The sequence below is a fragment of the Limnohabitans sp. 2KL-27 genome (assembly GCF_001269345.1).
Lineage (GTDB): Bacteria > Pseudomonadota > Gammaproteobacteria > Burkholderiales > Burkholderiaceae_C > Limnohabitans_A.
In genome coordinates, this window is sequence record NZ_CXOP01000002.1 from 1,565,892 (window position 1) to 1,620,778 (window position 54,887).

At 61.6% G+C, this 54,887-nt stretch carries 55 protein-coding genes, 1 tRNA gene and 1 riboswitch (2 of these 57 cut by a window edge); of the genes, 30 read left to right on the forward strand and 26 right to left on the reverse strand.

The features are described from left to right. Together LHAB_RS10360 and LHAB_RS10365 are read right to left on the reverse strand one after the other, a co-directional pair. Positions 1–717, reverse strand: partial view of an FAD-binding oxidoreductase gene (locus LHAB_RS10360; protein ID WP_090046014.1) — the beginning only. Its footprint begins 726 nt before the window's first position; the window shows 717 of its 1,443 coding nt (coding positions 1–717); the start codon lies at positions 715–717; the stop codon falls past the left edge of the window. 23 nt (positions 718–740) lie between these two features. Beyond that, positions 741–1,148 carry a DUF2069 domain-containing protein gene (locus tag LHAB_RS10365; protein WP_090046016.1) on the reverse strand — a complete coding sequence of 136 codons (408 nt, stop codon included), beginning with the start codon at positions 1,146–1,148 and terminating at the stop codon, positions 741–743. 21 nt (positions 1,149–1,169) lie between these two features. Here LHAB_RS10365 and LHAB_RS10370 point away from each other — a divergent pair, with 21 nt between their 5' ends. Next, positions 1,170–2,417 carry a YihY family inner membrane protein gene (locus tag LHAB_RS10370; protein ID WP_090046019.1) on the forward strand — a complete coding sequence of 416 codons (1,248 nt, stop codon included), beginning with the start codon at positions 1,170–1,172 and terminating at the stop codon, positions 2,415–2,417. A gap of 3 nt (positions 2,418–2,420) precedes the next feature. Here the strand turns inward: LHAB_RS10370 and LHAB_RS10375 are convergent, their stop codons facing one another. The 4 genes from LHAB_RS10375 to LHAB_RS10390 are packed head-to-tail and all read right to left on the reverse strand — an operon-like array spanning position 2,421 to position 6,255. Continuing rightward, on the reverse strand, positions 2,421–2,744 hold the full coding sequence (locus tag LHAB_RS10375; protein WP_090046021.1) for an Mpo1-like protein: 324 nt from the start codon (positions 2,742–2,744) through the stop codon (positions 2,421–2,423). 19 nt (positions 2,745–2,763) lie between these two features. Next, positions 2,764–4,092: a cytochrome P450 gene (locus LHAB_RS10380; protein ID WP_090047898.1), complete on the reverse strand. Its 1,329-nt coding sequence runs from the start codon at positions 4,090–4,092 to the stop codon at positions 2,764–2,766. Between the two features lie 40 nt (positions 4,093–4,132). After that, entirely contained in the window at positions 4,133–4,951 is an 819-nt protein-coding gene (locus tag LHAB_RS10385; protein WP_090046023.1) for an alpha/beta fold hydrolase, read from the reverse strand. A 2-nt stretch (positions 4,952–4,953) separates the two neighbouring features. Continuing rightward, a complete protein-coding gene (locus tag LHAB_RS10390) occupies positions 4,954–6,255 on the reverse strand; it encodes an O-acetylhomoserine aminocarboxypropyltransferase (protein WP_090046026.1) in 1,302 nt (433 codons plus the stop codon). Between the two features lie 114 nt (positions 6,256–6,369). On the opposite strand from LHAB_RS10390, the gene LHAB_RS10395 reads away from it, so the two are divergent. The 9 genes from LHAB_RS10395 (at position 6,370) to LHAB_RS10435 (ending at position 13,339) form a co-directional block, all read left to right on the forward strand. Further along, positions 6,370–6,837, forward strand: coding sequence for a CBS domain-containing protein (locus LHAB_RS10395; RefSeq protein WP_090046028.1), 468 nt, complete (start codon positions 6,370–6,372; stop codon positions 6,835–6,837). A 30-nt stretch (positions 6,838–6,867) separates the two neighbouring features. After that, positions 6,868–7,965, forward strand: coding sequence for a chorismate synthase (gene aroC / locus LHAB_RS10400; protein WP_090046031.1), 1,098 nt, complete (start codon positions 6,868–6,870; stop codon positions 7,963–7,965). Between the two features lie 117 nt (positions 7,966–8,082). Then, positions 8,083–9,252: an MFS transporter gene (locus tag LHAB_RS10405; RefSeq protein ID WP_090046033.1), complete on the forward strand. Its 1,170-nt coding sequence runs from the start codon at positions 8,083–8,085 to the stop codon at positions 9,250–9,252. 53 nt (positions 9,253–9,305) lie between these two features. Beyond that, a complete protein-coding gene (locus LHAB_RS10410; RefSeq protein WP_090046035.1) occupies positions 9,306–10,184 on the forward strand; it encodes an alpha/beta fold hydrolase in 879 nt (292 codons plus the stop codon). Between the two features lie 82 nt (positions 10,185–10,266). Continuing rightward, positions 10,267–10,920, forward strand: a complete 654-nt coding sequence (locus tag LHAB_RS10415) for a DsbA family oxidoreductase (RefSeq protein ID WP_090046038.1) — start codon at positions 10,267–10,269, stop codon at positions 10,918–10,920. A 13-nt stretch (positions 10,921–10,933) separates the two neighbouring features. Further along, positions 10,934–11,512, forward strand: coding sequence for a histidine phosphatase family protein (locus LHAB_RS10420; RefSeq protein WP_090047899.1), 579 nt, complete (start codon positions 10,934–10,936; stop codon positions 11,510–11,512). After that, positions 11,509–11,889: a thiol-disulfide oxidoreductase DCC family protein gene (locus LHAB_RS10425; protein ID WP_090046040.1), complete on the forward strand. Its 381-nt coding sequence runs from the start codon at positions 11,509–11,511 to the stop codon at positions 11,887–11,889. The genes LHAB_RS10420 and LHAB_RS10425 overlap by 4 nt, the downstream gene beginning before the upstream one ends. An 8-nt stretch (positions 11,890–11,897) precedes the next feature. Next, positions 11,898–12,644 carry a formylglycine-generating enzyme family protein gene (locus LHAB_RS10430; RefSeq protein WP_090047901.1) on the forward strand — a complete coding sequence of 249 codons (747 nt, stop codon included), beginning with the start codon at positions 11,898–11,900 and terminating at the stop codon, positions 12,642–12,644. After that, on the forward strand, positions 12,641–13,339 hold the full coding sequence (locus LHAB_RS10435; RefSeq protein ID WP_369814114.1) for an SDR family NAD(P)-dependent oxidoreductase: 699 nt from the start codon (positions 12,641–12,643) through the stop codon (positions 13,337–13,339). Before LHAB_RS10430 ends, LHAB_RS10435 begins: the two co-directional genes overlap by 4 nt. Before the next feature lie 21 nt (positions 13,340–13,360). Here the strand turns inward: LHAB_RS10435 and LHAB_RS10440 are convergent, their stop codons facing one another. Next, complete coding sequence (locus LHAB_RS10440; RefSeq protein ID WP_090046042.1) at positions 13,361–15,286, reverse strand: B12-binding domain-containing radical SAM protein; 1,926 nt, start codon at positions 15,284–15,286, stop codon at positions 13,361–13,363. A 132-nt stretch (positions 15,287–15,418) separates the two neighbouring features. On the opposite strand from LHAB_RS10440, the gene LHAB_RS10445 reads away from it, so the two are divergent. The 3 genes from LHAB_RS10445 (at position 15,419) to LHAB_RS10455 (ending at position 17,238) form a co-directional block, all read left to right on the forward strand. Next, positions 15,419–16,576 (forward strand): coiled-coil domain-containing protein, encoded by a 1,158-nt coding sequence (locus tag LHAB_RS10445; protein ID WP_090046045.1) that lies wholly within the window; start codon positions 15,419–15,421, stop codon positions 16,574–16,576. A gap of 71 nt (positions 16,577–16,647) precedes the next feature. Continuing rightward, a complete protein-coding gene (locus LHAB_RS10450; protein WP_090046047.1) occupies positions 16,648–16,944 on the forward strand; it encodes a type II toxin-antitoxin system RelE/ParE family toxin in 297 nt (98 codons plus the stop codon). Positions 16,945–16,947: 3 nt separating this feature from the next. Beyond that, on the forward strand, positions 16,948–17,238 hold the full coding sequence (locus LHAB_RS10455; RefSeq protein WP_090046050.1) for an addiction module antidote protein: 291 nt from the start codon (positions 16,948–16,950) through the stop codon (positions 17,236–17,238). 149 nt (positions 17,239–17,387) lie between these two features. Here LHAB_RS10455 and LHAB_RS10460 read toward each other — a convergent pair whose 3' ends face one another. From LHAB_RS10460 to LHAB_RS10490, 7 genes are all read right to left on the reverse strand, one after another. Continuing rightward, complete coding sequence (locus tag LHAB_RS10460; RefSeq protein ID WP_090046053.1) at positions 17,388–17,870, reverse strand: GNAT family N-acetyltransferase; 483 nt, start codon at positions 17,868–17,870, stop codon at positions 17,388–17,390. Between the two features lie 2 nt (positions 17,871–17,872). Further along, positions 17,873–19,180 (reverse strand): D-amino acid dehydrogenase, encoded by a 1,308-nt coding sequence (locus tag LHAB_RS10465; RefSeq protein WP_228763409.1) that lies wholly within the window; start codon positions 19,178–19,180, stop codon positions 17,873–17,875. 123 nt (positions 19,181–19,303) lie between these two features. Continuing rightward, positions 19,304–19,398: riboswitch (glycine riboswitch) on the reverse strand. 103 nt (positions 19,399–19,501) lie between these two features. After that, positions 19,502–19,873, reverse strand: coding sequence for a glycine cleavage system protein GcvH (gcvH, locus tag LHAB_RS10470; RefSeq protein ID WP_090046058.1), 372 nt, complete (start codon positions 19,871–19,873; stop codon positions 19,502–19,504). A 66-nt stretch (positions 19,874–19,939) separates the two neighbouring features. Beyond that, the gene (locus tag LHAB_RS10475) at positions 19,940–21,217 is read right to left on the reverse strand and encodes a TRAP transporter large permease (protein ID WP_090046060.1); all 1,278 of its coding nucleotides are present in this window, start codon (positions 21,215–21,217) and stop codon (positions 19,940–19,942) included. Then, the gene (locus LHAB_RS10480; RefSeq protein ID WP_090046063.1) at positions 21,214–21,708 is read right to left on the reverse strand and encodes a TRAP transporter small permease; all 495 of its coding nucleotides are present in this window, start codon (positions 21,706–21,708) and stop codon (positions 21,214–21,216) included. Before LHAB_RS10480 ends, LHAB_RS10475 begins: the two co-directional genes overlap by 4 nt. Before the next feature lie 71 nt (positions 21,709–21,779). Next, positions 21,780–22,751: a TRAP transporter substrate-binding protein gene (locus LHAB_RS10485; protein ID WP_090046066.1), complete on the reverse strand. Its 972-nt coding sequence runs from the start codon at positions 22,749–22,751 to the stop codon at positions 21,780–21,782. 196 nt (positions 22,752–22,947) lie between these two features. Then, on the reverse strand, positions 22,948–24,639 hold the full coding sequence (locus LHAB_RS10490; RefSeq protein ID WP_090046068.1) for an electron transfer flavoprotein-ubiquinone oxidoreductase: 1,692 nt from the start codon (positions 24,637–24,639) through the stop codon (positions 22,948–22,950). Positions 24,640–24,790: 151 nt separating this feature from the next. Here LHAB_RS10490 and LHAB_RS10495 point away from each other — a divergent pair, with 151 nt between their 5' ends. After that, positions 24,791–25,573, forward strand: coding sequence for an SDR family oxidoreductase (locus LHAB_RS10495; protein WP_090046070.1), 783 nt, complete (start codon positions 24,791–24,793; stop codon positions 25,571–25,573). 12 nt (positions 25,574–25,585) lie between these two features. Beyond that, positions 25,586–26,008, forward strand: a complete 423-nt coding sequence (locus LHAB_RS10500; protein WP_090046072.1) for an acyl-CoA thioesterase — start codon at positions 25,586–25,588, stop codon at positions 26,006–26,008. A 44-nt stretch (positions 26,009–26,052) separates the two neighbouring features. Here the strand turns inward: LHAB_RS10500 and LHAB_RS10505 are convergent, their stop codons facing one another. Further along, entirely contained in the window at positions 26,053–26,949 is an 897-nt protein-coding gene (locus LHAB_RS10505; protein WP_090046074.1) for a metal-dependent hydrolase, read from the reverse strand. A 101-nt stretch (positions 26,950–27,050) separates the two neighbouring features. On the opposite strand from LHAB_RS10505, the gene LHAB_RS10510 reads away from it, so the two are divergent. Then, positions 27,051–27,749 carry a TetR/AcrR family transcriptional regulator gene (locus LHAB_RS10510; protein WP_228763410.1) on the forward strand — a complete coding sequence of 233 codons (699 nt, stop codon included), beginning with the start codon at positions 27,051–27,053 and terminating at the stop codon, positions 27,747–27,749. Positions 27,750–27,772: 23 nt separating this feature from the next. Here the strand turns inward: LHAB_RS10510 and LHAB_RS10515 are convergent, their stop codons facing one another. Continuing rightward, positions 27,773–28,369: a peroxidase-related enzyme gene (locus LHAB_RS10515; RefSeq protein ID WP_090046079.1), complete on the reverse strand. Its 597-nt coding sequence runs from the start codon at positions 28,367–28,369 to the stop codon at positions 27,773–27,775. 113 nt (positions 28,370–28,482) lie between these two features. On the opposite strand from LHAB_RS10515, the gene LHAB_RS10520 reads away from it, so the two are divergent. The 3 genes from LHAB_RS10520 (at position 28,483) to LHAB_RS10530 (ending at position 32,036) form a co-directional block, all read left to right on the forward strand. Then, positions 28,483–28,905 carry a carboxymuconolactone decarboxylase family protein gene (locus LHAB_RS10520; protein WP_090046082.1) on the forward strand — a complete coding sequence of 141 codons (423 nt, stop codon included), beginning with the start codon at positions 28,483–28,485 and terminating at the stop codon, positions 28,903–28,905. A gap of 80 nt (positions 28,906–28,985) precedes the next feature. Continuing rightward, positions 28,986–29,657 carry a nitroreductase gene (locus LHAB_RS10525; RefSeq protein WP_090046083.1) on the forward strand — a complete coding sequence of 224 codons (672 nt, stop codon included), beginning with the start codon at positions 28,986–28,988 and terminating at the stop codon, positions 29,655–29,657. A gap of 60 nt (positions 29,658–29,717) precedes the next feature. Continuing rightward, positions 29,718–32,036, forward strand: coding sequence for an acyl-CoA dehydrogenase family protein (locus tag LHAB_RS10530; RefSeq protein WP_090046086.1), 2,319 nt, complete (start codon positions 29,718–29,720; stop codon positions 32,034–32,036). 12 nt (positions 32,037–32,048) lie between these two features. Here LHAB_RS10530 and LHAB_RS10535 read toward each other — a convergent pair whose 3' ends face one another. Next, complete coding sequence (locus LHAB_RS10535) at positions 32,049–32,618, reverse strand: PAS and helix-turn-helix domain-containing protein (protein WP_090046089.1); 570 nt, start codon at positions 32,616–32,618, stop codon at positions 32,049–32,051. 78 nt (positions 32,619–32,696) lie between these two features. Between LHAB_RS10535 and LHAB_RS10540 the strand changes: the two genes are divergently transcribed. From LHAB_RS10540 to LHAB_RS10550, 3 genes are all read left to right on the forward strand, one after another. Then, positions 32,697–33,404 (forward strand): CoA transferase subunit A, encoded by a 708-nt coding sequence (locus LHAB_RS10540; protein WP_090047902.1) that lies wholly within the window; start codon positions 32,697–32,699, stop codon positions 33,402–33,404. Position 33,405: 1 nt separating this feature from the next. Continuing rightward, the gene (locus LHAB_RS10545; RefSeq protein WP_090046091.1) at positions 33,406–34,047 is read left to right on the forward strand and encodes a CoA transferase subunit B; all 642 of its coding nucleotides are present in this window, start codon (positions 33,406–33,408) and stop codon (positions 34,045–34,047) included. 276 nt (positions 34,048–34,323) lie between these two features. Further along, positions 34,324–35,109: a hypothetical protein gene (locus LHAB_RS10550; protein WP_090046094.1), complete on the forward strand. Its 786-nt coding sequence runs from the start codon at positions 34,324–34,326 to the stop codon at positions 35,107–35,109. 173 nt (positions 35,110–35,282) lie between these two features. Here LHAB_RS10550 and LHAB_RS10555 read toward each other — a convergent pair. Continuing rightward, positions 35,283–35,356, reverse strand: a tRNA-Gly gene (locus tag LHAB_RS10555). Positions 35,357–35,540: 184 nt separating this feature from the next. Between LHAB_RS10555 and LHAB_RS10560 the strand changes: the two genes are divergently transcribed. Beyond that, on the forward strand, positions 35,541–36,563 hold the full coding sequence (locus LHAB_RS10560) for a tripartite tricarboxylate transporter substrate binding protein (RefSeq protein WP_090046097.1): 1,023 nt from the start codon (positions 35,541–35,543) through the stop codon (positions 36,561–36,563). Between the two features lie 79 nt (positions 36,564–36,642). Here LHAB_RS10560 and LHAB_RS10565 read toward each other — a convergent pair whose 3' ends face one another. Next, complete coding sequence (locus LHAB_RS10565; protein WP_090046100.1) at positions 36,643–38,127, reverse strand: NAD-dependent succinate-semialdehyde dehydrogenase; 1,485 nt, start codon at positions 38,125–38,127, stop codon at positions 36,643–36,645. A 201-nt stretch (positions 38,128–38,328) separates the two neighbouring features. Here LHAB_RS10565 and LHAB_RS10570 point away from each other — a divergent pair, with 201 nt between their 5' ends. Continuing rightward, entirely contained in the window at positions 38,329–39,426 is a 1,098-nt protein-coding gene (locus LHAB_RS10570) for an NAD(P)H-binding protein (protein ID WP_228763411.1), read from the forward strand. 110 nt (positions 39,427–39,536) lie between these two features. After that, positions 39,537–42,188: an alanine--tRNA ligase gene (gene alaS, locus LHAB_RS10575; RefSeq protein ID WP_090046102.1), complete on the forward strand. Its 2,652-nt coding sequence runs from the start codon at positions 39,537–39,539 to the stop codon at positions 42,186–42,188. Positions 42,189–42,264: 76 nt separating this feature from the next. Here alaS and LHAB_RS10580 read toward each other — a convergent pair whose 3' ends face one another. The 5 genes from LHAB_RS10580 to LHAB_RS10600 form a co-directional block, all read right to left on the reverse strand. Beyond that, positions 42,265–43,179 (reverse strand): pseudouridine synthase, encoded by a 915-nt coding sequence (locus tag LHAB_RS10580; protein WP_090046104.1) that lies wholly within the window; start codon positions 43,177–43,179, stop codon positions 42,265–42,267. Position 43,180: 1 nt separating this feature from the next. Next, positions 43,181–43,921, reverse strand: a complete 741-nt coding sequence (trmB, locus tag LHAB_RS10585; protein ID WP_090046106.1) for a tRNA (guanosine(46)-N7)-methyltransferase TrmB — start codon at positions 43,919–43,921, stop codon at positions 43,181–43,183. Between the two features lie 32 nt (positions 43,922–43,953). Then, complete coding sequence (gluQRS, locus tag LHAB_RS10590; RefSeq protein ID WP_090046109.1) at positions 43,954–44,847, reverse strand: tRNA glutamyl-Q(34) synthetase GluQRS; 894 nt, start codon at positions 44,845–44,847, stop codon at positions 43,954–43,956. A gap of 6 nt (positions 44,848–44,853) precedes the next feature. Further along, positions 44,854–45,900: an NAD(P)/FAD-dependent oxidoreductase gene (locus LHAB_RS10595; RefSeq protein ID WP_090046112.1), complete on the reverse strand. Its 1,047-nt coding sequence runs from the start codon at positions 45,898–45,900 to the stop codon at positions 44,854–44,856. A gap of 62 nt (positions 45,901–45,962) precedes the next feature. Continuing rightward, positions 45,963–46,901, reverse strand: a complete 939-nt coding sequence (locus LHAB_RS10600) for a LysR family transcriptional regulator (protein ID WP_090046114.1) — start codon at positions 46,899–46,901, stop codon at positions 45,963–45,965. Positions 46,902–47,008: 107 nt separating this feature from the next. On the opposite strand from LHAB_RS10600, the gene LHAB_RS10605 reads away from it, so the two are divergent. The 5 genes from LHAB_RS10605 (at position 47,009) to LHAB_RS10625 (ending at position 53,781) form a co-directional block, all read left to right on the forward strand. After that, positions 47,009–47,710 (forward strand): pirin family protein, encoded by a 702-nt coding sequence (locus tag LHAB_RS10605; protein ID WP_090046117.1) that lies wholly within the window; start codon positions 47,009–47,011, stop codon positions 47,708–47,710. 100 nt (positions 47,711–47,810) lie between these two features. Continuing rightward, positions 47,811–48,344, forward strand: coding sequence for a flavodoxin family protein (locus LHAB_RS10610; RefSeq protein ID WP_090046120.1), 534 nt, complete (start codon positions 47,811–47,813; stop codon positions 48,342–48,344). A gap of 153 nt (positions 48,345–48,497) precedes the next feature. Continuing rightward, positions 48,498–49,193, forward strand: coding sequence for a DUF599 domain-containing protein (locus LHAB_RS10615; protein ID WP_090046122.1), 696 nt, complete (start codon positions 48,498–48,500; stop codon positions 49,191–49,193). A 46-nt stretch (positions 49,194–49,239) separates the two neighbouring features. Further along, on the forward strand, positions 49,240–52,767 hold the full coding sequence (gene dnaE / locus LHAB_RS10620) for a DNA polymerase III subunit alpha (protein WP_090046125.1): 3,528 nt from the start codon (positions 49,240–49,242) through the stop codon (positions 52,765–52,767). 27 nt (positions 52,768–52,794) lie between these two features. Beyond that, entirely contained in the window at positions 52,795–53,781 is a 987-nt protein-coding gene (locus LHAB_RS10625) for an NADPH:quinone reductase (RefSeq protein WP_090046127.1), read from the forward strand. Between the two features lie 17 nt (positions 53,782–53,798). Here LHAB_RS10625 and tolA read toward each other — a convergent pair whose 3' ends face one another. Beyond that, positions 53,799–54,713, reverse strand: a complete 915-nt coding sequence (tolA, locus tag LHAB_RS10630) for a cell envelope integrity protein TolA (RefSeq protein ID WP_090046129.1) — start codon at positions 54,711–54,713, stop codon at positions 53,799–53,801. A gap of 7 nt (positions 54,714–54,720) precedes the next feature. Further along, positions 54,721–54,887: the 3' end of a biopolymer transporter ExbD gene (locus LHAB_RS10635; RefSeq protein ID WP_090046131.1), read on the reverse strand. The gene runs 253 nt beyond the window's last position; only the last 167 of its 420 coding nucleotides appear in the window; its start codon lies off the right edge, out of view; the stop codon is at positions 54,721–54,723.

A 54,887-nucleotide genomic window follows, 5' to 3' on the forward strand; every position in this document is an offset into this window, starting at 1 on the left:
GCTGGGTACGGCGGCCCAAGCGGTCAGTTGGGCTGCAGGCTGGGGGTAAAGTTTCATGGTGGCAGCGGTGATGATGCCCAGCGTGCCTTCGCTGCCGATCATCAAATTGCGCAGGTCATAACCCGTGTTGTCTTTGCGCAGGCCAGACAGGCCATGCCAGACCTCGCCTTGGGCGGTCACGACTTCCAGGCCCAGGCACAGCTCGCGGGTGTTGCCATAGCGCACCACCTGAGTGCCACCCGCGTTGGTGCCCAAGTTGCCGCCGATCGTGCAGCTGCCTTCGGCCCCCAGACTCAGGGGGAACAAAAATCCCGCAGCTTCAGAGGCAGCCTGCAGATTTTGCAGCACGCAACCGGCTTCCACCGTGATGGTGAGGTTGGCCGGGTCGATGGCACGAACGGCGTTCATGCGGGTCATGCTCAACACAATTTGTGTGCCCGAGCCGTCGGGCACGCCGCCCACCACCAGCCCAGTGTTGCCGCCTTGCGGCACGATGGGGGTGTTGGCGGCTGCACAAGCTTTGACCACAGCGGCCACTTGGGCTGTGTCTCCCGGACGCACCACGGCCAGGGCGCGACCTTTGACGCGTTTGCGCCAGTCTTGCTCCCAGGGGCTCAAGTCGGCACCCGGGTCACCGTGGGTGAGCACGTTGGCGGGGCCACAAATTTGGCGCAGTTCGGCAATCAGGGCTTCTTGGGCGAGGGACAAATCGGTCATGGACACGGGGGTGCAGGTGGCGTTCAGTCGCGGGGGACGGGCACAAAGTTGCCCGTGGCCTTGGCGGCCTTGAAGCGGATGCGCACATGCAGCGCGCAAGCAACAAACAAGGTGGTACACAACAGGGTTTGCATGCCAGCCAGGGCGTTCGCAGGCCAGGGGTCACCCCATGCGCGCACCACGCCTTCAATGAAGTACAGCCAGACCAGCATGCTGACCCAGCGGTAGGTGTACATGCGGTTTTTGAGCAGGCCGGCCAGAGGAACGCAAAGCGGCAAGACCTTGATGGCCCACCAGGAGCCCCCCGGACGCAAGGGGGCCAGCCAAAGTTCCCAGGCCAAGCCCAAAACGATGAGGCCGAGCAGGCTGCTCACGGCCATCCAGCGGGTGAAATCGACGCCAGCGGGTTTGTTTTCTGTGTTGGTGTTCATTGCGGTGGCATCATACCGGGCATGCCTTCCTCCTTGTCCCCTCCCTCATTCAGAGCCCATGCTGCCCTTTGGTGGCAAGAATTGTTGGTTTTTCCATGGCGTCAGATGGCGGGCGTCTTGGCCGAGCGCTTTCGCGATGCCCGATTGGGCGTGAGCGCCAGCTCGCTCACCTTCACCACCGTGCTGGCCTTGGTGCCCCTGTTTGCGGTGGGTCTGGCCGTGTTTGCCGCGTTCCCGGTGTTTGGCAAGTTTCAAGACACGATCCAGCGTTGGTTGATCGAGAGTTTGGTGCCTGAGAGCATTGCCCGCCAGGTGCTGAGCTATTTGACACAGTTTTCGCGCAAAGCCAGCCGTCTGGGTTCGGTGGGTTTGGTGGCGGTGTTGATGTCGGCCGTGTTTTTGATGGTCACGATCGAGCGCACTTTGGGCCAGATTTGGGGCTTGCAGCGGCAGCGGCCTTTCGCGCAAAGGGTCTTGCTGTACTGGTCGGCCATCACCTTAGGGCCTTTGTTTTTGGGGGCCAGCCTGGCCATCACCTCGTACGTGGTCACCGCCTCGCGCGATGTGGTGGATGTCTTGCCGGGTTCCATTCGGTGGTTGCTCGACAGTTTTGAGTTTTTGCTGCTCACGGCCTGTGTGAGTGGGCTGTACTTTTATGTGCCCTATACCCGTGTGCGCTGGCGGCATGCCATCACGGCAGGTTTCTTGGTGGCAGGGGCGCTGGAGTTGGCCAAAAAAGGCATGGCCGTTTACCTGCTGCAGGTGCCGACCTATTCGCTGATTTACGGCGCATTTGCTGCGCTGCCGATTTTGTTGGTCTGGATTTATGTGACTTGGCTGCTGGTGCTGTTGGGCGCAGTGCTGGCTGCCAGTTTGCCCGAATTGGGCCGCCAAGAGTGGCGCAAGCCAGACGGTGCGGGCTGGACCTTCCGGCTGGCGTTGGAGGTCTTGGCCGAGTTGAATGCAGCCAAAGCGTCAGAACGCCGGGGTTTGAGCACCGACGAGATGGCCGTGCGTTTGCGGGTGGAACTGAGCGAGTTGCGACAGGTTTTGGAGGTGTTGCAAAGCCTCGATTGGGTGGGCCGACTCACTGAGCAAAGTGATCGTGGGCAGGCACGGCAAGTGCTGCTGATCGACCCTGCCCAAGTGAACGTGTCCCCGCTGGCCGATCGCCTGCTGGTCTTGCGGGGGCCTGGGGCCGATCTGGTCTGGCGGCACACCGGACTGGAGCACATTCGGCTGTCAGCTTTGTTGCCTGAAAAGCCCTGAGTCCTAAAAGCTCACACGACCGCGCCACATGTCGCGGTACATCACCCAGTCCCCCATGAAGCTGTAGAGCGGGCGCTTGAAGCTGGCGGGCTTGTTTTTCTCGAACACAAAGTGCCCGATCCAGGCGCAGCCATAGCCACACACCAGCCCGTACAAAAAATACTGGGGTTTGCCGGTGATCGCCAGCATGGCCAAACAGATCAGGGACAAGGTGCTGCCTACAAAGTGCAAGCGGCGGCAGATGCGGTTGTTGTGCTCGCTCAGGTAAAAAGGGTAGAACTCGGCAAAACTGGCGTGCCGGGGTGCGGGTGTTTCAGCGGGGTTCATGGCGGGCCTCCTGGGGGTGTTATCGGATCGCAAACGGGGCACTCAAAAAGCCGCGAAACCGGGCCCGGCCGCCGCGCACGGGCGCCTGCGAGAGCCGGTAATCGGGAAAGCGCTGCACAAAGCGGCCAATGGCGATGCGGCCTTCGAGCCGCGCCAGGCTCAAGCCCGCGCACTGGTGCACGCCAAAACCAAAAGCCAGGTGCTTGTTGCCGGTGCGGCGCAGGTCCAGCCGCTCGGGGTGCTCGTACACCGCTGGGTCGCGGTTGGCGGCGCCAATGCACAGCGTGACCAGCGCGCCCGCTGGCAGATCCACGCCGTTGACCTGTGTGGCTTGCAAAGCGCGTCGGTTGCTCAGCTGGTTGGACGATTCAAAGCGCAAAAACTCATCGACCGCCAGCCCCAAAATGGGTTGGCGCGCTTCCTCGGTGGCGGCTGCGTTCAGGTCGGCCTGGAGTTGTTGGCGTTGTTCGGGCCACTCCTGCAAGGTGATGAGCGCGTTGCCGATCAGGTTGGTGGTGGTTTCGTGCCCGGCGTTGAGCAAGAACACACAGTTTTGCAGCAGCTCGACTTCGCTCAGGGTGTCGCCATTTTCTTCGCCTTGGATCAGCCGGGTCAGCACATCGTGCTCCGGATCGCCCGGGTGCTGGCGGCGCTGAGCGACCAATTCGCGCAGATAGGCCAGAAACTCGCTCACGCTGCGGTGGCCCAGCGCTTCTTGCTCGGGCGTGAGGGACGGCTCCAGCGCGCCCAAAATGGCCAGCGACCAGCCTCGCAAGGGCTCGCGGTCGGCGTGTGGCACGTCCAGCAGGTTGCCGATGATTTCGACCGGAATGGCCGAGGCGAAGTCTTCGATCAGGTCGCCGCCACCTTGGGCCTCGATCCGGTCCAACAAGCGGTCCACCAACTGCACCAGGCCGGGCTCCATGGCTTCAATGGCGCGGCGGGTCAGGGCGCCCATGATGAGGCGCCGCACCCGGGTGTGCAGTGGCGGGTCGTTGAAGACCAAGCTGTTCGTGTGGTGCTCAAAAAGCGGAGAGACCCCGCCTGCGGTGGCAAAAGGCGGCTGGTTGAACGGGGCGTGGTTGTATTTGGGCCCAAACTCGACCTGCTTGTCGGAGCTGAAGACCTTGGCGTCGCGGTACACCGCCACCAGGTCGGCATGGCGCGTCAGGAAAAACGAGCCATCGGGCATGCGCTTGAAAGGCGCTGTTTCGCGCAACGCGGCATACACCGGGTAGGGGTTGTCCAGAAAGTCGCGCGGCAAGGCCCGCAGGTCAAGACTTTGGGCGATGGCGCTGGCCCTCTCAGCCGTCAGGGGCGGGGTGATGTGGGCAGTCAGTGTGTTCATGTCGTCGGCGCGCACGCTGGTCGGGGAGTGGTCTGCAAGCTCAGCGCTTCAAAAAATCCTTGAGCGCTTGCAACACGCCTTCGGGGGCCTCGGTCATCAGAGAGTGGCCTGCGGGCAGCTTCACCACTTGGGGCTGCTTGCACAGATCGATCAGGCTTTGCGCGGCCTTGGGCGGCGTCATTTGGTCGGCACTGCCCAGCACAAACAGGGTGGAGCAGGGGACTTGCGGCATGGCGGCTTCTGCGCCGCTGTAACTGTCGCAGGCCTTGAAGCCGGTGTGGAACACGTTGACTTGGCGGTTGCTGGCCAGCACGCGGCGCATGAGCGCTTTGCTGCCGCCATACAGCCAGGTGCCGGGGCCCAAAGCCGACGGTGGTGGGGCCAGGGTGGAGTGCGAAAAGCTGTTGACCATGTCGATGGCTTGGAAAGGGGCGCTGACCGAGAGCTCGAGCAGTGCGGGCGACACGCGCATCGGGTAGGCCGTGCCCACCATCACCAGGTGGCTCACCCGCCCGGGGTTGGCCGCCGCGTCGCGGGCCGTGGCTTCGAGCGCGATCAAGGAGCCAAAGCTGTGACCGATCAAGGCAGCCTTGCCGATCTTCAGGGCATCGAGCAGGGCGATGACGGTGTCGGCGGCTTCTTGCACACTTTGTGGCGGGTTGCCTTCACTTTTGCAGTGGCCGGGCAGGTCGATGGCCAACACGTTCCAGCCGTGGTGCGCCATGTAGCGGGTTTGCAAAATCCAGACACTGTGGTCGTTCAGCACACCGTGGATGAAGACGGCCGTGGGCTGGGCGGGGTTGAAGGGCTTGCCACCGGTGTAGGCGTAAAGCGCGTGGCCTTGAACGGAGATTTGCATGGTCAGGCTCCCGCTTTCTCTGCCGCTTTGAGCGCTTTTTTCAGGTCGTCGATCAGGTCGGCCGGGTCTTCCAGACCAATGGAGAGGCGGATGGTGCCGGGGCCGATGCCGCTGGCCACCAGGGCCTCGTCGCTCATGCGGAAATGGGTGGTGCTGGCCGGGTGGATGACCAGGCTGCGGCAGTCGCCCACATTGGCCAGGTGGCTGAAGACCTTGAGGGTTTCGATGAATTTTTGGCCTTGCGCGCGGGAGCCCCGAATGTCGAAACTGAACACCGAACCCGCACCGCGAGGCAGCAGCTTTTGCGCCAGCGCGTGGGAAGGGTGGCTCTCCAGCATGGGGTGGCCCACGCGGCTGACCAGCGGGTGTGCCGCCAAAAATTCGACCACTTTGGCGGTGTTTTCCATGTGCCGGGCCATGCGCAGGGGCAAGGTCTCGATGCCTTGCAAAATCAACCACGCGGTGTGCGGGCTCATGCAGGCACCAAAGTCGCGCAGGCCTTCGCGGCGGGCGCGCAGCAAAAAGGCGCCCACGGTGCTTTCCTCGCTGAACACCATGTTGTGAAAGCCTTCATAGGCCTGGCTCAGCTCGACAAATTTGCCCGATTTGTCCCAGTCAAAACTGCCGCCATCGACCACCACGCCGCCCACCACCGTGCCGTGGCCCGACAAAAACTTGGTGGCCGAGTGGTAAACCAGATCGGCCCCGTGGTCGAAGGGCTTGATCAGCCAGGGGGAGGTGAGCGTCGAGTCGACCAGCAAGGGCACGCCTGCCTCGTGCGCGATGGCGCTCACGGCTTCGATGTCCAGCACGTCCATGCCGGGGTTGCCCACCGTCTCGCCAAAAAACAGTTTGGTGTCGGGTTGAACGGCGGCTTTCCATCCATCCAGATCGCCGGGTTTGACGAACGTGGTGCGGATGCCGAAGCGGCTCAAGGTGTAGTGCAGCAGGTTGTGTGAGCCACCGTACAAAGCGCTGGAGGCCACGATGTGCGAGCCCGCCCCCATCAAGGTGGCAATGGCCAGGTGCAGCGCAGCCTGCCCGCTGGCGGTGGTGATGGCCCCGATGCCGCCTTCGAGCGCCGAGATGCGCTGCTCCAGCACCGCGTTGGTGGGGTTGCTGATGCGGCTGTAGACATGGCCTGGGCGCTCTAGGTTGAACAGGGCCGCAGCTTGGTCGCTCGACTCAAAAACAAAGGAGGTGGTCAGGTGGATGGGCACCGCCCGTGCGCCCGTGCTCGGGTCGGGGGCGGCACCTGCATGCAGGGCCAAAGTGTCAAAACCGGGATCGCTGTAACCAGCCATGGGAGTCTCCGAAAAAAGAAAGCGTTTGACCCGATTGGGGGCTGTCGGTCAGGGATCATTGTGGGCTATATTGGTACCCAAGCAGAACCGAATTCGACCCCAAGGAGACACACCATGCAAGTCAGCGACATCCTCCGCGTCAAGGGCGGTACATTGTTCACTGTGCAGCCTGATGAGCCCCTGTCACGCGCCATGACCGATATGGCCGAAAAAGACATTGGCTCCTTGGTGGTGATGGCCCAGGGCCAGTTGGTCGGCATGCTGACTTTTCGCGAGGTGATTCAGCAGATTGTCAAAAACGGGGGGCAGGTTGGCAACACCAAGGTGCGCGAAGCCATGGAGTCCAAGCCGCTCACCTGCGCAGGCAGCACCGACATCGACGAGGTGCGCCGCATGATGCTGGAGCACCATGCCCGCTACATGCCCGTCATGGACGGCCCCATGTTGATGGGCGTCATCAGTTTTTACGACGTGGCCAAGGCCGTGGTGGACAGCCAGAACTTTGAAAACAAGATGCTAAAAGCCTACATCCGCGACTGGCCTGAAGGCTCAGCACCTGAAGCCGAGGACGTCAAGCTCTGAGCACCCGCGCCGCTCTGGGATAATGCCTGCATGAGCGGCAATACCTTTGGACATCTCTTTTCGGTCACCAATTTTGGTGAATCCCACGGCCCGGCCATTGGCTGCGTGATCGATGGCTGCCCGCCGGGCATGCCCTTGAGCGAGGCCGACATCCAGCCCGATCTGGACCGACGCCGCCCCGGCACCAGCAAATTCGTGACCCAGCGCAACGAACCCGACGCGGTGCAGATCCTCTCGGGCGTTTACCAGGGCCTAACCACCGGCACGCCGATTTGCCTGCTCATCAACAACACCGACCAGCGCAGCAAGGACTACGGCGACATCTTGCAAACCTTCCGTCCGGGCCATGCCGATTACACCTACTGGCGCAAATATGGCCTGCGCGACCCGCGCGGCGGTGGCCGTTCGTCGGCGCGCCTGACGGCCCCCATGGTGGCCGCCGGTGCGGTGGCCAAAAAATGGCTCAAGGAGAAGTTTGGCACCACTTTTGTCGGCTGCATGACCCAAATTGGCGATGTGCCCGTTGGCTTTGAGAGTTGGGACCAGGTGCCCCACAACCCGTTTTTTGCCCCGGTGGCCGATGTGTCGGCCCTCGAGGACTACATGAACGCCCTGCGCAAGTCCGGTGACTCTTGCGGCGCCCGCCTGCGCGTGGTGGCCCGTGGCGTGCCCGTCGGTCTGGGTCAGCCGCTGTTTGACAAGATCGACGCCGACATCGCGTTTGCCATGATGGGCATCAACGCCGTCAAAGGCGTGGAAATCGGCGCGGGCTTTGGCTGCGTCACGCAAAAGGGCAGCACCGCAGGCGACACGCTCACCCCCGAGGGCTTTGTGGGCAACAACGCCGGTGGCGTGCTCGGCGGCATCAGCACCGGGCAAGACATCGAGGTGTCGATTGCTGTGAAGCCCACCAGCTCGATTTTGATCGCTCGCGACTCGATCGACTCGAACGGCCAGCCCACCGAAGTGATGACCAAAGGTCGCCACGACCCCTGCGTGGGCATCCGCGCCACACCCATTGCCGAGGCCATGCTGGCCTTGGTGGTCATGGAACATGCCTTGCAGCACCGCGCGCAGTGCGGTGATGTGGCCCATGACGTGGCCCCGATCGCCGCTGCCAAACCCTGATGCGGCTCTTTGTGGGCGCGAGCCCCCGCTCGCGAATGCTGGGTTTGCCGCTGTGCGCGCAGATTCGGCTGCAGGGGCAGCCTCCAGCATCCCCACTGACCACTGAACGGGGTGGCCATGGCTGATCGCCGTCAGCTCATGCCCTTTGCCGCGCTGTCGGCCAGTTACTTCGCGCACATCGGATTTTTCAACCCCTATTTGCCGCTGTGGCTGCAGGACATGGGCCTGAGTCTGTTGACCATCAGCGTGCTCACGGCCGTGCAGGCCACGACGCGCTTGTTTGCGCCGTATGCCTGGGGGGCGATCAGCGACCGCACCGGTGAGCGGGTCAAGCTGCTGCGCATCGGGGCGGGGGTGGCCTTTGCCACGGCTTGCCTGCTGTTTTGGGACTGGGGTCCTGTGGGTTTGGGCTTGGTTTTGCTGCTGATGTTCACCCACACCAGCGCCATGATGCCCATGAGCGAGGCGGCCATGGCGCACCTGGTTAGCCGAAACGGAGCGTTTGACACCAAGCGCTACGGCAGGGTGCGGCTGTGGGGGTCCATGGGTTTTCTGGTCACGGTTTTTGTGGCCGGAGCCTGGTTCGAGGCCTTTGGCATGCAACACTTTCCGGGTTGGACCGTGCTCAGCTTGGCCGCAGTCCTGCTGAGCGTCTGGTGGATGCCCGACATCAAGGAGGCGGCACACCCCGTGCGCGAACATGTGTCGGTCATGCCCGTGCTGCGACAGGGACCCGTGCAATGGTTTTTTGCGTCCACGTTCTTTCATGTGCTGTCACACATTGGCATCTATGTGTTCTTCTCGCTTTACTTGGATTCTTTGGGTTACAGCAAGACCATGATCGGTGTGCTGTGGGCGCTGTCGGTGGCGGTGGAGGTGGTCTGGTTCTTCACCCAGTCGCGCTGGCTGCCCCGTGTGCCCTTGACAGGTTGGCTGGTGGCTTGCTCTGCCGTGATGCTGCTGCGCATGGGCATGACGGCCGTCTGGGCCGATGTGCTGTGGGTCTTGCTCTTGGCGCAAACACTGCACGCCATCACCTTTGCCACGCACCACACCGTGTGCATCGCCTTGATTTCTCACCATTTTCCGGGCCGCCTGCGCGGACGCGGGCAAGCGCTGTACACCGTGGTGGCCTACGGCTTTCCTGGGGTGATTGGCGCTTTGTTGGGCGGCTTGCTCAGTGAGCGTTGGGGTTTGCAAAGTGTGTTTTTTGCCAGCATGGCCACGAGCGCCGTGGCCACCGCTGCGGCCTACAAGGTCTGGCGCTTGCAGCACCCAAGGCCTTGAGCTTGCCCACGACCCGCAAGCTGTTGAGCTGAACATTCGAAGACCACATCACCATGTCAGCTGCCGCCCTGCCTGATTTCTTGTGGCCCCCATTGGCCCATGCTTTGGCGGGCGCTGAACGCCACGAGACCAGCTGCCAAGCGGCTCGCACGGTTTGGCATGCCTGGGGCCAACGTGCATCGCCTACGGTGATTTTGCTGCACGGCGGCAGTGGCAGCTGGACGCATTGGGTGCGCAACATCGCACCTTTGCGAGATGCAGGCTGGCGCGTGCTGGTCCCCGACTTGCCAGGCTTTGGTGATTCAGACCTGCCTGCGGGCTGCACCGATGTGGATGCATTACCCGAACACCTGCACGCCGGCTTGCAGCAGTTGCAGCGCAATGGCCTGTGGACTGGGCCTGTCAGTGTGGTGGGCTTTTCTTTCGGTGGCATGGCGGGCGCCTTGTGGTTGGCCGAGCACCCGCAAGATGCCCAGCGCTTGGTGCTGGTGGGCGCCCCCGGCATGGGCCTGACGGTGACCGAGCGCATTGCGCTCAAGGGCTGGCGGCATTTGCCCACCCCCGAGGCCCAAGAATTGGTGCACCGCCACAACCTGATGGCCCTGATGCTCCAAAAGCCCGAGTCGCTGGACCCCTTGGCCCTGAGCCTGCACGCGGCCAATGTGGCCCGCGACCGGATGCCACGTCGGCGTCTGTCGTCCTCCGACATCGTGGCCCGAACCTTGCCGCGCCTTCGGGCGCAGCTCAGTGCCATCTATGGCGAGCACGACGCCTTGTACAAAGGCCGTCTGCCCGAGTTGCAGCAGGCCATGCAGGACGCGTCACCGAGCTGGGGCCAGTGGCGCACGGTGCCAGATGCCGGGCATTGGGTGCAATACGAGGCGGCGAAGCACTTCAACGCCACTTTGTCGCAGTTGCTGTCGGCGGCCTGAGAGCAGGGCTTTTTCGGCGCGTAGCTGAGCGCCTGCCCGAATTGCGGCAAGATCATGGTTCTTGAATTCGCGAAAGTTCGCCATGACCACGACCCTCAAAATCGATTTCGTTTCCGATATTGCCTGCCCCTGGTGCGCCGTGGGCCTGGGCGCTTTGGAAAAAGCCCTGGAACGTCTGGAAGGCCAGGTGCAGGCCGACCTGCACTTTCAGCCTTTTGAGCTGAACCCGCACATGGGGCCCGGCGGCCAGGACTTGGGCGAGCACTTGACCGAAAAATACGGCTCCACACCCGAGCAGCAAGCGCAAATTCGCCAGACCATTTCGGCGCGTGGTGCCGAAGTGGGCTTCCAATTCCACCCTGGTGGCCGTGGCCGGGTGTACAACACCTTCAACGCCCACCGCTTGTTGCATTGGGCCGGCGAGCAAGGCGCGGGAGCGCAGCACGCCTTGAAAAAGTCTTTTTTGGCGTCCTACCAAGGTCGCGCCGAATGCATCGACGATGCCCAGGTGCTGCTGTCGGCGGTTTCTGCGGCGGGTCTGGACGCCGCAGCCGCTGGCGAAGTGCTGGCCAGCGATGCCTTTGCCGCTGAGGTGCGCGAGCGACAGCAGTTTTATGCCCAAGCGGGCATCCGCTCGGTGCCTGCCATCATCATCAATGACCAACACCTGATCTCGGGTGGTCAACCGGTCGAGGTGTTCGAGCAAGCCTTGCGCCGCATTGCCGCTGGCCAGTAAAGAAAGCCCCAGCATGCAAAGACGTGAATGGATTCAGTGTGTGGGTGCCGCAAGTTTGGGCGGCCTGCTGGCTTGGCGTGCCGAGGCATCCACAGAAACCGCTCATGCAGAGTTGGCCAAGCTGTGGCGACGTGATGGGGGCGCCTTGCTGGTTCGCCATGCGGTCACGGAGTCCGGCTTGGGCGATCCGCCTGGGTTTGCACTGGGGCAATGCAGCACCCAGCGCAACTTGAGCGATGCGGGGCGTCAAGCTTCGCGCGCCATGGGCGCGTGGATGAAGGCCCAGCAGTTCAAACCCGATGCGGTGCTCAGCAGCCAATGGTGCCGTTGCCAAGACACGGCGCGGCTGGCGTTCGGTGCCTTTGAAGACTGGACCGCTTTGAATTCCACCTTTGACGGGCAGGGCGATCCGACGGCCCAGCAAAAAGCCTTGCGCGCACGCTTGCAGGCCATGCCCAAGGGCCGCAGCGAGGTGTGGGTCACGCACCAGGTCATCATGACGGCGCTGACGGGCGCTTACCCCGAAATGGGCGAAGGCTTTTTGGTCGACCGGCAAGGCCGTTTGTTGGCCCGTGGACGCATGGCTGTATGAACGCCCCTGCGCTGCTCACGATGTATTTCGATGGCTCTTGCCCCTTGTGCCGGGCAGAAATTGCCATTTACCGCCGTCTGCCAGAGGCCACCCACATGGCTTGGGTGGATGTGAGCGCGGGTCAGGATCTGGGCGAACTCAGCTGCTCGGCTGCCATGGCGCGCTTTCATGTGCGTGACAGCCAGGGGCGGTTGTTCAGTGGCGCAGCGGCGTTTTCCCGGATGTGGCGTGCGTTCCCGGGGTGGCGCTGGCTGGGGTGGTTCATCGCATGGCCGCCGATGTCTTGGCTGGCCGAAGGGGTTTATCGTTTGTTTTTGGTGTTTCGCCCCTTTTTGCAAAAGTGGGTGCGGCGCTGGTCTGACAAGGGGGCTGTGTGAACATGTGGATGCGACGATTCAACAGGGGCTTGCGTACCGGCGGTGTTCTGGGCGCTTTGTTTGCTGTGGCTTTTGCGCAAGCGCAAGTGGGCGACAAAGTGCCACTGGGTGCTTGGGCCATTGACCGTACAGAAGTTACCATAGGCCAGTTTGAGCGCTACGTGCGCGCCACTGGCACCGTGACCCGGGCCGAAAAAGAGGGTGGTGGTTTTGAGTATGTGGGAGGATGGGTACGCCGGCCCGGTTGGTCTTGGCGCCAACCGGATGGCGTGCCTGCCCATGCCGATTTGCCTGCCGTGCACCTGGACTTTGCCGAGTCGCAGGCTTACTGCCGCTGGGCAGGGGGGCGTTTGCCCACAGGCGCGGAATGGCAAAAGGCGGGGTTCACCGAGTTGCGCGACAACCCCCCCGCGCCTTGGGTGAAAGGCCGAACCTACCCCTGGAGCACCGGTGACAGCCCCCAAGGCGCGAACACCAGCGACCCAGACCCCTGGCCCCGCGCAGCACCTGCTGGCGCCACGCGCCAGGGCGTGAACGGCTTGTACGACATGGGCGCCAATGTGTGGGAGTGGACCACCGATATGGAGGGCAACCAGCGGCGCACCGTGGGTGGGTCGTGGTGGTACGGCGCTTTCAACATGAAGGCCGACGTGCAGGCCTTCAAACCTGCTGACGTTTATGTGGTCTACCTCGGCTTTCGCTGCGCTTATGACCTCACGCCAAGAGGCACCCACCCGAGCAAGACACCCCCATGATGCATTCCTTGCCCGAGGGCTACCGGGCTTTGGTGTTCGGCGCCAGTGGCGCCATTGGCCAAGCCTTCGTGCAAGCCTTGCAAAGTGACCCGCGCTGCGCCAAGGTGTACGGCGTCTCGCGTCAAAGCACGCCAGGCTTGGATTTGTTGGACGAATCCAGCATGGCCGCTTGCGCCCAGACTTTGGCCGCGCAGGGGCCTTTTCATTTGGTGCTCGATGCCACAGGTGCGTTGACCTTGAACGGGCGAGGCCCTGAAAAACGCTTGGATGAACTGGACGCTGCGCATTTGCTTCATGCCTTGCACTTGAACGCTGTGGGGCCGTCTTTGTTGCTCAAACACTTCGCACCTTTGTTGGCATCGGGCGAGCGGGTCATCTGGGGCAAGTTGTCGGCCCGCGTGGGCAGCATCGAAGACAACCGCAAAGGCGGCTGGTACGGCTACCGCGCCGCCAAGGCCGCGCTCAACATGCTGCTGCAAACCGCCGCGATAGAGGTGGCCCGCCGTCGGCCCATGTCGGTGGTGGCTGCCTTGCAGCCGGGCACGGTGCAGTCGGCCCTCAGCCAGCCCATTGTGGGCGGCGAAGCCATGCGCCCCGACGAGGCGGCGAAGCGTTTGCTGGTCGCGTTGGACGCCTTGCAGCCCACCGGCCGAGCACAATTTGTAGACCATCAGGGGCAGCACATTCCTTGGTGATGCCCAAGGCTGTGGGGCTGATCAGCCCAGTGCCTTGGCGATTTTGTGGCGGGGCACTGTGGGTTTGGGGCACTGGCCCTTGGGCAGGTCAAACCATTGGCGCACATCGGCGTCCACGCCCACACCGTGCATGAAGTTGTAGATGGCTTTTTTCAGGCCTTGGCCCAGCAGGTCGTGGTCCACGCCGGCAGGCATGGGGGTTGGGTCCACAAAGCCCACATCGTTTTTCGCAAACGTCCCCTCGGGCAGGGGCAGCAAGCTCACGCCATAGGCCTCGGGGTTCTGGCCCACGGGCGAATGCACGGTGCAGACAAAGCGGTGGAAAAAGCCGCTGTGGATGCAGCCGTTTTCAAACAACTGGCGCACGTATTCCAGCGCGTCCACCGTGTCCTGCACGGTTTGCGTCGGAAAGCCGTACATCAGGTAGGCGTGCACCAGCACCCCTGCTTCGGCAAACCCTTGGGTCACTTGCGCCACCTGCTCGACAGAGACGCCTTTTTTCATCAGATTCAGTAAGCGATCGGACGCGACCTCGAGCCCGCCCGACATCGCAATGCAGCCGCTTTGTGCCAGCAGCTCGCACAGCTCGGGCGTGAAGGTTTTCTCAAACCGGATGTTGCCCCACCAGGAAATTTGCACGCCCCGGCGCAGCAGTTCTTCGGCCAAAGCCTTGAGGGCTTTGGGCGGCGCGGCCTCGTCCACAAAGTGAAAACCGGTCTGGCCCGTTTCGGCGACGATCTGCTCGATGCGGTCGACCAGCGTACTGGCGCTGGCGGTCTCATAGCGGCTGATGTAGTCCAGGCTCACGTCGCAAAAGCTGCATTTCTTCCAGTAGCAGCCGTGCGCCACCGTGAGCTTGTTCCAGCGCCCGTCGCTCCACAGCCGGTTCATCGGGTTGAGCATGTCCAAAAGCGACAGGTATTGGTGCAGCGGCAGGCCGTCCCAGGTGGGTGTGCCCACTTCTTCAAAGGGGATGTCGGGCTCTTGCAGGTTGATGTATTGCACCTGGCCTGCGCCGTTGCGGATGAAGGTGCGTTGCAGGCGCTGCACGCTGCGTTGGCCCTGCAGGTGTTCGATCAGGCTGAGCAAGGGCCGTTCGCCCCCGTCGAGCGTGACGAAATCCACATGGTCAAACACGCGGGCGTCTTTCAGCTCGCGCAGCTCGGTGTTCACAAAGCCGCCGCCCAAGGCGATGCGGATGTGTGGGTGCGCTTGCTTGACGCACTGGGCGATGCGAAAGGCCGCGTAGACTGATCCCGGGAAGGGCACCGACAGCAGCAGCAGCGTGGGCTGGTGGCGCTCAATCGCTTGCAAGGCCAGGTGCTCCAGCGTGCTGTCGATCAGGTTAGGGGCTTGCGCGAGCGCTTGGGCCAGCGCATCAAAGCTGGGCTGACTGGCGGCCAGACGCTCAGCATAGCGCACGAATTCAAAGCCTTCGTCCACCGCATCGCGCAGCACATCGGCCAGGTCGTTCAGGTACAGCGTGGCCAGGTGCCGGGCGCAGTCGCTTTGGCCCAAAGCGCCAAAAGCCCAGCCAATCGGGTCGCCGGTGCCATCGTCTTCGTAGGCGTCAAGGGCGGCAAAGCGAGGGCCTTCGGGCAAAAAACCACGGCCTGCGATGCGGTGGCTGAGCGTGCTGTCGCGGCCCTGCAAAAAGGCAATCACCGGGTCGATGCTGACCGCGTAATTTTGGAAATGGTCGAGGAAAAAGTTCACCGGCCCCGAACGCGCTGACTCCGGCAAGGCCAGCGCCGCCTCGCGCAAGGCCGTGAGGCCCGCGCGGTTGAGCAAAGCCAGCACGGTCGCCAGCGCCAAATCTTCTTGCACCGCATCGAAACCCCGCGAACGCAAAAAACCCGTCAGGTAGGCCGTGGACGGGTAGGGCGTGTTGAGCTGCGTCATCGGTGGGATGAGGCTGAGCACTTTGAACGGGGAGGGGCTGGGCATGGGGGGCGTTGTTCTTCAGTCGTTGCGCCGATTATCGACGGGCGCCGTGGGCTGGGTTGGCCGTAGGGGCAAGCGTTAACATCCACCAGCACCGCGCCCAACGCAGCCCGATTGATATTCCAGAAGACTTCCATGCCCGATATGCCTTCGGACACTGCCGCCACTTTACGCGCTTTGTCTATCCAGCCCGCCCCCCAAGCCAAGCTCACGCCCGCCCAGCAGCGCTTCAATGAACTGCTGGCCCGCATCGATCGGCTCACGGGGCAGATCGAGCGGCTGCAGGCATGGTCTGACCGACACCGCTACGCACACATTCAGGCCTTGCGCGAGTCGGTGCTGCTGGCCCAGTCGCACCGCAAAAGCTTGCTGCTGTTTGTGCACGAGCGTTTGCAAACCGCCGACCTCAGCGACAGGCAGGAACGCATGGCCCGTGGTCTGGTACGCGTTTGGATCGACCGCTTGGCGGGCAGCGCGGATGCGCAAGTGCAGGCCCTGGCCGATCTGTATGTGAGCGAAGAGGACGCACAAGAACTCGCCCAAGAACAAGCCGAAGCGGCGCAGCGTTTGCGCGAACGCATCGAAGATGCGTTGGGTCAGCCGATTGAAAAGCCCGGCCAATACCAGACGCCCGAAGACATGATGGCTGCCGGCATGCGCCAATGGCAGCGCCAGCAAGAGGCCGACGAGCAACGCAAGGCCGCCAAGCGTGAGGCCCGCAAAGCACAAAAACAAGCCCAAAAGAAACAGGCTGCGGCCGAAAAAGGGGATGTGCCGCCCGCTTTGATGCGCGAGGCCGATGCGAAAAGCGCCCTCCGCACGGTTTACCGCCAGCTGGCCAGCGCCTTGCACCCCGACCGTGAGCCCGACGAACAAGAGCGGCTTCGCAAAACCGGCTGGATGAGCGAGGTGAACGCCGCCTATGAAAAAAACGACTTGAGCACCTTGCTGCGCCTGCAAATGCAGGTGACGCAGGTCAACCCGCAAAGCACGGCGCGCATGGCCGATGACAAGCTGATGGCCTTGTCCTTGCTGCTCAAGGAGCAAGTTGCTGCGCTCGAAGACGACCTGGACCAGCTGCAAACCCGCCTGAGCCAAGAGTTGTGCGTGCCGGTGCGGGCCGAGGCCGATGAGGCGGTCATGACGCAGGCCCTGCGGCGCATCCAGGCCGACCAGCGCCACACCGCCGACAGCCTGGCCAGCGACCTGCGCCGCATCCAGAGCGAGGCTGAACTCAAACGCTGGCTCAAGGAACAGTGGCAACTGGCCAAAGAGCAGGCGCATTTGGGTTGATTTGGCCGTTCACATGCAGTGGGCCGCTGATGGGTTGACACAAATTGTATTCGATCGAATACAATCGAGCCATGTACCAGGTAGAGACGACCAAAGACTTTGATGCGTGGCTGGATGGACTCAAAGACAGTCTGACCCGCAAGCGCTTGGGTATGCGGCTTCGAAAGGCTCAATTGGGAAACTTGGGCGACGTGAAGCCTGTCGGCGAGGGTGTGTGGGAAATGCGCGAATTTTTCGGTCCAGGCTGGCGCATGTACTACATCCTGCAAGGTACTGTTTTGATCGTGATGCTGGGCGGTGGCGATAAGTCAAGCCAAGCCGACGACATCGCATCGTGTTTGCAGTTGGCCCGATTGTTCAAGGAATAAAGCATGAAACCCCAAACCCGTCCTTTCGACATCACCGAGATGCTGCAAGACGATGAAAGCATTGCCGAGTACCTGACTTTGGTGATGGAAGATGGCGATCCCGCTCTCTTGGCCGCCACATTGGGCGACATTGCCCGGGCGCGTGGCATGACGCAGATCGCAAAAGATGCTGGTATGGGTCGCGAGGCTTTGTACAAGGCACTTCGTCCGGATGCCAGCCCTCGCTTTGACACCGTCGCCCGGGTGTGCAAGGCCTTGGGCGTGAAGTTGGTGGCGCAAAAGCTGGTGGTCTGACGATCAAGTTGGCCTCCACCAGCCGAGCAGGGGGATTCGACAAAGAGCAAAGGCCCTGGTCCTTAGGATATTGATGGGGGGCCGGTGTTCGCGCTCACAGGAGATGGCGCTTGTTCACGGCGTCGCAACAGTCTGCGATGCCCCCTCTTTCAAAGCCACTTTTGCATGAAGCTCGCCTGGCCCGCTGCCGGGTCGAGCGCGTAGGGCTCAAAGCCAAAGCCGAGGTAACTCTTCAAGGCCCGCGAGTTGCCGGTCAGCACCTCCAGCGTGAGCTTGCAGCAGCCGCGCTTTTTGGCGTGTTGCTCGGCGGCGGCCAGCAAGGCTTGGCCCACACCAGCGCCCCGGTGGCCAGGCAGCACCGCGATGTCGTGGATGTTCATCAAGGGCCGGGCCTTGAAGGTCGAATAACCCTCGATGCAGTTGATCAGACCCACAGGCACATCACCCAGCCATGCGATGAAGCTGGCCGCGTCGGTGCGCGCGGCCAGGTCATCGCACAGGCGCGCTTTCACATCCTGCCCCAGGGCTTCGCCGCCACCCATCGGGTCTTGGGCGTAAGCGTCCAGCAGCATCACCAAGGCATTGCGGTGGACGGGGTTGCGGTAATCAACGGGCAGGATGTGAAGGGGCATGGTCAGGCGGTGGCAGGGGTCATGTAGGCGTGCACATTTTGCTGCATGCTGTGCATCACATGGCCTGCCAGTTGGTGCGCGGTGATGGCCGACAGTGTCCAGCCCAAATGACCATGGCCGGTGTTGTAGAACACATTGGCCTTTTTGCCCGCACCCACCCGCGGCAACATGTTGGGCATCATGGGGCGCAAACCAGCCCAAGGCTCCACCCGGCGGGTGTCCACGCCAGGAAAGCATGCATTGACCCAGTTGACCAAGGGCTTGATGCGGTCGGCGCGGATGTCCAGGTCGATGCCATTGAACTCGGCCGTGCCCGCGACGCGGAAACGGTCTGCGCCCAAACGGCTGGTGACCAGCTTGGTCTCGTCGTCGAGCAGGCTCACCTGCGGCGCGGCGGCCTGGCTGGCAGCATCGTTCAAGCCCACGGTGATCGAATAACCTTTGACGGGGTAAATGTTCAAGCGGTCGCCCAGTTGCGCGGCCAGGCCCCGGCCATGCACACCCGCGCAAATAACGATGCCGTCAAAACTCAAGGTGTCGGTTTGGCCGTGGTGTTGGACCTGCACTGTGGCGGTTTGGCCGTCGGAGGCCACGTTCAGCACCTGGTGTTCGGTGAGGATCTTCACGCCCAGGCGCTCACAGGCTTTGGCCAGGCCAAAGGTGAACTTGTGGATGTCGCCCGTGGAGTCGCTCTCGGTGAAGTAGCCACCGTAGTACTGGCCTTGCAAGGTCGGCTCGATGGCTTTCATCTCTTCGGGCGTCACGGCGCGGCGGGGCAGGCCGCCTTGGGCCAGCAGCTTGGAGACTTCGCCCGCGTGGTCAAAGCCTTTTTTGTCGCGGTAGATGTGCAAGATGCCCTCGCGCTTGTGGTCGAAGTCGATGCCTTCTGCTTGGGCCCAGGCAAAGTGGTGCGCGCGCGATTCAATGGCCAGTTGGGCCGTGGCGATGGTGTTGTCTTTGTACTTGGGAATGGCGGCCACAAACTCGGCCATCCAGCTGAGCTTGTGCCAAGTGGGCGCGGGGTTCATGAGCAAAGGGGCGTCGCTTTTGAGCATCCACTTGAGCCCCTTGAGGATCGTGGACGGATGCGTCCAGACCTCGGCGTTGCTGGCCGACAGCTGGCCGCCGTTGGCGTACGACGTTTCCATGCCGGGGTAGCGGTTTTTCTCGATCAGGGTGACCTGGATGCCTTGTTGGGCCAGGGCGTAGGCGGATGTGACGCCAGTGATGCCGCCGCCAATGATGACCATGTGCTTTTTCATGAAGCTTCTCTCTTTGATGCGTCTCAAACGGGTGGACGAACCGCACACCGGATGTGTGCAGAACGACCCCCTCTGTTTGAAACCTGAGAGATTCACCCGGCAGCCTGAAAGGCTGGGGGCTTGCTCCTGCGGTGTGCCGGGGGACGAATCCCGGCAGCTCTTCAGAGTGCTGTGTTCACCACGGTCCTTTTGCCTGAGAGTTTCCGGGGTGGTTGCTCCTTCGGCGTTGAGGACTTTCAGCCCCCAAGCTCTCCCACAGTGAACGTCGGATGGTGTCCGACTCGGGGCAATGGTTGCAAAACCGGCGTTGCCCCAACAGGCCAGATTCTAAGGCCTGATTTCAGGCCTGCCTAGAGATTTCGCCAAAAATCAGTCGGTCAACTTTTTGTAGCTGACCTCGTCGTGCAGGGCATCCAAGTCAGACGGCTGGCTCAGTTTGACCTTGAAAAACCAACCGGCGCCCAAAGGGTCGGAGTTGGCCAAAGACGGATCGGCACGCAGGGCTTCATTGACCTCGAGGATCTCGCCCCCGGCGGGCATGTGCACATCGGCAGCCGCCTTGACCGACTCGACCACGCCAGCCACTTCACGGGCGGCAAAGCGCTTGCCGATGTCGGGCAGATCGACAAAAACGATGTCACCCAAGGTGTCTTGGGCGTGCACCGTGATGCCCATGACAGCGGTGATGCCGTCATCGGTGAGCTGGAGCCAGGTGTGGTCTTCGGAGTATTGGATGGCCATGTCGATTTACAAAAAAAACCTGGCCCTCGAAGGGCCAGGCGGTATCAGAGACGATAAATTTTAGCCTTACTTGTTGAAAATCAGATCCCGCAAGGTCAAGGAGATGGCGGGCACATAACTGATCAGCATCAGACAGCCCAAGATGACCCCAATGAAGGGGATCAGGTCTTTGATGATCCTGTCGAGCGAAATTCTGGCCACCGTGCAGGCGGCAAACAGGTTCACTCCAAAGGGTGGTGTGATCATGCCCAAGGCCAGGTTGACGATCATCACCATGCCAAAGTGGATCGGGTCAATGCCAAAGTGCATCGCCACCGGCACCAGGATCGGGGCCAGCACGATGATGGCCGCGCTGGTCTCGATGAACATGCCGATGATGAACAAGGCTGCATTGATGCCCAACAAGAAATACATGGGCGATTGCAACACCTCTTGCAGCCAAGCGCCAATGGCCGCTGGCACACCGGCACGGGTGATCATGAATGCAAACAAGCCGGCGTTGGCGATGATGAACATGATCACCGCGCTCGAAATCACCGATTTGCGCAGGATGTTGTACATGTCCTTGAAGCCGATTTCACGGTAGATCACGGTGCCCACAATGAAGGAATAAAACACCGCCACAGCCGCGGCTTCGGTGGGGGTGAAGACGCCGCCATAGATGCCGCCCAACACGATGACGGGCATGAGCAAGGCCCAGCTGGCTTGCCAAGTGGCTTTGCCAAAGCTCAAGCGGCCATCACCGTCGTTTTTGCCCCAACCCTTGTATTTGGAATACAGCCAGACAAACAACATCAGCGCGCCGCCAATGAGCAGGCCAGGACCGACACCGGCGACAAACAATTCACCAATCGAAACTTCGGCGCTGACGCCAAACAAGATCATGGGAATGGATGGGGGGATGATCACACCCAGCTCGGCCGAGGTCGCTTGCAAAGCGGTGGCCCAAGGTTTGGGGTAACCGTGTTTGATCAGGGCTGGAATCAAGATCGCACCCACCGCGAAAGTTGTGGCGACCGACGAGCCTGAAACAGCCGCAAAAATCATGCAGGTCAGCACACAAGTCATGGGCAAGCCGCCTTGCACGCCTCCCACAATACTCTTGGCAAACTCCACCAAACGGCGAGAAATGCCGCCTGTTTCCATCAGGTTGCCGGCCAAAATAAAGAAGGGAATGGCAGCCAGCGGAAATTTGTTGATGGAATTGAACATTTCCTTGACGGAAATGAGCATGTTGGCGTCGGCGATCTGAATGCCAACAATCCCCGATAAACCAATGGAAACCGCCACCGATACCGTCAGTGCAAAGCACAACAGCATCGTGAAAAGCATGACTGAACTCATTGTGCGTTCTCCAATTCCATGCGCTGGGGGTCCAGCCAAAAACCGACGACGCCGATGATGCTGAAAACAGCGCCTACGGGCAGTGCCAAATAAGCCCAGAACATGGAGACGCCTTCCAAGCCAATCATGGACTGGACGCTGCCCCGGTTGGCATAGTCCCAGCCCCACCACAAAATCACGCCGCAAAGAACCAGGGCCGAGATGGCCACCACGGCATCCAAAATTCGCCGCATGCGATGGCCGCTCAAGCGGTAGAGCAAGTCCACGCTGACCATGGAGCCGGTGCGAAAAGCGGTGGGAATGCCGAGAAACACCATCCAGATCAGGCTAAAGCGGATCAACACCTCGGTCCATTCTGCCGGTGACTCGAGGATGAAACGGGTCACAATTTGGTGAATGGCAAACGCCGCAGCCAGGGCCATCATCGCGCAGGCCAGCATCATCGAGAGGGCGGTGGTCCGCGCCTCAAAGCGTAAAAATAATTGTTTCATGGAGCGTTTCTCGACCAAATTGAAAAACGCCCGCCAGCCAAAGCCGGTCGGGCGTCGTGCGCAAGCTCAGATTACTTGAAGTTGCGAATGCGGTCCAAGTTGGCTTTGCCGAACTGCTTTTCAAATTCGGCCATGGCCGGGCCCATGGTGGCCAAGAACTTGGACTTGTCCACGTTCTCGATGATGGTCATGCCCTTTTTACGCAACTCGGCCACACCGTTGGCATCGTCCTTGTCCACGCGGGCGCGGTTGACCTTGACGGCCTCTTTGGCCGAGTCGAGGAAGATCTGTTTGTCCGCGGCGCTGAGTTTGTCAAAAGAACCCTTGTTCATCAGGATCACCACGGGCGAATAAACGTGGCCTGTCAAAGTCAGGTGCTTTTGCACTTGGTCAAAGTTGGCCGCCATGATCACGGACAGGGGGTTTTCCTGGCCGTCCACAGTGCCTTGTTGCAAGGCGGTGAACACTTCAGGGAAAGCCATGGGGGTGGTCACAATGCCCAAGCTCTTGTAGGCCGCGACGTGCACGGGGTTTTCCATGGTGCGCATCTTGAGGCCTTTGAGGTCATCCGGTGCGTTCACTGGGCGCTTGCTGTTGGTCATGTGGCGCACGCCGTTTTCACCCCAAGCCAAAGCCTTGAAGCCTTTGGAGTCGAACTTGGTCAGCAACTCTTGGCCAATGGGGCCGTCCAGCACAGCGCGTGCGTGGGCTTTGTCACGGAACAAGAAGGGCACGTCCAAAATGCGCGACTCGGGCACAAAGTTGGGCACGGGGCCGGTCGATGTGGTGGCCAGTTCTTGGGTGCCCAGTTGGACCGATTCAATCGACTCGCGTTCGCCGCCCAAAGAGCCGGAATAGAAGTTCTGGATCTTGATGCGCCCGTTGGTGCGCTTTTCAACCTCTTTGGACAGGGTGTCGATGGCCTCGCCCTGGTGGGAGTTCTGGCCGACAGAGATGCTGTTGCGCATGGTGATTTGCGCAGAGGCTGTGGCCATGACACCTACGGCCAAACTCAGGCCCAACATCAGTTTGCTCAATTTCATTCGAAAGCTCCTCGTGGATCGGTGGACGACAACAAGTTGCGAATCAACTTGTCATACAAGTTTGATTATGGGGTGCCGGTAGGCCTGTTTGACTACGGGTTTTCGCGGGGGTGGTGATGCCTTGGTGACGCCCTGGGGTCTGTTCCGGTCACCCAAAAAGGCCCCATGTTGGGGCCTCTTCTAGGGGGCCTCAGGCTCACATGCCGGTGTAGTTGGGGCCGCCACCGCCTTCGGGTGTCACCCAGACGATGTTTTGTGTGGGGTCCTTGATGTCGCAGGTCTTGCAGTGCACGCAGTTTTGCGCGTTGATCTGCAGGCGGTCGGAGTTGTCTTCATTCTTGACATACTCATAAACCCCAGCCGGGCAATAGCGGCTTTCGGGGCCTGCGTACTTGGCCAGGTTGGTGCCCACGGGCACCGAGGCGTCCTTGAGCGTGAGGTGGGCTGGCTGGTTTTCTTCGTGGTTGGTGTTGCTGATGAACACGCTGCTCAAGCGGTCAAAGGTGAGCTTGCCATCGGGCTTGGGGTAGTCGATCTTGGGGCAATCGGCCGCAGGTTTCAAATAGGTGTGATCGACCTTGTCGCGGCGAAGGGTCCAGGGAATGTGACCACGCAGCACAAACTGCTCAAAGCCGTTCATGAGGGTGGCCACCGTCAGGCCCTTTTTGAACCAGGTCTTGAAGTTGCGGGACTTGTTCAGCTCGGTGTAGAGCCAGCTGGATTCAAACGCCTCAGGGTAGGCACTCAGCTCGTCGTGCTCACGACCGGCCACGATGGCGTCGTAAGCGGCTTCGGCGGCCAGCATGCCGGTCTTGATGGCGGCGTGGCTGCCCTTGATGCGGCTCACGTTCAGGTAACCGGCATCACAGCCCACCAGCGCGCCGCCCGGGAACACGGTTTTGGGCAAGCTCATCAGGCCGCCAGCGGTGATGGCGCGGGCGCCGTAGCCGATGCGCTTGGCGTTGACTTCGCCCTTGTCGTTGGTGAAGTACCACTTGATGTTGGCGTGGGTTTTCCAGCGCTGGAATTCTTCAAAGGGGCTGAGCCAGGGGTTGGCGTAGTCCAGGCCGACCACGTAGCCAATTGCCACCTTGTTGTCTTCCATGTGGTACATGAACGCACCGCCGTAGGTGTCGTTGTTCATGGGCCAGCCAGCGGTGTGCATGACAAAGCCGGGGGTGTGACGGGAGGGATCGATCTCCCAGACTTCCTTGATGCCGATGCCGTAGGTTTGCGGGTCGCAGCCTTCGTCCAGCTTGTATTGGGCGATCAGCTGCTTGCCCAGGTGGCCTCGCGCGCCTTCGGCGAACACGGTGTACTTGCCATGCAGCTCCATGCCCAGTTGGAAGTTCTCGGTCGGCTCGCCGTCCTTGCCTACCCCCAGGTTGCCGGTGGCCACGCCTTTGACGGAGCCGTCGTCGTTGTAGAGCACTTCTGCGGCGGTGAAGCCCGGGAAGATTTCCACGCCCAGGTTTTCGGCCTGCTGGCCCAGCCAACGGGTGAAATTGCTCAGGCTGATGATGTAGTTGCCATGGTTTTGCGCGCACTCGGGCAAAAAGATGCCGGGGGTGCGGGTGGCGCCGGACTCAGACAGAAAGCTCCAGGCGTCATCGGTGACGGGCTGGTTCAGCGGGGCGCCGCGTTCTTTCCAGTCGGGGAAGAGTTCGGTCAGGGCCTTGGGGTCCATGATCGCGCCGCTCAGGATGTGTGCACCAGGCTCGCCGCCTTTTTCCAGCACCACCACCGACACGTCGGTGCCTTTTTCAGCCGCCAGTTGTTTGAGGCGGATGGCCGTGGACAGGCCAGCCGGGCCCCCACCGACCACGACCACGTCGTAGGGCATGGATTCGCGTGGGCCATAAGTGCTCAGGATTTCTTCGGGGCTCATGAAGGTGTCTTCTTGGGAAATGGGTCAAAACAAATGCCTGAGCACAATGCTGTCGGGCGTGTGACTCATTTTATGCGGCTCTTTCCGGCTTGGCCTGCACAATGGCGTCAACAGTATTGCCCCGGGTGGGTCCATTCTTGAAGGAGTTCTGATGGCTTATGAAATTGATTTGTCCGGCCGCGTGGCCTTGGTCACAGGGGCCTCGGGTGGTTTAGGGGCCCAATTTGCCAAAACCTTGGCCGCAGCCGGTGCGGGCGTGGTGTTGGCCAGTCGCCGAATGGAAAAGCTCAAGGACTTGCGGGCCGAGATCGAAGCCGCAGGGGGCGATGCCAATGTGGTCGAGATGGACGTGACCGACCGCCACAGCATTGCGGCGGCGGTGGCGCACGCCGAAACCGAGATGGGCAGCATCGACATTTTGGTGAACAACTCCGGCGTGAGCACCACCCAGCGCATCCAGGATGTGACGGCAGAAGATTACGACTTCATCATGAACACCAATGTGCGTGGCGCGTTTTTTGTGGCGCAAGAGGTGGGCAAACGCATGCTGGCCCGGGCCAAGGGCGCGGCCCCGGGCAGTTTCACGGGTGGACGCATCATCAACATCGCCTCGATGGCGGGCCTGAAAGTGCTGCCGCAAATTGGCGTGTACTGCATGAGCAAGGCGGCGGTGATCCAAATGACCAAGGCCTTTGCCATCGAGTGGGGCAAGTTCGGCATCAACGTGAACGCGATTTGCCCGGGTTACATCGACACCGAGATCAACCACCACCATTGGCAAACCGAGCAGGGCCAAAAACTCGTCAGCATGCTGCCGCGCAAACGCGTGGGTCAGCCCCAGGACCTCGACGCCTTGCTGATGCTGCTGGCCAGCGACCAAAGCCACTTCATCAACGGTGCAGTGGTGTCGGCCGATGACGGTTTTGCGGTTTAACAGGACCAGGCCATGAAGCTGGAACTGCCTGAGCACAAAAAACAAGTTTTCGAGTTGGTGATCCCCATTCGGTGGGGCGACATGGACGCCATGGGCCACGTCAACAACACCGTGTATTTTCGTTACATGGAGACACTGCGCATCGATTGGTTTGCGGCGATCGGCTGCCCTGTCAATCCCCAAGGGCAGGGGCCAGTCATCGTCAACGCGTTTTGTAACTTCTACAAACAATTCGAGTTTCCGGGCGACATCCTGGCGAAGATGTTTGTGAGCGATCCGGGCCGCACCACGTTCGAGAGTTGGTGCACCTTGGAGCGCACCGACCAGCCTGGCGTGGTGTTTGCTGCCGGAGGCGCGACCACGATTTGGGTGGATTTCCCCAACCAAAAGGCCGTGACCCTGCCCGATTGGATGCGGGCCTTGGTCAGCGACTGAGCGCTGTTGCTGTTGTGCAGGTGCGCACCCCGTGCGCGAAAGCCTCAGGTGGCCGATGTCGCGGTGCCACCCACCGCACGCCACTGGTCGGCATGGCTTTGCAGCCAATCTTGTGACAGCGTAGCGCTGCCCACTTGCATGGGGTGAAAGTCTTGGCGGGTGTAGGCCCAGATGGGCTTGGCCACACGCCAAACCATGCCGTGGCGACCGAACAAAAACTTGCCCGCTGACCACCAGGTGGCGGGCTTGAACAGCGTCTTGTCGTGCCAGAGGTTGTTGATTGTTTGGCGGAACACGTCGGTGCTGAACTGGATCGTCACATACCAGAACCAACGCATGCGCCAGGCGTGGTTGCCTCCCAAGCGTTGGTACAGGTCAAAGGCCACGCATTTGTGTTCGGACTCTTCGGCCGCGTGCCAGCGCCACAGGGTTTTCAGGGGTTCTTCGGCGTTGGCAAACCAGTCGCCAGGCTGGTCCATTCGGTCCAAGGTCAGATCGCCAAAGATGGAGGTGTAGTGCTCAAAGGCGGCGGTGATCGCCAACTCGTGCAGGTAGCCTTTGTCACTTTTGCTGAAAAATTCTTCGCGGCCTTTTTTCAGACGTTGCTCGGCGCGGGGGCCCCAGTGGTTCACAAAACCCTGCTTTTCCAAGTGCGCGTTGTACAAAGCGTGCAGGTGGCGGTGGGTGGCTTCCTGGCCCACAAAGCCCTTGGCAATGTGCTGGAGTTCCTGGTTTTCGGGGGTGTTGGGCAGCTGCCTGGCGCCCGCCTTGACGGCATCGATGAACGACTGCTCACCGACCGGAAAGCTCATGGACAAGGCGTTGGCATAGGCCGTCAAAAATGCGTCTCCCCCGTTCCAGTGGCGCGAGAAACCTTGGCTCAAATCCACGCTCAGACGGCGCACGGTCAACTCGGTTGGGGCGGCGGGGTGGTTGTTCATGGTGGGTCTCGTGTGCAAACAGGTCAGAATGTGAGCATTGTTCAGGTTTTGCAAAGACCTTGCAACTCGCTATCTGCTCAGATTTACACCGAGGCCCCGTCATGCCCGCTGCCAAACCCGTTGCAAAGTCCGTAACCAAGCCACAGGCCAAGCTCCAAGCCGATCTCAGTCTGCGTCGCCAGCCATCGCAGGCCCGGGCGCAGCAGACCATGCAGACCCTGTTCAAGGCCGCTGCTCAGATTCTGGACAAGGAAGGCGAGGGCGGGTTGACCACCAACAAGGTGGCTGCGGCTGCCGGGTTTTCGATTGGCACGCTGTACCAGTACTTTCCGAGCAAAGAAGTGCTGGTGCGGGCCATGGCCGCTCGGGGGCAAGAGATGGTGCTGCAAGAGCTGGGCCGCTACCTGAGCGAGCTGGAAACCCTGCCCAATGTGCGCGAGCGCGATGGGCGCGCGCTGCTGGACCAGGCCATTCGCATTTTGGTGCGCGGCTTTGCCACGGGCAAGGGCCTGAGCCAAAGCCTGATTCACCTGTGCTGGACACTGGAAAAGCCCGATGAAACCGCGAGCGCTGTGCGCCAGGTGGCGGACCGCCTGGCCATCTTTTTTGAGCGCATCGGTCACCCCGCGCTGCAAACGCCCAGCCCTGCACAACTGTTCGTGCTGACCCGCTCGGTCATTGGCACGCTGCGCAGCGCCAGCCTCGAAAAGTCACCTTTGCTGGGCAGCCCCGCGTTTGAGGAGGCCCTGGTGCAGATGGCCTGGGCCTTGCTGGCCCGCGCCAAGATGGACGCCCGTTAAAGGCGCAGGCGACTGGTGGCCGTTCAAGCCGCTGGTTTGGCCTTGGGCGCACGGCCCATCAGATAAAACTCGGGATTGGGCATCATGCCGCTGAAGCTGGCCATGCGGTTACTCAGGCCAAAGAACGCGGTGATGGCCGCGATGTCCCAGATGTCTTCGTCGTTGAAGCCGTGGGCATGCAAGGCAGCAAAATCGGCGTCTTCCACTTCATGGGATTGGTTGCAGACCTTGAGGGCGAAGTCCAGCATGGCGCGTTGGCGTGGGCTGATGTCTGCCTTGCGGTGATTGATGGCGACTTGGTCGGCCACCAAGGGTTTTTTTTCGTAAATGCGCAAGATGGCACCATGCGCCACCACGCAATACAGGCAGTGGTTGGCCGCGCTGGTGGTGGTCACGATCATCTCGCGCTCACCCTTGGTGAGGCCGCTCTCACGCCCGACCGACTCGGGCACCATCAGGGCGTCGTGGTAAGCAAAGAACGCGCGCCACTCGGCCGGGCGACGGGCAAAGGCCAGAAACACATTGGGTACAAAACCGGCTTTTTCCTGGACTTCGAGTACCTTGGCTTTGATGTCTTCAGGCAAGTCATGGATTTCGGGGGCGGGGTAACGGTCGCTCATAAAGGTCCTTGGTTCTGTCAGGCCCGCGAAGGCGGGTCGCCTGTTGGATGGGCTTCGGTTGTCCGGGGCAGCCACACGACAGATTATGCTGACGAACTTTTCAGGAGCCTGTCATGCCTTCAACACCCCTTTCCCCGATCGAGCAAGCCCGTCAAGCCCGCCCCGATGATGCGGCCTTTCAGTCGGGTCTGAGCACCCGCGCTCAGGTCATGGGCCCCGAGTATGTGGACCGCGCCTTCGGCAACGCCACCGACTACACCCTGCCCATGCAGGAATTCATCACGCGCAACGCCTGGGGCAACGTCTGGCAGCGGCCAGGCCTGGACCTGAAGACGCGCAGCCTCATCACCGTGGCCATGCTCGCAGCCCAGGGCAAGCAGCATGAACTCAAAGCCCATGTGCGCGGCGCACTCAACAACGGCGCCACCCCAGATGAGTTGCGCGAGGTGATGCTGCACGCCACCGTTTACTGCGGCTTTCCCACTGCCATCGATGCGTTTCGCACTGTCACCGAAGTGGTGGAGTCCCAGGCCTGAGTGCGCCCGAGTAACGCATGCAACAGGCCCGCGTTGACGGGTGCGCGCTTTTCACCGATTCTTGGCCGAGGAGACAAGCCATGGAATTTTCAGAACTCATCAAGGCCCGCAAAAGCGTTCGCGGTTACTTGACCAAACCCGTGCCCAGGCAGGTGATCGAAGAGATCATCGAGGTGGCCAAGTGGTCGCCCTCGTCCATGAACACGCAGCCTTGGCACGTGCATGTGGTCACGGGCGAGCCCTTGGAGCGCATTCGCCGCGGCAACACCGACAACATGGTCCAAGGCGTGCCGCCCAAGCGCGACTTCCCGATGAAGGAGTCCTACGAGGGCATCCACCGCAAACGGCAGGTGGACATTGCCATTCAGTTGTTTGACGCCATGGGCATTGCCCGAGACGACAAAGAGCGGCGCACCGACTGGGTCATGCGGGGTTTTCGGCAATTCGACGCCCCGGTCTCGCTGGTGCTGACCTACGACAAATACCTGGAGCCCGCCGCCATCAGCCAGTTCGACCTGGGCGCTTTGTCGCATGCCATTGTCTTGGCCGCGTGGGAGCGGGGTCTGGGCACGGTGATCAACGGGCAGGGGATCATGCAGTCTGCCGTGGTGCGCGAGCATGCGGGCATTCCGGACGATCAAAACATCATGATCTGCATCGCCCTGGGTTACCCGGACGACTCTTTTGTGGCCAACACCGTCAAATCGGTGCGCGAAGACGCCGCCAACTTTGTGCGTTACGTCGGCTTTTGATCCACTCGTTTTTTGGGGGTGCCCGCTTGACCGGGTGGCTCTCATCCGGAGCAAACAACCATGACTTTGAACAATGAAGAGCTGGCTTTTCGTGACGAGGTGCGGGCCTTTTTGGCGGCCGAGTTGACCGACGAAATTCGTCTGGGCGGACACCGCACCTCGGGCATTTTTTCAGACTACGAGGTCGGCATCCCTTGGCAGCGGGTTTTGGCCAAGCGCGGCTGGGGGGCGCCCCACTGGCCGGTGGCGTGGGGTGGCTGCGGCTGGACGCCCAAGCAACACGACATTTTTGCCAGCGAGATGGCCGCGGCCGACGCCCCCAAAGTCTCCCCCCTGGGGCTGGTGATGGCCGCGCCCGTGCTGGTGGCGTTTGGCACGCAGGCCCAAAAAGAGCGTTGGCTCGCGGACATCCGCAACGGCGTCAGCTACTGGTGCCAGGGCTACAGCGAGCCCGGGTCGGGTTCCGACTTGGCATCGCTGCAATGCCGTGCCCGCCGAGAAGGGAACGAATGGGTGATCAACGGCTCCAAAATCTGGACCACCCACGCCCACCGCGCCACGCACATGTTCTGCTTGGTGCGCACCGACAACAGCGGCAAGCCCCAGCAAGGCATCAGCTTTTTGATGTTCGAGCTGAACAACCCGGGCATCCAGATTCGCCCAATCATCAGCATCTCGGGCGACCACGAATTCAACCAGGTCTTTTTTGACGAGGCCCGCGTGCCGGCCGATGCCCTGATTGGCGAAGAAAATCAGGGCTGGACCATTGCCAAATTTTTGCTGGAGCACGAGCGAGGCGGCTCGTCTGCGCCGTTCTTGCGGGGGCGGCTGGCCCGCCTGCGCGAGTCCTTGCAAGAAGCCTTTGCGCCAGGCACAGCGGACTCCGAGCACGAAGACATCGCTCTGAGTTTGGCCAACGCGCAGTGCCGCATCGACGCTTTGCACGCCTGGGAGCAACAAGTGCTGACCGCCCGCATTGGCGGCGGCACACAGCCTGCCTGGATGCCTGCGGCACCCTCGATGGGCAAGGTGCTGGCGACCGAGCTCAAGCAGCACCTGACCGAGCTGGGCCTGGACATCGCAGGCCCCTACGGCGCCAGCAGCCTGACCATCGAGGAGGCCTGTGCCCACACGCTGGCGGTGCCTGAGGAGTCGGTTTTTGCCACGCGGGCCTATTTGAATGACCGTGCTGCGTCGATTTATGGTGGCACCAATGAAGTCCAGCGCAACCTGATTGCCCGCCACGTTCTGGGGGCCGAGGTGGTGGAGCCTCTGCTGCCGCTGGACGAGACACAGGCCATGCTGCTGGCCAGTCTGCAAGGCTGGCTGCAAGACAAATGTCCGTTTGACAAGCGGACGCTAATGATTGCCACGCCAGAGGCGATCGGGCCGCTGTGGCAAGGTTTGGCGCACGAGCTGGGCCTCTTGGGCGCGGCGCTCCCTGAACACCTGGGGGGCATGGGCGGTGGTTTGCCCGAGCAAATGCTGATCTGCCAGGCCCTGGGCGCGGCTTTGGTGGGCGAGCTTTACAGCACTTCTGCCGTGCTGGGTGCCAACTTGCTGCAGGCGCTGGGCGACCCGGCGGCTGACGTTTTGCTGCAAGGCCTGGCCGTCGGCCAAGTGCGCTTGGCCGTGGCGGCCTTGGAGCCTGCAGGGCGCACGGACCTCAGCCGGGTGCAGACCCGCTTGCACCACACGAACGGCCAGCTGGACATCAGCGGGCGCAAAGCCTTGGTGCGCGGCGCACCCGGGGCCACACACTGGCTGGTGAGTGCAAGAGATGACGCAGGCCAGTTGCGTATCTGCTTGGTCGACCCTGCAGCCAGCGGCGTGCAGCGGCGCGATGTGCGCCTGATCGACGGTGCCTGGGCCGCCGAGCTGGCATTTGACCAAGCGCCCGTGCAAGCCCTCATCGGCCAAGGCGACGCAATCGCTGCACTCACGCAAGCGTGGGACACCGCGACGCTGGCCGCAGGCGCCGAGGCCGTGGGCGTGATGCAGGCCCTGATGCGCGACACGCTGAACTACACCAACCAGCGCAAACAATTCGGGCAGCCCTTGGCGGCATTTCAGGCCCTGCAACACCGCATGGCCGACATGTACCTCGCGCTGGTGCAAGCCGCTGCCGCCGTGGGCGCTTGCGCCGATGTGGCCAGCGACAGCCCGGAACGCCGCGCTGAGCGCGTGTCATCGGCCCATGTGACGGTGCTGGGCGCGGCAAGGCTGGTGGGGCAGGGCGCGGTGCAGTTGCATGGCGGCATGGGCATGACCGACGAGCTGGCCGTGGGCCATGGCTTCAAACGGCTCACCGTGATCGAGCAGCAGTTTGGCGGGGTGACGCAGCATTTGCGGCGGGTGGCGAGTTTGCCCAGAGGCTGAGTCTCTTCAGGCTCACCCCCGCATCAACTTCTGAATCAAATCCGCCGCCCCTGAAGCTTGGTATTTGCGCATGAGTTTCACGCGGTAGATTTCCACCGTGCGGTGGCTGATGCCCAGGGCTTTGCCGATCTCTTTGCTGGTCAGGCCGTCCATCAGGTGGGCGGCAACTTCGCGTTCGCGGGCGGTGAGTTCGGCTTTCACGGGTTTGCGGGCGGACAGGTCTTCAAAAGTCCAGATGCCGGCTTCGTGGGGTGCGTCGCGGTTCAGGGCGCGCCCGGTCACATGGCACCAAAAGGTCTCGCCCTTGAAGCGGCCGTCCACGCGCTTCATCACGCGGTCATCCGCGTACACGCCCTTGGCGTTCAGAATCGGGGTGATGCGCTGTCCGGTGCGTTCGTACTCGTCGGCGCTGGGGTAGAGCAGCTGAAAGCTTTGACCGATCAGTTGTTCGCGGTTGACCCCAAACATCTCGCACACGCGCTGGTTGCAGTCGATGATGGCGCGGTTGCGCGAGAGCACCATGCCGATGGGGGCCAGATCAAAGGCCAGGCGGTAATCGATGTCATTGTCGGGTTCAGGCATCAGGGCACACCATTACGAAAAACTACGTATTTGATTACGTAGTATCGTAGCGTTTTCATCCTCTGATTGGAGATTGGCGTGAACAAGATTTATCCTTCCGCAGCCGAGGCCTTGAAGGGCATCGTGGCTGATGGACAACTCATTGGCGTGGGCGGTTTTGGCCTGTGCGGCATTCCCGAAGCCCTGATTGCCGCCCTGCGCGACAGCGGGGTTCAGAACTTGACCGCAATTTCCAACAACGCGGGCGTCGACGACTTTGGGCTGGGCCTGCTGCTGCAAACCCGCCAGATCAAAAAAATGATCTCTTCTTATGTGGGCGAAAACAAGGAGTTCGAGCGCCAATACCTGGCCGGCGAGCTGGCTTTGGAATTCACCCCCCAGGGCACGCTGGCCGAAAAGCTGCGCGCAGGCGGCGCGGGCATCCCGGCGTTTTTCACCAAGACCGGTGTGGGCACTTTGGTGGCCGATGGCAAAGAGCTGCGCGAGTTCGACGGCGAGACCTATGTGATAGAGCGCTCTTTGGTGCCCGATGTGTCGCTGGTCAAGGCGCACCGCGCCGACAAGTCCGGCAACCTGCAGTTTCGCTACACCTCGCGCAACTTCAACCCTGCGGTGGCCATGGCCGGCAAGATCTGTGTGGTTGAGGTCGAGGAGATCGTCGAGACCGGTACCATGCACCCCGACAGCGTGCACCTGCCCGGCATTTATGTGCACCGCATTGTGCTGAACGCGACACCGGAAAAGCGCATCGAAAAACGCACCATCACTGAAAAGGCGGGAGTCTGATATGAGCTGGAATCAAGACCAAATGGCCGCCCGTGCGGCCCACGAACTGGAAGACGGTTTTTATGTGAACTTGGGCATCGGCATCCCCACGCTGGTGGCCAACTTTGTGCCTGCAGACAAAGAAGTCTGGCTGCAAAGCGAAAACGGCATGCTGGGCATTGGCCCTTTCCCGAACGAAGACGAGGTCGATGCCGACCTGATCAACGCCGGCAAGCAGACCGTGACGACCATCAAGGGCTCGTCCATCTTTGGCAGCGAGCAGTCGTTTGCCATGATCCGCGGCGGCAAGATCAACCTGTCGATCCTCGGCGCCATGCAGGTGAGCGAAAAGGGCGATCTGGCCAACTGGATGATTCCCGGCAAGATGGTCAAGGGCATGGGCGGCGCGATGGACTTGGTGGCGGGCGTCAAGCGCGTGATCATCCTGATGGAACACGTGGCCAAGAAGAAAGACGGCACCGAAGACCTGAAGATTTTGCCCAGCTGCACTTTGCCTCTGACCGGGGTCGGTGTGGTGGACCGCATCATCACCGATCTGGCTGTGATGGACGTGACGGACGCGGGTCTGAAAGTGGTGGAGCTGGCCCCTGGCGTGACGCCCGAGCAACTGCAAAGCAAGACGGGTGTGAAGCTGATCTTTTGAGCAGATTCGCACTTGGCCCCATCAAAACCGCAATTCGTTGCGGTTTTTTTATTTTTGATGTTTCTTGAATTTTTTGAATACAAAAGAAAAATAAAAAAATGCTTGTGGGTTTTTCCTTATTCAATATTGGAAAAAGTTCGTGCAAGATGGGATTTTTTTCTGGTGGCCAGAATGTCGAACCCCTCTTCAGACCGCGTCCGAGGCGAGCTGCTTAGAGAATGGCGCGTCTCTCAGCGCTGTGATGTCACCGCGCTGGCCAGCAGGGCCAATTTGTCCGTGGCCCAAATTCTCCAATTGGAGTCGGGTGGGACATCGCTGTTTTACACGCCGGCCATCAAGGAAACCGCAGCCCGCAAGGTGGCCCACTTGCTCGGGGGGGATCCCGCCTCGGTGATTCGCTCCATGGACGATACGCCTGGGGTTGGCGTTCCTTCGGTGGTGGAAGAGCTGATCGCGTTGTCGCAACAAAGAGCCCAAGCCGCGCAAGCCCCATCGGGTTTGGCTCGCCCACATCGCTGGCTGCTGGCTTGCTTGTTGACCGTGGGTTTGTTGGTGGTTGGCGCGGCTTGGTTCCAGCAGCATGGCTCGGTAGGTCGCGCCTGGCCACTGTGGCCTGCATCGACTTCCCATGGGGCCCCGCCCGCCCAGCCCGAGACTGGGCCGACAGTTGCCGCTTTGTCCTCGCCTGCACCTGCAGCGGTCGCTGCACCCGCACCCGTACCCGCACCCCTTCCGGCTGAGAAGGCGCTTGCTGCGACTGACTTGTGTCAGAAAAATCAGGCGGCTGCCGTGCTCACGCCAGCCAGCCCCAGCAAAGCGGGCGACATGGTGTACGTCGTGGCTCAAAAATCGGGGGCAATTTGCGTGATCGACGGTTCAGGCCGCAGCACCGTGTTGTCCTTGCGGTCGAGCGAAGCCCGAAGTGTCTATGGCACAGCGCCCTGGACGGTCCATTTTGAGCAGCCACAACAAGCCCAGCTTTATTTCCAGGGTGTTCGACTGCGCTTGCCGGACGCCAGCGTCACCACCGTGGCCTTGCAAGAGAGCGTCAAAAGCCCCTGAGCCTGGTGGCTTTGGGCGCAACATTTGGGGCGGTGACCAAAGATGCAGTGCCTGATCTGGCGTTGGCGGTGATCACCTGAGCACGCCGCGCTGAAAGTCCGATGCAGTGCGAATGGTCGAGGGGGAAATGCCGAAGGCCCCTTGCAGGGCCTTCTTGGATGGGGCGAAAAAGTTGGAGCGGGTGATGGGAATCGAACCCACGTTATTTGCTTGGGAAGCAAGAGTCCTACCATTGAACGACACCCGCAATGACATGGATTGTACTTGCGCTCAGGCAGCGATCGTTCCAAAAGAACTGACGCCCATGCCCCCTCGGCGGGTTTGTCGCAGGTGTGACGCGTTCCCATGCTCTCTGGGGATTTACCCGGTGGACGGGGCATCGCAGTCTGCATAAATTGAAACATCCGCAGACCGACAAGAAGGACCCCCTCATGACGATTGACAACTCCAAAGTGGAGCAGGCCCCCGAAACTGAGCGCCGCCACACCCTGCAAGGCATGGCCGGTATTTTGGCCGGCATGGCCGCTCCCGCGCTGATGAGCAGCAGCGTTTGGGCACAGAGCGCATTTCCCAACAAGCCCATCACCTTGATCGCGCCTTGGCCACCCGGTGGCAGCAGCGATGCCGTCATGCGGGCTTTTGCCGAAAGTGCCTCCCGCTCCTTGGGCGTGTCGGTCATTGTGGACAACCGGCCAGGTGCCGGTGGCACCTTGGGGGCCACTGCCATGGTCAATGCCCGTCCCGACGGCTACATGCTCACGCAACTTCCGCTGGGCGTTTACCGTTTGCCGCACATGCAAAAAATGGCCTTCGACCCGGTCAAAGACCTCACCCACATCGCTTGCCTGACCGGCTATACCTTTGGCCTGGTGGCGACGATGGACGCTCCATTCAAGACCCTCAAAGAGATGGTGGCCTATGCCAAGGCCAACCCCGGCAAAGTGGAATACGGCAGCACGGGTACAGGCACCACGCCTCACCTGGCGATCGAAGAGTTTTCACAAAAAGCGGGCATTGAGCTCAACCACATTCCCTACAAAGGTTCGGCCGAGCTGATGCAGGCGATTTTGGGCGGGCACATCCGCGTGATGAGTGGCACCACCGAATTTGCACCGCTGGTCAAAGAGGGCAAGCTGCGCTTGTTGGCCACGCTGGGGCGCAACCGCACCAAAGCATTTCCGGACATTCCCACCGTCAAAGAAAGTGGCTGGGACACGATCACCGAATCGCCGTTTGGCATTGGCGGCCCCAAAGGCATGGACCCGGCCGTGGTGCGTGTGTTGCACGATGCGTTCAAGAAAACGCTGGAAGACCCCAAGGTGCTGGAGACGCTGGACCGTTTCTTCCAGCCCGTGATTTACATGGGGACCGAGGAGTACACCCGCTACGGTGCCCGCACTTTTGAGGCCGAACGCGCCACCATTGAGCGTTTGGGCTTGGCCAGAAAGTCGTGAAAAAAGGCACCCACGGGTGCCTGGATGCGAGGCTTCAAAAGCCGTCCGCCTGGCGGGCGGCTTTTGTCCTTTCAGGCGCTCATTTCAGGATGTCACCCATGCACAGGAATTTGATTTCCACGTAGTCATCCATGCCGTGGTGTGAGCCTTCACGGCCCAGGCCCGACTGCTTGACGCCCCCAAACGGCACATGCTCGGTGGCCAATATGCCGACGTTGATGCCGACCATGCCGTACTCCAGCGCCTCGCTCACACGGAAGATGCGGCCCACGTCGCGGCTGTAGAAGTAGCTCGCCAGCCCGAATTCGGTGTTGTTGGCCGCATCCACCGCTTCTTGCTCGGTCTTGAACTTGAAGATCGGCGCAAAGGGGCCGAAGGTTTCTTCTTTCGCGCACAGCATGTCGGCCGTGGCATCGGCCACCACGGTGGGCTCAAAAAATTGGCCCGAGCCCATGCCTGACAGGCGCTTGCCCCCGACCACCACACGGCCGCCTTTGGCCACGGCGTCGTCCACATGGCGCTGCACTTTGGTCAAGGCCGCTTCTTCGATCAAGGGGCCTTGGTTCACACCGTCTTCAAAGCCGTTGCCCACTTTGGCCGTCTGCACTTTGGCCGCGAATTTTTTGACAAACTCGTCGTACACGCCTTCTTGGACATAAAAGCGGTTGGAACACACGCAGGTCTGGCCGGCGTTGCGGTATTTGCTGGCAAACGCGCCTTCCACGGCGCTGTCGATGTCGGCGTCTTCGAACACGATGAAGGGGGCGTTGCCGCCGAGTTCGAGCGACATTTTCTTGACGGTGGGCGCAGACTGCGCCATCAGGATGCGGCCCACCTCGGTGGAGCCGGTGAAGCTGATGTGGCGCACCACGTCGCTGGCGCACAAGACCTTGCCTACGGCAATCGAGTTGTCGGCGTCGGCGGTGACCATGTTGAGCACGCCTGCGGGAATGCCGGCGCGGATGGCCAACTCGGCTGCAGCCAAGGCCGTGAGGGGCGTGAGTTCGGCCGGCTTGATGATGACCGGGCAGCCCGCCGCCAGAGCCGGCGCGACTTTGCGGGTGATCATGGCCAGCGGAAAGTTCCAAGGCGTGATGGCCGCGCAGACCCCGATCGGCTGCTTGAGCACCAACAGGCGGCGGTTGTTGTCGAACTGCGGCAAGGTCTCGCCGTTGATGCGCTTGGCCTCTTCAGCGAACCACTCCACAAAGCTGGCACCGTAGGCCACTTCGCCTTTGGCTTCAGGAAATGGCTTGCCTTGTTCAGCGGTCATGATGCGGCCCAGATCGTCCTGATTGGCCATCAGCAGGTCGTACCACTTGCGCAAGATGATGCTGCGCTCTTTGGCGGTTTTGGCTTTCCAGGCCGGCCAGGCGGCGTTGGCCGCCGCGATGGCGGCTTCGGTCTCAGCTGGGCCGAGATTGGCCACAGAGGCCAACACGGCTCCCGTGGCGGGGTCGGTGATGTCAAAACGGCTGCTGCCAGCAACCCATTGCCCATTGATCAGGGCGTCGGTCTTGAGCAAACTGGGATCATTGAGCAAGGCGAGGGGCGATGTGGTCATGGTTTCAAGGTGGTCAGTGAATACCCGGCATCTGGTGGGCCGGTAAAGATGTGAACATGGCGAAAAAAATCAGAGCAGATGTGAATCTGTCCTTGTGAGATGCGCCTCTTGGACAACCAATTATGCGGCTTTCTTGTGATCTGCCGCGCGTCAGCATTCTTCAAAGTGAGGCATCGGACGGTAGAAAAACAGTAACATGGAATGTCTGAAATTTCGGGAGTTCGCGGCGTGACCATTGACCAGTCGTCCAGCCATCTGAATGGTCCAAACGCCACCACACCATCGCCTGTGTCCGGTTTGGCGTCCAAGTCTGGCATGCGTGTGCTTTTGCTCGGGGCGACCGGCACAATCGGCATGGCCACTGCACGGGCACTGCTTTTGCGTGGACACGAGGTGGTTTGTCTGGTGAGGCCGCGCCAAGGCGTGGGCGCAACGCAAGCCGATACACGTCTGTCTGAATGTCTGGCTGGGGCCACCGTGGTGCGGGGCCATGCGGCCGATCCAGAAGTTTGGAACCAACCATCTTTCACTCAAGCCCGTTTTGATGCGGTGGTCTCTTGCATGGCCTCGCGCACGGGTTCTCCTCAAGACGCGTGGCGAGTCGATCACCAGGCCCATGTGGATGCGCTGAAAGCGGCACAAGCTGCAGGTGTGCGGCATTTTGTGCAACTGTCGGCCATCTGCGTGCAAAAGCCCTTGCTGGCTTTTCAGCATGCCAAGCTGGCCTTTGAAAAAGCCCTGATTGAATCAGGCATGACCTATTCCATCGTGCGCCCAACCGCTTTTTTCAAGTCGCTGTCGGGCCAGCTCGATCGTGTCAAACAAGGCAAACCATTCTTGATTTTTGGTGACGGTCAGTTGACCGCCTGCAAGCCCATCAGCGACGACGATTTGGCCGATTTTCTGGTGGGATGCCTGGACGATGTGTCGCGGCACAACCAAATCTTGCCCATCGGGGGGCCGGGGCCTGCCATCACGCCACGGGAGCAAGGCGAGCATTTGTTTGCTTTGTTGGGAATGCCCCCTCGCTACAAGCGTGTTCCAGTGGGCCTGATGGATGTCATCGTGGGTGTGTTGAGCGTGTTGGGCAAGCTCATTCCTGCGGCTGCAAACAAGGCCGAGCTGGCCCGCATTGGGCGGTACTACGCCACCGAATCCATGTTGGTCTGGGACGCTCAGGCCCAGCGCTACGATGCGCAGGCCACCCCCTCACACGGCTCACAAACGCTTTTTGATGCTTACGCCCGATGGGTCAAAGGTGAGGTCGCGCCCGATCGCGGGGAACATGCCGTTTTTTAAGCGGGTTTGAGCAACGCGCTTCAGGGCTTCAAGACCGTGCGCTTTTCGCACGCATCAGGTGCGAAAGGCCAAACTTATAATGCACGGTTGCACTTTGAGCGAAACACCCCATGAGCCAAGCCACATTCTCTGTCTCCGACATTCGCAAGACCTTTTTGGACTTTTTTGAGTCCAAAGGGCACACCGTGGTGGCGTCCAGTCCCTTGGTGCCGGGCAACGACCCCACCTTGATGTTCACCAACTCGGGCATGGTCCAGTTCAAAGACGTGTTTTTGGGCTCGGACAAGCGCTCGTATGTGCGCGCCGCCTCGGTGCAGGCCTGCCTGCGGGCCGGTGGCAAGCACAACGATCTGGAAAACGTGGGCTACACCGCCCGCCACCACACCTTTTTCGAGATGCTGGGCAACTGGTCGTTTGGCGACTATTTCAAGCGCGAATCGCTGCAATGGGCGTGGGAGCTGTTGACCGAGGTCTACAAGCTGCCTGCCGACAAGCTGTACGCCACGGTTTACATGGAAGACGACGAGGCCCATGCGATTTGGGAGGGCATTTTCGTCAAAGCCGGCTGGACGCCTGAGCGCATCCAAGCAGAAAACCGCATCATCCGCATTGGCGACAACAAGGGCGGCCGCTACAAGTCAGACAACTTCTGGATGATGGCCGACACCGGCCCTTGCGGCCCGTGCTCCGAGATTTTTTATGACCACGGCGCGCACATTCCCGGCGGCCCACCCGGCAGCCCCGACGAAGACGGCGACCGTTTCATCGAGATCTGGAACAACGTGTTCATGCAGTTCAACATGGACGAAACCGGCGCGGTGACGCCGCTGCCCGCGCCATGCGTGGACACCGGCATGGGCCTGGAGCGCTTGGCCGCCATCTTGCAGCATGTTCACAGCAACTACGAAATCGACATTTTTGATGCGCTGATCAAGGCCGCTTCCCGCGAAACCGGCTGCGCCGACCTGAGCAACAAATCTTTGCGCGTGATCGCCGACCACATCCGCGCCACCGCGTTTTTGGTGAGCGACGGCGTGGTGCCCAGCAACGAAGGCCGGGGTTATGTGCAGCGCCGCATCATCCGCCGCGCCATCCGCCATGGGTACTTGCTCGGCAAAAAGACCCCGTTTTTCCACAAACTGGTGCCCGATCTGGTCCAGCTCATGGGGGATGCCTACCCCAACCTGGCCAACCAGGCCGAGCGCATCACCGACATCTTGCGCATCGAGGAAGAGCGCTTCTTTGAGACGCTGGAAACCGGCATGCAGATTCTGGATGCCGCATTGGCCGGTGGCGTGAAAGTGCTGCCCGGCGAGGTGGCCTTCAAGCTGCACGACACCTATGGCTTTCCGCTCGACCTGTCGGCCGACGTGTGCCGCGAGCGCGGTTTGAGCGTGGACGAAGCGGGCTTCGCCACCGCCATGGAAAAGCAAAAAGCCCAGGCCCGCGCGGCCGGCAAGTTCAAGATGGACAAGGCGCTGGAGTACACCGGTGCAGGCAACGACTTTGTGGGCTACGACGACCTGACAGCCCATGCCAAAGTGCTGGCCTTGTACGCTGACGGCAACGCCGTGACCGAGCTGAAGGCTGGGCAGGCTGGCGTGGTGGTGCTGGACACCACACCGTTTTACGCCGAGTCCGGCGGCCAAGTGGGCGACCAAGGCCTGCTGCACAACGCTGGCGGCCAGTTCAACGTGGCCGACACCCTCAAGATCAAGGCCGATGTGTTTGGCCACCATGGCGAAATGACATCGGGCAGCCTCAAAGTGGGCGATGCGGTGCAGGCGCATGTGGACTTGGGCCTGCGTGCTGCCACCGTGAGCAACCACAGTGCCACCCACCTGATGCACAAAGCCCTGCGCGAGGTGCTGGGCAGCCATGTGCAGCAAAAGGGCAGCTTGGTCAACGCCGAGCGCACCCGTTTTGACTTTGCGCACAACGCGCCCGTGACCGACGCCGAGATCCGTCAGATCGAAGCCCAGGTCAACGCCGAAATTTTGGCCAACGCCGCCGCGCAAGCGCGTGTGATGGACATCGAAAGCGCCCAGAAAACGGGCGCCATGATGCTGTTTGGCGAGAAATACGGCGAGACCGTGCGCGTGCTCGACATCGGCTCCAGCCGTGAGCTTTGCGGCGGCACCCACGTCAAAGCCACGGGCGACATTGGCCTGTTCAAAATCGTGAGCGAAGGCGGCGTGGCCGCTGGCGTGCGCCGCATCGAGGCGGTGACCGGTGCGAATGCCTTGGCTTATCTGCAGTCACTCGAAGACACCGTGAGCCAAGCCGCAGGCACGCTCAAAGCCCAACCGGCCGAGTTGAACGCCCGCATCGCCCAAGTGCTGGACCAGGTCAAGGCGCTGGAAAAAGAACTGGCTGCCGCCAAAGGCAAGCTGGCTTCTGCCCAGGGTGACGAGCTGATGACCCAAGCCGTGGACATCAAGGGTGTCAAGCTCTTGGTGGCTCAGCTGGAAGGTGCGGACGCCAAGACCCTGCGCGACACGGTGGACAAGCTCAAAGACAAGCTGAAAACCGCCGTGATCTTGCTCACCGCTGTGGACGGTGAGAAGGTGCAGATTGCAGCGGGCGTGACCGCCGACACCACAGGCAAAGTCAAGGCGGGCGAGTTGGCCAGCTTTGTGGCTGGGCAAGTGGGCGGCAAAGGTGGCGGCAAGCCCGACATGGCGATGGCCGGTGGCACCCATCCTGCGGCATTGCCTGCTGCGATGGCCAGTGTGCAGGCCTGGGTGACCGAGCGGGTCTGATGGGCTGATAAAAGGCATCTCCCTTCACTGGGAGGTGCCTTTTTTTTGGGCCGATTGGACCAGGCCGAGGCCAAGCTCAGAGCAAAAGTTCTTGGCGAGTGGTGAACTGACGGGCTTGCCCCGACAGTGGGTCGGTGAACTCGACTGAATGGGCCAGCAGCTGCAGGGGCTGTCCGAAGTCTTCAGGCGCATGGGGCCCCCGCAAAACCTGGGGGTAAAACTGGTCACCCTCTATCGGCATGCCCATGGCCATCATGTGCACGCGCAACTGGTGGCGTTTGCCCGAGACGGGCTCGAGCTGGTACAGCGCACGGGATCCCTGGGCCTGCAGCAGGGCGATGCGGGTTTCGCTGTTGGGCTCACCCTCGACTTCGCGCATCTTGAAAAAATGCGCCGGGTCTTCGGCCAGGCGGCTGGTGTGCACACGCGGCAGTGGCAGCTCGGGGCGGTGCGCGGCCACAGCCTGGTAAATCTTGTGAATGCGGTGGTCGCGAAACAGGCCGTGGTAAGCATCGCGTTCGCGCAGCCGCTTGCCAAACAGCACCAAGCCTGCCGTTTCGCGGTCAATGCGGTGCAAGGGCACCAGCTCGGCCTGACCGCTCAGGCGCTTGAGCTGCACCAGCAGGCATTGCTGCACATAGGGGCCCGATGGGGTCACGGGCATGAAATGCGGCTTGTCCGCGACCAGCAGGTGATCGTCTTCGTACACCACCGCCGCTTGCCGGGGCAGTGGGGGCTCGTCGCGCACGTTGCGGTAATAAAAAAAACGCTGACCCGCCAGACAGGGCTGATCGGCTTGGGCGCTTTGCCCGCTTTCTTGCAGCACCAGCCCTTGTTCCAGACGGAGCGCCCATTCACTGCGCGGGATGCCGGGCATGCGCTGCACCAAAAAGTCCAGCAGGCTAGGCCAATGGCCAGCTGGCACGGCCACCACACTGGCGCTCACGCCCTCGTGCATCGGCATTTGGGCAACGCGTCCCGAACGGGTCATGTCAGATCCGGCGGAACACCAGGTCCCACACGCCGTGACCGAGTTTCAGGCCCCGGTTTTCAAACTTGGTCAGTGGTCGGTAATCGGGCTTGGTGGCAAAGCCGTCGCCGGCATCGCTGGTGTTGGCCAGCAAGGGCTCGGCGCGCATTACGCCCATCATCTGTTCAGAGTACGGCTGCCAGTCGGTGGCCAGGTGCAGGTAGCCGCCGGGCTTGATGTGCTGGGCCAGGCGCTGGATAAAGGGCGACTGGATCAGGCGGCGCTTGTGGTGGCGGCTCTTGTGCCATGGGTCCGGAAAGAAGATGTGCACGCCGTCCAAGCTGTCCGGGCCCAGCATGTGGTCCATGACCTCGATGGCATCGTGCTGCACGATGCGGATGTTGCCGATGTGTTCTTCGCCACAACGCTTGAGCAAGGCGCCCACACCGGGCTCGTGCACCTCGCAGCACAAAAAATTGTCGTTCGGACGCACCTGCGCGATCTTGGCCGTGGCGTCGCCCATGCCAAAACCAATTTCCAAAATCAGCGGGGCAGGGCGCCCGAAGGCCGACTGCACATCCAGCCTCTGGGCGCTGTAAGGCACCAAAAACTGGGGGCCGAATTGCTCAAACGCCCGGACTTGGCCTGAGCCCATGCGCCCGGCCCGCAGCACATAGGTTTTGATTTGACGCATGAAGGGGGCCTCTTTGGCTTCTGGGGCTTCAGCGGCCGGGGCGGTCTTGGTGTCTTCAGGCGTCGTCATGGGCGTGCAGTGGGTGTGTGCAAAGCCTGTGATTATCGGGGTGTTCGGCCCAGTGCCGTCCACTCATCGAGCGCATGCGCTGGGGTGGTTTGCGCGGGCACGGCAGGCAGATCCAGCACAAGCGCTGCAGCATTCAGCGCGGACATCGCGGCCTGTGGCGTTTGCAAATCCAGCGCCAGCGCCCCGTTTTGCTTGCTGAGCTTTTCGCCATGCGCGCCCAGCACCAGGGGCGTGTGCAGGTACTGCGGGGTGGGCAAGCCCAAGGCGGCTTGCAACACGATTTGCCTGGCGGTGTTGTCGGTCAGGTCTTGGCCACGCACCACATGCGTGATGCCTTGCGCGGCGTCGTCCACCACCACGGCCAGTTGGTAAGCCCACAAGCCGTCGGCGCGGCGCAGCACAAAGTCGCCCACTTCTTCGCTCACGTTTTGCTGTTGCGGTCCCAGGCGGCGGTCAGACCAATGTGTGACGGCGTTCAGGCCCAAGGCTTGTTGCACGGCCTGCACATTCAGCCGCCAGGCGCGGGCGGGTTTGCCTTTGAGGCCCTGCCGGCAAGTGCCAGGGTAAAAGGCGGCGCTGTGCCGGCTCACCGCTTGGGCAGATTCAATTTCTTTGCGCGAACAGCCGCAGGGGTAGGCCCAGCCTTGCTGGACCAGGCTTTGCAGTGCAGCGGCATACACATGCGCACGTTGGCTTTGCCACAGCACGGGGCTGTCGGGGGTCAAGCCACAGCTGGCCAATTGCTGCAGGATAGCCTGGTCAGCCCCGGGCACGCAGCGGGGTGTGTCCACGTCTTCGATGCGCACGAGCCACTGCCCGCCGTGGGTGCGGGCATCGAGCCAGCTGGCCAAGGCCGCGACCAGCGAGCCTGCATGCAAAAGGCCGGTTGGCGAGGGCGCAAACCGGCCTGTGTAAACCTCAGGCATGCCGTGTCAGCGTTTTTGGAGCACCGCCAAAGCCAGTTCCAGGCCCGACACAAACGCGTCTTCGACCCGGTGGCCCAAGCACCAGTCGCCGCACAGTCCAATGCCTTGGGTTTTGGACCACAAGAAGCTTTGGCCCAAAGGCTGCGCTGTTTTGGCGTACAGCCAACGGTGCACTTCGGCATGGGCCGGGGTGGCGCGGATGCCGGTGATCTCGGCAAATGCTTTGATCAGTTTGCCGGTGATGCGTTCGGCCGAGTCGTTGACGTGTTCGGCAGACCAAGGGGCGCTGGCTTGCACGGTCCAGCGCTCGATGCGTTCGCGCCCGGGTTTGGACGATTCGCGGGCCATCCAGGCGATGCGGTGGTGCGTGCTGCGGGCGGCATTCCATTGTGGGCCGATGGTGATCAAACCCGGTTGCACAGCCTGCGGATAAGCCAGCATCAGCGTCCAGCAAGGGTCGACACGCACCTCTTTGAGAGGATCGGCCAAGTTGCTCAGGCCGGAGGTCTTGAGCAAGGTGACCGCTTGGGCAGGCGGGATGGCCAAAATGACTTTGTCGAAACCGGCATAGATGTGTTGTCCACCGTCATCGCCTTCGGTGTGCAATTGCCAGCCGTTTTTCTTCAGGGGGTCCGCGCTGATCTGGGTGACCCGGGTTTGCAGCTGGACATTGCCGTCTTCCACTAAGGGGGCGGCCCAGGCTTTGACCAGGCCGTTCATGCCGGGCGTGGCCACCCAGTGGCGCTCACCGCCGGGCAGGCCGGCCTCGATCACGCGGCCATTGGGGTCCAGCACGCGCACCGCGTTGGCGCTCCAGGGTTTGCACACGCCGGGCGCGGTGGCGATGGCCAGCTCGAAACGCGGATCGCGCACCGTGAAGTACTGCGCCCCATGGTCAAAGCTGCCAAACGCGCTGGCGCGGGTGGACATGCGGCCGCCGAGGCCACGGCTTTTGTCGAACAAAGTGACGTTGTGCCCAGCTTGGCGCAAGGTGCGTGCACAAGTGACGCCGGCCATGCCGACGCCGATGATGGCGATGTGTTGTGTGGTCATGCAGCCACTTTAGCCCAGAAAAGCCGCGCGATGTGGCGTGGGTGGGTTATTCCCAATGCAGCTCATGCTTTGGCGACATCTTGAAGCAAGGCTGTCCGTGTGGTGGCCTTGTCCAGCTGGGCGGTCCACCACAGCAAGGCGTGGCCAGCAGGGCTCATGCGACTGTCTCGCCAGGCGGCGTGCACCGCGCTCAGGCGGGACTGGTCGGTTGACTTGATCACCAGCAAGCCTCGCTGCGCATAGGGTCTGGCCAGGCTTTCGGGCAGAAAGCCCACGCCCAAACCACGCAGTTGTGCTTGCAGTTTGCTCGCCATGTCGGGCACGGTGAACACGTCCTGACCGCCTTGGAGCCCCACCGTCAGGCCACTGCCGCGTTGCACCGAGTCGGCCACGGCCACCATGCGGTGCTGCACCAGTTGGACATCGCTCAAGGGTTCTGTCGCTTGGGCCAAGGGGTGCTGAGGCGCCACGGCAAACACGAAAGGCACTTCACCCAGCGCCATGTGCTGAATGTCGGCGGCCATGTGTTGACCCAGCGCCACGCCCAAGGCCAGATCGGCTTGCCCCGACGTCAAGGCGGCCATGGTGCCGGACAAGGTTTCGTGGCGGATGCGCAGGCGTGTCGGACTGTTCAGCGCCAGAAAGGCCTCGCACAAATCCATCACCACGCTGCGCGAGATGATGCTGTCCACCGCCACCGTCAACACCGCCTCCCAGCCGGTGGCCACCCGCTTGACCCGGTTGGCCACCGCGTCGATGTCGTGCAGCAAACGGCCCGCTTCGCGCAGCAATTCCTGACCCGCTGCTGTAGGGCGTGCCTGGCGCGAGCTGCGGTCAAACAGCAGCACATCGAGCGCGTCTTCCAGCTGTCGCACCCGATAGGTCAGGGCGCTGGGCACCAGGTTCAGCTTGCGGGCCGCAGCGGCAAAACTGCCTTGCTCGTCGATGGTTTGCAGCATGAACAGGGCGTCTGGCGTGAGCCAATCTTTGGGGCTTTGCATGATGGGCGTATCTTAATTCAAATAATTCGAATGATGGCGGCAAACCAATTGCACTTCATGCACAGGTTCCATCTTTAAAGTCAAACCATTGCATCTTGGAGAACCCCATGCTGACACTTCGCAAATCCAATGAACGCGGCTACGCCGACCATGGCTGGCTCAAATCGTTCCACAGCTTTTCTTTTGCCAATTACTTTGACCCGGCCCACATGGGTTTTGGCAACCTGCGCGTCATCAACGAAGACCGCATTGCGCCCGAAACCGGCTTTGGCACCCACGGCCACCGCGACATGGAAATCATCAGCTACGTGCTGTCGGGCAATTTGGCCCACCAAGACAGCATGGGCAACGTCAAAGGCATTCCGCCCGGCGATGTGCAGCGCATGAGTGCGGGCGGCGGTGTGCGCCACAGCGAGTTCAACCACGCCAAGGGCGAACAAACCCATTTCTTACAGATCTGGATCGAACCCAATGTGACCGGCATCGACCCCGGCTATGAACAAAAAACCGTGCCCGAATCGGCCAAAAGGGGGCAGCTGGCCTTGGTTGCCGCGCCCGAAGCTGCAGAGCACACGGTCAAAATCCACGCCGATGCGCGCATGTATGCGGGTCTTTTCCACGGCGCAGAAGCCGCCAGCTTGCCGCTGAGCCCCGAGCGCAAGGCCTACGTGTTCTTGGTGCGCGGCACCTTGCAGGTCAATGGGCAGCAGCTCAACGCGGGTGACGCGGCCATGTTGCAATCCGAGCCGTCTTTGGCTTTGGCCAATGGGCAGGACGCCGAAGTGCTTGTCTTCGACCTGGCCCCCTGAGCATTCTTGCCCATGAATTTGTCATGCCTGCGAATGCAGGAATCCAGCCCCCTTCAAAGTCCCCATCTATTTTTCTCAACCCCTCCAAGGAGCTTTTCTCATGGCTAAAACCGTTGTTGTCTTCCATTCTGGCTACGGCCACACCCAGCGCGTGGCCCAATTTGTGGCCCAAGGCGCCAATGCCCAATCGATCACGATCGATGCCGACGGCAACATCACCGAGGCCGACTGGGCCGCGCTGGACGCTGCAGACGCCATCATCTTTGGCTCGCCCACCTACATGGGCATGGCTTCGTGGCAGTTCAAGAAGTTTGCCGACGCCTCGTCCAAGCGCTGGTTCACCAGCGCCTGGAAAGACAAGGTGGCCGGCGGCTTCACGATCTCGGCCAGCCCCAGCGGTGACAAGTTGTCGACCATCCAGTACTTCATCACCTTGGCCATGCAGCAAGGCATGATTTGGGTGGGGCAGCCTGCCATGAACGACGGCACCATCAACCGCATCGGCTCCAACTCGGGTGTGATGGCCCAAGTCGGACCGACCAGCCCCGCCGAAGACATCCCCCAAGGTGACTTGGATACCGCCAAAGCCTATGGCGAGCGCGTGGCCGCGGTCGCTGCCAAGCTGCGCGGCTGAGGCCTTGGGGGGCAGCCCCTGCGGCCGAATGTGCGCTGAGTCAGACCGCGCATTCGCGATCAGGGGTTCGCTCCCACACAATACCCAACAGCCTGTCCCTTTGGGAGGCCGCCCCTGCGGCCAATGGGAGCGCCTCTCGGTTAGCATGGCAGCATGAAAATCATCACCATGCTGCCGTGGGCCGATTGGCTGGCACTGATCACTTTTTTTGCCTTGTGGGTGGGTTATGCCTGGCTGGCCAAGGTGCGCGGTCTGCGCGACCAAAGTCTGATCGCCAACACCAACCGTTATCGCCAAATGTGGATGATGCAAGCCACCCACCGTGACCCGCGTGTGCTGGACGGCGTGATCACCCAAAACCTGTCTCAAACCCCCGCCTTTTTTTCCTCCACCAGCATCATCATCATTGGGGGGCTGTTCGCGCTGTTGGGCACCACTGACAAAGCCGCCGAGTTGGTGGGCGAAATCCCGTTTGCCGAGCCCACCCCTTTGCTGGTCTTCGAACTCAAGATCCTGGTGATGGTGGGCATCTTTGTGTATGCCTTTTTCCGGTTTTCTTGGTCCATGCGCCAGTACACCTTTGTGGCCTTGGTCATCGGTGCCATGCCATCGCCTGCTGACTTTGATGCGAAGCTTTATGACCGCCAGCATTTTGCCGAGCGTGCGGGCAACTTGGTGAGCGCTGCGGCCGAGACCTTCAACGACGGTTTGCGGGCCTACTACTTTTCATTCGCTGCCATGGCCTGGTTTTTCTCGCCCATGGCGCTGGTGCTGGCCACGGCCTTGGTGGTTTTGATTTTGTATGGGCGCGAGTTCCGCTCCGAAGTGTTGCATGTCCTGCGCGACTGAAAACGCACACCTTTTGCCGCAGGGGTACCTTCTACAATGACAGGCTATGTTTGTCCATCTGCGCCTTCACTCCGAATTTTCTGTTGTTGACTCGACCTGCCGCATCGACGACGTGGTCAAGATCGCGGCAAAAGACGCCCAGCCCGCACTGGCCATCACCGACCTGAACAACTTGTTTGGGACCGTCAAGTTTTACAAAGAAGGCCGGGGCAAAGGCGTCAAGCCGATCATTGGTGCCGAGATCAACCTCGAAGGACTGGGGGGCGATGCCGCGGCCACCAGCCGGGTGGTGCTGTTGGTGCAAAACCACCCCGGTTACCTGAACCTTTGCGAACTGCTGGCCCGTGCCTGGACGCAAAACATCGTCAAAGGCGTGGCCGTGGTCAAGCTGGCCTGGCTCAAGGAGTTGTCCGATGGCTTGATTTTGCTTTCGGGCGCGCAAGCAGGCCCGGTGGGGCAGGCCATCGTGCAAGGCGACACCCGCAAGGCAGCCGACGTGGCGCTGCAACTGGGCTCGGTCTTTCCGCACCGGTTTTATCTGGAGTTGCAACGCGCAGGGCGCCCGGAGGACGAACCCCAAGTGGCAGGCGCCGTGGCGTTAGCGGCCCGTTTGGGTTTGCCGGTGGTGGCCACCCACCCGGTGCAGTTTCATGTCGCCGAAGATTACGAAGCCCACGAAGCGCGGGTGTGTATTTCCGAGGGTGAAATTCTGGCCAACCCGCGCCGGGTGCGGCGTTTCACCCGCGAGCAATACTTCAAGTCGGCGGCGCAAATGTGTGCCTTGTTTGCCGATGTGCCCAGCGCGATTGCCAACACGCTGGAGATCGCCAAACGCTGCAACCTGACACTGGTCCTGGGCAAGCCGCAGTTGCCCAACTTCCCGATCCCGCCCGTTCATGGCGTGGTCATGTCGGTGGACGATTATTTCCGCCACGTCTCGTTTGAAGGTCTGCAAGAACGCCTCCAGCACCTCTACCCCGACCCCACCAAACGCGAGGCCGAGCGGCCGCGCTATGTGGAGCGGCTGGAGTTCGAGTTGGGCACCATCTTGAAGATGGGCTTTCCGGGCTATTTCCTGATCGTGGGTGACTTCATCCAGTGGGCCAAGGCCAATGGCTGCCCGGTGGGTCCGGGTCGGGGCTCAGGCGCGGGTTCGTTGGTGGCCTATGCGCTCAAGATCACCGACCTCGACCCCTTGCAATACAGCTTGCTGTTCGAGCGCTTTTTGAACCCCGAGCGGGTGTCCATGCCCGACTTTGACATCGATTTTTGCCAAGGCAACCGGGATCGGGTGATCGACTATGTGAAGGACAAATACGGGCGCGATGCGGTGTCGCAGATCGCCACCTTTGGCACCATGGCCGCGCGGGCGGCGATCCGCGATGTGGGCCGCGTGCTCGACATGAGCTACACCTTTTGCGATGGCATCAGCAAGCTCATTCCCAACAAGCCGGGCATGTCGGTCACGCTGCAATACCCGCCCGCCACGCCCAAAGAGGGCGACAAGAACAACTATGCGATTGCCATGGAGCCCATCCTGGCCGAACGCATCGAGCGTGAAGAAGATGTCAAGACCCTGATCGAGTTGGCCCAGAAGCTCGAGGGCATGACCCGCAACGTGGGCATGCACGCCGGGGGCGTGCTCATTGCGCCGGGCAAACTGACCGATTTTTGTCCGCTGTACCAGCAGCCCGGCAGCGAGTCGGCCGTGAGCCAATACGACAAGGACGACGTGGAGGCCGCAGGCCTGGTCAAGTTCGACTTCTTGGGCTTGGCCACACTCACCATTTTGGAGATCGCGCGCGAGTTCATCATGAAGCGGCACAAAGGCCAGGAAGACTTTGCCTTTGAAAACATCCCGCTCGACGATGCGGCCACCTACAAACTGTTCTCGGACGGCAAGACCGAAGCCGTGTTCCAGTTTGAAAGCCGTGGCATGCAGGGCATGCTGCGGGATGCCCGCCCGAGCCGCCTGGAAGACCTGATCGCCTTGAACGCGCTGTACCGCCCGGGGCCCATGGACCTGATCCCCAGCTTTGTGGCCCGCAAGCACGGGCGCGAGGTGGTGGAGTACCCGCACCCGGCCGTGGCCGAGATGCTGAGTGAGACCTACGGCATCATGGTCTACCAAGAGCAGGTGATGCAGACCGCGCAGATCCTGGGCGGTTACTCGCTCGGCGGCGCGGATTTGCTGCGCCGCGCCATGGGCAAGAAAAAAGCCGAAGAAATGGCCGAGCACCGGGAAAAGTTCCGAGCCGGCGCTTTGGCCACGCACAACATCCCGCAGGACAAGGCCGACGAAGTTTTTGACCTGATGGAAAAGTTTGCGGGCTACGGCTTCAACAAGTCGCACGCCGCTGCCTATTCCCTCCTGGCCTACCACACCGGCTGGCTCAAGGTGCATTACACCGCCGAGTTCTTTTGCGCCAACATGACGGTGGAAATGGACGATACCGACAAACTCAAGGTGCTGTACGAGGATGCCATCAAATTCGGCATCTGCTTTGACCCCCCAGACGTGAACAGGGGCACGCACCGCTTCGAGCCGGTGACCGACAAGGTCATCCGCTACGGTCTGGGCGCCATCAAGGGCACAGGCCAGCAGGCGATCGACGCCATCGTGGCCGCGCGCAACGAGGGCGGCCCCTTCACCAGCCTGTTTGACTTTGCCGTGCGCGTGGACCGCACCCGCATCAACAAACGCACGGTGGACGCGCTGATCAAAGCGGGGGCTTTTGACTCGCTGCACATGAACCGCGCCGCCCTGTCAGCCAGCATCGACCGGGCGTTTGAATTCTCGAACGCCACGACGGCCAACGTCAACCAAGGCGGCCTGTTCGACATGCTGGGCGACGACTCGCATGGCTCCAGCACGCAAGAGCCCGATTTGGTCGAGGTCATGCCCTGGGGCATCAAGGAACGCCTGCTGCTGGAAAAAACCGCGGTGGGATTTTTCCTGTCAGGTCATTTGTTCGACGCGGTCGAGCGCGAGGTGCGCCAGTTTGCCCGCCGCAAGATCGACGACCTGATCGACAGCCGCGAGTCCATGGTGCTGGCCGGCATTGTGGGCGATCTGCGCGTCATCAACGGCCAACGCGGCAAGGTGGCCATCTTCAAGCTCGACGACAAAACTGGCGTGATGGAAGCCACCGCCGACGAAGCCCTGATCCACTCGGCCAAGCATTGGCTCAAGGACGACGAGCTGATCATCGTCACGGCCAAGATGCAGGCCGACCGTTTCTCGGGCGGTTTTCGCCTCAAGATCGAGCAGATCATGGACTTGGGCGCGGCCCGTTGCCGCTATGGCAAATACCTGCGCGTGGCCGTGAAAGGCCGTGCACCCGACATTGCGCGCCTGGTGCGAGAGTTCCCCGCCCAACGCGAACAAACCGAGCAAGGTGACTTGGTGCGCGGCTTGCCGGTGCGCCTGGTGCTCGAGCGCAGCAACGACCAACTGGCGGCCCGCGCCGAGCTGGCGCTGGGCGAAGCCGCCAAGTTCTTCCCCACCGATGCGGCCCTGGCCAGCTGGATGGCGCAGGCCGATCAGGGTCAGGCGCGCATTGTTTACGACTGACCCCTCCAACGAGCCAAGGATCTCCCCATGAAAGCAGCCTGGTACGCACAAAACGGCGAAGCCCAAGACGTGATGCAGCTCGGCGAGCTGCCCACACCCACGCCTCAAGCGGGGGAGGTGTTGGTTCGCTTGCTGACCTCGGGCGTGAACCCCTCTGACGTGAAATCGCGCCGCGCCCGTCCTTTGACCGACGCCTTGGTGGTGCCACACAGCGATGGCGCTGGCGTGATCGAAGCGGTGGGGGCCGGTGTTTCACCGGGCCGGGTCGGGGAGCGCGTGTGGGTCTGGAATGGCCAGTGGCAGCGCTCCATGGGCACCTGCGCCCAGTACATCGCCTTGCCCGAGGCTCAGGCTGTGGCCTTGCCCGAAGGCACCGACTTTGCGGCTGGGGCCTGTATGGGCATTCCGGGTTTGACCGCAGTGCAGGCGGTGATTTTGGCAGAGCGTCTGGCCGGTGATTTGCGCGGACAAACCGTGCTGGTCACTGGCGCTTCATCGGCCGTGGGGCACTACATCACCCAGATGGTGAGCTTGGCCGGTGGCCGCGTGATCGGCACCGTCGGCTCTCAAGCCAAAGCCGCCCACGCCCGCGCGGCAGGCCTGCAAGAGGCCATTTTTTACAAGACCGAGTCGGTGCCCGAACGCGTCAAGGCCTTGACGCAAGGCCGTGGCGCAGAGGTCATCATCGACATGGATTTTTCGACCACGGCGCGTTGGGCCGCCGAAGGCGCTTTGGCCCCGCACGGCCAAGTGGTCTGTTATGGCTCGAATGCGCTGGACGTGGCCATGCCGTTTCGGCCCTGGCTGTTCCAGTCGATGGGCGTGAAATTCTTCTTGGTCTATGACCTGACTCCCGCCGACCGCCAAGGCGCCGTGGCCCGCCTGTCGGCCATGCTGTCGCAACAGCAGTTGCAGCACAGCATCGGTGCCCGTTTTACGCTCGATCAAATCGCGTTAGCGCACCAAACGGTGGAAGCAGGGCAAATCGTGGGCAATGTGGTGGTGGACTTGTAAGTCAGCCAGCCTTCGCCTCAATCGATCGGCCTGAACCCCAGCACGATCACGGGCGGCACACGACCGTCGGTGTCTTTGGGCAGGATTTCTGTCTTATCGATGGCGCGCAGCACGGCATCGTCCCAGGCTTTGTTGCCGCTCGATTGCACGATGCGGCGGCTCAAGATCACACCCTCCGGTCCCACCTTGACCTCGACCTCGGCGCGCGCATTGCCCACCACATCGCCGGAATAGGTGATGTTGGGTTTGATGCTGCCCACCAGGCGGCCCGCGTAGCTGGCCGATGGGCCAGATGATTTGAGCGCTGTGCCGGTGGCGTTTTCGCCGCCCGAGGCGCCGGCCATGCCTTGTATGCGCTTGAGGTTTTCCTGGCGCAGGGCATCGGCACGGGCTTGGTCGGCTTTCTCTGCTTTGGCTTTCTCGGCCTTGGCTTTTTCTTCGGCTCTTTTCTTGTCGCGTTCTTTTTCTTTCTGTGCTTTTTTCTCTTTGGCGAGCTTTTCTTTTTCAAGCGCCTTGCGTTGGGTCTCGGCTTTTTCTTTTTGGGCCTTCAGCTTTTCAGCCTTCTCAGCTTCTTTTTTCTTGTCCAGTTGCTTTTGCTTTTCAATGGCGATTTGCGCGTCGCGCCGCTCCAGTGCAGGGTCGGGTGGCGGTGGCGTGGGTTGGGCGGGCTCGGGTTGGGGGGCTGGCTGGGGAGAGGGCTCGGGTTCCGGCGGGGGCTCTTGCAGTTTGGGGGCGGCGGCTTGCGGGATGGCGGACCACAGCTCAGCCTCGGCCTGCACCGTTTGCGGTTGGGTTTTCCAAGCGGTGGCCAAGCCCAGCGCCAGGAACAACAAGGCGTGCGCCACGCCCGCCACGACCCATGCGCGGCCTTGGCCGGGCTGGACCGGCGGCGCAAATTCGAGGTGCGGCGTCGCCTTGGCGTTCAAACCCATGTCCTCGTCAAGGTGCCAGTTGAACCGACAGGCCCACACGGGCAATGCCTGCACGTTGCAGGCTGTCCATCACTTGCACCACGGTTTCGTATTTGACGCTGCGGTCTGCGCTGATGACCACGGCGGTGTTCTGCTCGTCGCCCACCAAGCGCTTGACGCTGGCCGCCACGCTGG

Coding starts and splice junctions, on each gene's coding strand:
- LHAB_RS10365 (WP_090046016.1), bottom strand. CDS start 1,148: ATGAACACCAACACAGAAAACAAACCCGCTGGCGTCGATTTCACCCGC.
- LHAB_RS10370 (WP_090046019.1), top strand. CDS start 1,170: ATGCCTTCCTCCTTGTCCCCTCCCTCATTCAGAGCCCATGCTGCCCTT.
- LHAB_RS10375 (WP_090046021.1), bottom strand. CDS start 2,744: ATGAACCCCGCTGAAACACCCGCACCCCGGCACGCCAGTTTTGCCGAG.
- LHAB_RS10380 (WP_090047898.1), bottom strand. CDS start 4,092: ATGAACACACTGACTGCCCACATCACCCCGCCCCTGACGGCTGAGAGG.
- LHAB_RS10385 (WP_090046023.1), bottom strand. CDS start 4,951: ATGCAAATCTCCGTTCAAGGCCACGCGCTTTACGCCTACACCGGTGGC.
- LHAB_RS10390 (WP_090046026.1), bottom strand. CDS start 6,255: ATGGCTGGTTACAGCGATCCCGGTTTTGACACTTTGGCCCTGCATGCA.
- LHAB_RS10395 (WP_090046028.1), top strand. CDS start 6,370: ATGCAAGTCAGCGACATCCTCCGCGTCAAGGGCGGTACATTGTTCACT.
- aroC (WP_090046031.1), top strand. CDS start 6,868: ATGAGCGGCAATACCTTTGGACATCTCTTTTCGGTCACCAATTTTGGT.
- LHAB_RS10405 (WP_090046033.1), top strand. CDS start 8,083: ATGGCTGATCGCCGTCAGCTCATGCCCTTTGCCGCGCTGTCGGCCAGT.
- LHAB_RS10410 (WP_090046035.1), top strand. CDS start 9,306: ATGTCAGCTGCCGCCCTGCCTGATTTCTTGTGGCCCCCATTGGCCCAT.
- LHAB_RS10415 (WP_090046038.1), top strand. CDS start 10,267: ATGACCACGACCCTCAAAATCGATTTCGTTTCCGATATTGCCTGCCCC.
- LHAB_RS10420 (WP_090047899.1), top strand. CDS start 10,934: ATGCAAAGACGTGAATGGATTCAGTGTGTGGGTGCCGCAAGTTTGGGC.
- LHAB_RS10425 (WP_090046040.1), top strand. CDS start 11,509: ATGAACGCCCCTGCGCTGCTCACGATGTATTTCGATGGCTCTTGCCCC.
- LHAB_RS10430 (WP_090047901.1), top strand. CDS start 11,898: ATGCGACGATTCAACAGGGGCTTGCGTACCGGCGGTGTTCTGGGCGCT.
- LHAB_RS10435 (WP_369814114.1), top strand. CDS start 12,641: ATGATGCATTCCTTGCCCGAGGGCTACCGGGCTTTGGTGTTCGGCGCC.
- LHAB_RS10440 (WP_090046042.1), bottom strand. CDS start 15,286: ATGCCCAGCCCCTCCCCGTTCAAAGTGCTCAGCCTCATCCCACCGATG.
- LHAB_RS10445 (WP_090046045.1), top strand. CDS start 15,419: ATGCCCGATATGCCTTCGGACACTGCCGCCACTTTACGCGCTTTGTCT.
- LHAB_RS10450 (WP_090046047.1), top strand. CDS start 16,648: ATGTACCAGGTAGAGACGACCAAAGACTTTGATGCGTGGCTGGATGGA.
- LHAB_RS10455 (WP_090046050.1), top strand. CDS start 16,948: ATGAAACCCCAAACCCGTCCTTTCGACATCACCGAGATGCTGCAAGAC.
- LHAB_RS10460 (WP_090046053.1), bottom strand. CDS start 17,870: ATGCCCCTTCACATCCTGCCCGTTGATTACCGCAACCCCGTCCACCGC.
- gcvH (WP_090046058.1), bottom strand. CDS start 19,873: ATGGCCATCCAATACTCCGAAGACCACACCTGGCTCCAGCTCACCGAT.
- LHAB_RS10475 (WP_090046060.1), bottom strand. CDS start 21,217: ATGAGTTCAGTCATGCTTTTCACGATGCTGTTGTGCTTTGCACTGACG.
- LHAB_RS10480 (WP_090046063.1), bottom strand. CDS start 21,708: ATGAAACAATTATTTTTACGCTTTGAGGCGCGGACCACCGCCCTCTCG.
- LHAB_RS10485 (WP_090046066.1), bottom strand. CDS start 22,751: ATGAAATTGAGCAAACTGATGTTGGGCCTGAGTTTGGCCGTAGGTGTC.
- LHAB_RS10490 (WP_090046068.1), bottom strand. CDS start 24,639: ATGAGCCCCGAAGAAATCCTGAGCACTTATGGCCCACGCGAATCCATG.
- LHAB_RS10495 (WP_090046070.1), top strand. CDS start 24,791: ATGGCTTATGAAATTGATTTGTCCGGCCGCGTGGCCTTGGTCACAGGG.
- LHAB_RS10500 (WP_090046072.1), top strand. CDS start 25,586: ATGAAGCTGGAACTGCCTGAGCACAAAAAACAAGTTTTCGAGTTGGTG.
- LHAB_RS10505 (WP_090046074.1), bottom strand. CDS start 26,949: ATGAACAACCACCCCGCCGCCCCAACCGAGTTGACCGTGCGCCGTCTG.
- LHAB_RS10510 (WP_228763410.1), top strand. CDS start 27,051: ATGCCCGCTGCCAAACCCGTTGCAAAGTCCGTAACCAAGCCACAGGCC.
- LHAB_RS10515 (WP_090046079.1), bottom strand. CDS start 28,369: ATGAGCGACCGTTACCCCGCCCCCGAAATCCATGACTTGCCTGAAGAC.
- LHAB_RS10520 (WP_090046082.1), top strand. CDS start 28,483: ATGCCTTCAACACCCCTTTCCCCGATCGAGCAAGCCCGTCAAGCCCGC.
- LHAB_RS10525 (WP_090046083.1), top strand. CDS start 28,986: ATGGAATTTTCAGAACTCATCAAGGCCCGCAAAAGCGTTCGCGGTTAC.
- LHAB_RS10530 (WP_090046086.1), top strand. CDS start 29,718: ATGACTTTGAACAATGAAGAGCTGGCTTTTCGTGACGAGGTGCGGGCC.
- LHAB_RS10535 (WP_090046089.1), bottom strand. CDS start 32,618: ATGCCTGAACCCGACAATGACATCGATTACCGCCTGGCCTTTGATCTG.
- LHAB_RS10545 (WP_090046091.1), top strand. CDS start 33,406: ATGAGCTGGAATCAAGACCAAATGGCCGCCCGTGCGGCCCACGAACTG.
- LHAB_RS10560 (WP_090046097.1), top strand. CDS start 35,541: ATGACGATTGACAACTCCAAAGTGGAGCAGGCCCCCGAAACTGAGCGC.
- LHAB_RS10565 (WP_090046100.1), bottom strand. CDS start 38,127: ATGACCACATCGCCCCTCGCCTTGCTCAATGATCCCAGTTTGCTCAAG.
- LHAB_RS10570 (WP_228763411.1), top strand. CDS start 38,329: ATGTCTGAAATTTCGGGAGTTCGCGGCGTGACCATTGACCAGTCGTCC.
- alaS (WP_090046102.1), top strand. CDS start 39,537: ATGAGCCAAGCCACATTCTCTGTCTCCGACATTCGCAAGACCTTTTTG.
- LHAB_RS10580 (WP_090046104.1), bottom strand. CDS start 43,179: ATGACCCGTTCGGGACGCGTTGCCCAAATGCCGATGCACGAGGGCGTG.
- trmB (WP_090046106.1), bottom strand. CDS start 43,921: ATGACGACGCCTGAAGACACCAAGACCGCCCCGGCCGCTGAAGCCCCA.
- gluQRS (WP_090046109.1), bottom strand. CDS start 44,847: ATGCCTGAGGTTTACACAGGCCGGTTTGCGCCCTCGCCAACCGGCCTT.
- LHAB_RS10595 (WP_090046112.1), bottom strand. CDS start 45,900: ATGACCACACAACACATCGCCATCATCGGCGTCGGCATGGCCGGCGTC.
- LHAB_RS10600 (WP_090046114.1), bottom strand. CDS start 46,901: ATGCAAAGCCCCAAAGATTGGCTCACGCCAGACGCCCTGTTCATGCTG.
- LHAB_RS10605 (WP_090046117.1), top strand. CDS start 47,009: ATGCTGACACTTCGCAAATCCAATGAACGCGGCTACGCCGACCATGGC.
- LHAB_RS10610 (WP_090046120.1), top strand. CDS start 47,811: ATGGCTAAAACCGTTGTTGTCTTCCATTCTGGCTACGGCCACACCCAG.
- LHAB_RS10615 (WP_090046122.1), top strand. CDS start 48,498: ATGAAAATCATCACCATGCTGCCGTGGGCCGATTGGCTGGCACTGATC.
- dnaE (WP_090046125.1), top strand. CDS start 49,240: ATGTTTGTCCATCTGCGCCTTCACTCCGAATTTTCTGTTGTTGACTCG.
- LHAB_RS10625 (WP_090046127.1), top strand. CDS start 52,795: ATGAAAGCAGCCTGGTACGCACAAAACGGCGAAGCCCAAGACGTGATG.
- tolA (WP_090046129.1), bottom strand. CDS start 54,713: ATGGGTTTGAACGCCAAGGCGACGCCGCACCTCGAATTTGCGCCGCCG.